Genomic DNA, 54,523 nt, shown 5'->3' with positions numbered 1-54,523 from the left:
GTAGCGGCCGCCGGGCGGGGTTCGGTCAATTTCGTGTCGGGTGCGGCTCGTCTCGCCCCCCAGATCTAAACCGTCGTTCGGCGCTACCCGGGCCTCGGCATCGGCCCACCAATGTATTACTACTAGACATCTATAAAGATTTTTGTATAACCTATACCAATAGGTGTGTATGAGCACGACCTCCTCGGCCGGCGTCGAACGCACGCTGCGCGGCTGTCGCCCCGCCGACGTCGACCCCGTTGTCGTCGACGCGTCGGACCTCGAAAGCACCGCTCCCAACCACCTGCGCGACATCAAGCAGGGGCTCGCGGCCCGCGGCTACCAGCCCGCGGCGGTCGCCGCCGAGGCGGAGTTCGACGGGGAGAGCACCCTCGAGCGACAGCGCGAGGCCGACCGCCTGCGCGCGCTCGTCCGCGCCGCGGCGTTCCTCGGGGCCGGCCGGATCGAGGTCAACGTCGACGGCGAGGCCTCCGACGAGGCCCGCACCGCGCTCGCGGCGCTCGCCGAGCGCGCCGACCGCGAGGGCGTCGAGTTCGTCCGCGTCGACGGCGCGGCCTGACCGATGGCGACGAAGCGGTCGCTCGCGACCAAGCTCGGCGTCGTCGCCGGCTTCGAGCGTCCCGACGCCGCCCTTGAGCAGTACCCGACGCCGCCGGAGCTGGCGGCTCACGTCGTCCACCTCGCGGACCTCCACGGCGACGTCGACGGCCGGACCGTGGTCGACCTCGGGACCGGCACCGGGATGCTCGCGCTGGCCGCCGCGCTGCGCGGCCCCGCCCGCGTCGTCGGCCTCGAACTCGACGCCGACGCGCTGGCGACCGCCGGGGCCAACGAGCGCCGCGTCGCCGCCAGCGCGCCGGTCCACTGGGTACGCGGTGACGCGACGCGCTCGCCGCTCGCCGTCGCGGAGCCGGCGACCGTCGTGATGAACCCGCCGTTCGGCGCGCAAGACGGCAACCGGAACGCGGACCGCGCGTTCCTCGACGCCGCGAGCGATATCTCCGATGTCTCCTACTCCATCCACAACGACGGCAGCCGGGAGTTCGTCGAGGCGTTCGCCGCCGACGAGGGCGGCGAGGTCACCCACGCGTTCGCGGCCGAGTTCCGCGTGGACGCGCAGTTCGACCACCACACCGAGGACGCGCGCGACATCGACACCGAAGTGTATCGGATCGAGTGGACCTGAGCCCCGCCGACTCCACTCTCCGCCGCGACTCCGCCCACTCCGCTTACTGTCTGCCTTCGTAGCGTTCGCGGTACGCGACTCTCACCCTCGTTTCGCCGCGCTCCGCGAACACGGCGCCCTCCTCTCGCAGGAGCGTGATCCCGCGGACCGTCACCGACTCGTTCGCCGCCGGGAGCGGCGCCGTGACGTTGTTACCGCTCCCGCCGACCACGGACAGTTCGAATCCGTCGGGCGTGGCCGCGACGACGACGCTGCGGCCGTCGATTCGCGGCTCGGCCCGCGCCGGGTCGCTGGTGAACAGCGTCCGCCGTGTCTCGTTGCGGACCGCGTCCACGCGGTACGTCGGGCCGCCGTTCACGGCGACCCAGCCGACCCGCTGGACCCAGACGGTCTCCCGCCAGCCGGTCCCGCCCACGTCGACCGCGCGGTACCCCCAGAACGCGAGGTTCCCCTTCGAGACCGCCGTCGTCCATATCTCCCGGTCGGGGTTGCTGACGATCACCCCCGAGGTGTTGACCGACGTGGAGCGCCCGAACGCCTCCACGTCGACCACGCTCACGAGCCGGTCCTCCACGTTCTCGGCGTAGGTCACCTGATACCCCTCCACCTCTATCGGGTCGCCCGGGAGGTCGCTGTCGTCGACGGCGACGAGGTTCGGCACGATACCCGGTCCGGCGACGGCCGCCAGCGCCGCGACGAGCAGGAGCGTCCCGACCGCCGCCGGCGTCGCGGACCGGATCCCGCCCCTGATCGTCTCGGGCTCCGGGACCGCTCGGCTCGGCCAGATCGGTTCGTCCCGCGAGACGGCGGCGACGGCGACGATGGCGGCCAGCAGGGCGAGCAGGCCGACCCCGACCGCGCGGTACAGCTCGTACCGCTCGTTCCCGAGGTACCAGTACACCGCCCACAGCCGGCGCGAGGCACCGAACAGCAGCAGCGCGCCGAACACGACAATCGCGGACCGCTCGGTCGGGCTCGCGACGGACCCGACTTCGTCCGCACTCGCGAGCGGGTGGTTGCTCCAGCGTCCCGCGCCCCCGGCTCCGTCGCTACCCTCCTCACTCCGCGCCCGGGCGCGACGCCGGAAGAGGAGGACGGCGACCAGCGCGCCGCCGATGAGCCCGAGCGCGTGCCCCTGGATCGCAACGTTCGCCCATCCCGGGACGCCGTAGGATGGAGAGGCCTCCGCGAACGCCACCGGCACCCGGACGGCGTCGTACAGGACGCCGACGAGCGTCGTCCCCGCCATGGCGACGAGTGCGGCGACCGGTCGCGAGACGAGCGCGAACCCCCAGTACGCGAACACCACGAGCGAGAAGCCGACCACCGGTCCCAACGCGAACAGCGCCGAGGCGAGGCCGAACGCGACCGCGGCGCCCGGGACGATCAGGAACGCCCGGACGTAGGGGTTCGCACCCGGCGACTCGACCGCGGCGATTCGGCTCGGAAGGTGGGTGACCCCCTCTGGGAGTCGCCGAAGACGAGCCGTGAGACGCCGCAGACGGACGGAGAACCCGTCCCCGTCGTCGACCTCGCGCCCTTCAGGGAAGTGGCCGTATGCGTACTCGGCGAGGCCGCCCGCGACGAGCGCGGAGAGGAGGTTCCCCGTGACGTGCCCGCGGCTCGCGTGGGCGAAGCTGGACCAGACGATCCCCTGCGGGTAGAAGTACGACCACGACCGGAACGGGATCACGACCGGGCGGTTCGGGTCGTCGATCCCCGACTGGACGAACAGGTACACCCCGATCACGCCGGCGATCACGAGGAGCGTCCCCCAGGGGACGCCCCAGAGGAGCCGCGCGCGGAGCGCCCGCATCCAGCCGCCCCCCTGGCGGTCCGCGAGGTACACCGCGGCGAGCGCGACGACGACGCCGACGCCACCGGCGGCGAGGTGGACGGCGTCCGACGTCAGCGCCTCCGCGACCATATCACACCGGACGGGACCGCGCGCACATCAATACGTGGGTTGAGAGTCCCACCGCGTCGAGGGGATGGCCGCTCGGTGTCAGATCTTGTTTTCCGCGTCGTCGGCGAGCTCCTCCATCCGCTTGCCGACGCGGCCGGCGGGCGAGAACTCGTCTTCGCTCATCGCGTTCGCCAGCGCGTTGCCGAGGACGAACACCGCGTGTTTGTGTTCGCTCTTCGACTTGTGGACGTGGGAGGGGTCGACGTCCAGCTCGTCGTACGGATCGAACAGCGTCCCGTCGACGGTCTCCTGCGCGCGGAAGTGCTCCATGATCGTCACCATCTGTTCGTGGAGTTCGAGCAGCTCGTCCTTGTGCATACCCACGGATACGGGATGTAGAACCTATAAGGGTTGTTGAGGGCGGTACGCACGGATCCGCGGCCATGTCGGGCTCGACCCGGGAACTCACCGGTCAGAAGACGTACTCGTCTTCGTGGCCCATCATCCCCTCGTCCTCAAACCCGTTGGAGTCGTCGTCGTCTCGCGGGCCGCTCGTCTTGTACGCCTTGATGCCAGTCGATAGCAGCTCCTCGACCGCCTCCTCGCGGTTGAGGAACTCCCCCTCCTCGACCATCTGGGCGATCTGCATCTCCAGATGCTCCGGCACGGTTATTTTCACTCGGGGCATTTGCTGTCCGGGTCTTGTGGCATGGCGTATATAAAATTGGCGTCGCAAATCCGTGGATGTGAAAACTCGAAGCAACGACACAAAATTTCATTTTTGATCTCTCAAACGTATGTTACAATAACACGAATGGTCCCGACACAGTCGCGCCGATGGTGGGTCGATATCGGCCGAGCGGCGCTCGGTCGCGCGTGATCGGCCCACCGAGAGCGACATTCATACGTCGGTCCGGGCCGAACAACCGTCCATGAGCGAATCCGGCGTCGACGCGGCTGAGGACCTCACCGACCTCTACCGCGAGTACGGCGACGACCGACTCCCTCCGGGCCAGCGCGAGACCGACGGCTTCCCCGTCCTCTCGAAGAGCGGGACGCCCTCGTGGGACCCGGAGACGTTCGAACTCGAGGTGTGGGGCGCGGCCGAGGAGCCGCTCTCCCTCTCTCTCGAAGAGTTCCGCGACCTCCCGTCGGTCACCCAGCGACAGGACTTCCACTGCGTCACCGGCTGGAGCAAGCTCGACTGCGAGTTCACGGGCGTCTCGTTCGCCGACCTCGCCGAGCGCGCGGGCGTCCGCGCCGACGCGGAACACGTCATGTTCCACGCGCTCGACGGCTACACGACAGACCTCCCGCTCGACGAGTGTACGAAGCCGGGCGTACAGCTCACCTACGGTTACGACGGCGACGACCTCCCGGCCGACCACGGCGGCCCGATCCGCGTCGTCACGCCGCACAAGTACGCGTACAAGGGCGCGAAGTGGGTCTCGGGCGTCGAGTTCCTCACCGAGCCCGAGCTCGGTTACTGGGAGAAGCGGGGGTACAGCGACACGGCGAACCCCTGGAACGAGGAGCGCTACAGCTGACCGCCCTCCGCCCGCGGCTCGATTTTCCCCGCTCGCTCCGCCCCGATAGTCAGGATAAAGGGTCCCCGGCCCCGACTCGATACGTATGAAACGGGCGCGCTCTCGGTCCTCGCCGCCGCTGGTCAGCCGGACCACGGCGATCGACGAGCCAGCGTTCGCGGCGGCGTTCGACGCGCTCTCAGCCCCGCGCACGGTGTGGAGCGCGCCCGGCGACGCGCTGGTGATCGGCGGCGGCGCGGCGGCGACCCTGACCGCCGCCGGCGGCGACCGGTTCGCGTCGATCCGACGGGCGACGACGGAGCTGTTCGAGTCCGGCGACGTCCACGCGGGGACCGAGGCGGCGCGCCCCCGCGTCTTCGGCGGCTTCTCATTCCACGAGGGGGCCGCCGACGGCGAGCCGTGGGGGGCCTTCCCCGAGGCGCGGTTCGTCTTTCCCCGGGTCCAGCTGACGATCGCGGACAACGGCGCGTGGCTAACGGTCAACGCGGTCGGCCCGGACGCCGGCATCGACGCCGTCGAGGAGCGCCTCGCCCGCGAGGTCGACCGGTTCGCCGACCTCGCCGCCGCCGACGGTCGGAGCGCGCGGCCGCTCCGGCCGGGGATCCGCGAGAGCCGCCGGACGACGAGCCGCGAGGCGTGGCGCGACAGCGTCGGCGCCGCGGTCGGCAGGATCGCCGACGGCGACCTCCGGAAGGTGGTGTTGGCGCAGGCGCTGGAGGCGGACCTCGCGGCCGACTTCCCGCGGGCGGCCACCCTCGAACGCCTCGCGGAGAAGTACCCGGACTGCCACCGCTACTGGTTCGAGCCGGCCGACGGGGAGGGCGCGTTCTTCGGGGCCACCCCCGAGCGGCTCGTCTCGCTACGGGGGCGAACGGTCGAGACCGACGCGCTCGCCGGGACGACCGGCCGCGGCGAGACCCCGTCCGAGGACGAGTGGCTCGCGCAGGAGCTCCTCGACGACGAGAAGAACGTCCACGAACACGAGCTCGTCGCCGAGACGGTCCGCGACCAGCTGGAGCCGTTCGCGGCGTCCATCTCGGCGGGCGAGCGCCGCGTCCGGCGGCTCGCGACGGTCCAGCACCTCCACACGCCGATCACCGCTGAGCTCGACGCGGACCGCCACGTCCTCGAACTCGTCGAGGCGCTCCACCCGACACCCGCGGTCGGCGGGCTGCCCCCGGACCGCGCGCTGACGACGATCCGGGAGACGGAGCCGTTTGACCGCGGCTGGTACGCCGCGCCGGTGGGCTGGATCGACGCCGCGGGCAACGGGGCGTTCGCGGTCGCCATCCGCTCGGCGGTCGCGACCCCCCGGCGCGCGACGCTGTTCGCGGGCGTCGGCATCGTCTCCGACTCCGACCCCGACCGCGAGTGGGACGAGGTCCAGCTGAAGTACCGGCCGATCCTCGACGAACTGGAGCGGGACGGCGCGGGCGGGTCGGCCGACAGCTAGCGCGCCCGTCCGGGGGCCGACGGACCGGGTCGCGAGCCTACTGGAACATCTTCAGCGGCTCGGCCTGCGAGCTCTCTTCGGTCGCCTGTCGCATCTGCTCGGCGAGCTGCCGCTTCGCGCTCCGGATCTCCGTCGCCTGCTCGACGAGCCCGTCGGTCGGCGTCTCGGTCCCGGCGATCGGGTCGATGCCGTCGAGGATGAGCACGCGCGCCGCCTCGGGGTCGGGGAACTTCGGATCGGACTCGACGACGAGCCCGACCGCGTCGCGGTCGGCCTCCAACGCGACCGCGAGCATCGCGCCCGTGGGCCCGGAGACGAGGCCCGACTCCGACGGCGCCGCCACCTCGGCGCGCCCGAGCGCCTCGCCGCCGTCCCCGGTCGCGATCCCGTACAGCTCAGGCGGGGAGTCGTCCTTCTCGCGGCCGAGCCCGGACAGGAATATCGGGAAGAGGTCGGCCTCGTCGAACCACGAGTCGAGACACGACGCGACCTCCGTCGCCGCCCCCGGGTTCACTGGCACGTCGCTGCGGAGCGCGACGAGGTCCTTCGCGGGGTTCGCGTAGAGCCGCACCGGGGTCGTCGCGGCCGTCTCCGACTCCCGGTAGACGGCCACCGGCGGCAGTCCGTCGCAGTGGACGTTCGCGTAGTGGGTCATCTCGTGGGCGTCGATCAGGTGGTCGGTCGCGATCTTGCCGACGAGGCCGACACCGGGGAATCCCTCGATCAGCGTCGGCTCATCCAGCGAGACGTCGTCGTCGAGGACGGAGATGCGGGCCATGCGCGCTCCTACGCCGGGGGCTGACCTAAAGGTGCGGCGCCGGGCAGACCGCTCGCGTCCCGAAACGGTCTAACGGGCCGACCCGAAAGGAGAGTCATGAATCCGCTCGACCGATACGAGTCGCTCGTCGACGACGTTGACGCGTTCCGAGCGGCGTGCGACCGTTCCCTCCCCTCGGTCGTGCGCACGAACGGCATTGCGGCGACGCCGGCCCGCGTCCGCGAGGCGTTCGACGAATCGGGCGTCGCGTACGAGCCGGTCGACTGGCACGACGGCCTCTTCCGGCTCCCTGACGGGAACCCCGGAGGCAACTGGCCGTACGTCCACGGCTGGACCCACGGGCAGGAAGAGGTGTCCGTGCTGCCGACGCTCGCGCTCGACCCGCGGCCCGGCGAGCTCGTCTGGGACGCCTGCGCGGCGCCCGGCAGCAAGACGACGCAGATCGCGGACGCGATGGACGACGAGGGGACCGTCGTCGCCAACGACAACAACCTCGGGCGCCTCTCCGCGCTCCGGCACAACGCAGAGCGCCTCGGGATCACGAACGCGATCGTCACGAACCAGGACGCCCGCAACTTCTCGACGAAGCCGCTGGCGTTCGACGAGTTCGACCGCGCGCTGGTGGACGCCCCGTGTTCCTGTGAAGGCACGTGCCGGAAGAACCCCGATGTCCTCGACGAGTGGACGCTCGACCACGTCCACGCGGTCGCCGGCATCCAGAAGGGCGTCTTGGCGCGAGCCGTTCAGGCGACCCGCCCGGGCGGCGTGGTCGTCTACTCCACCTGTACGTTCGCGCCCGAGGAGAACGAGGCGGTCCTCGACCACGTCCTCGCGAACGAGGACTGCGAACTGGTCGAGTTCGACCTGCCGCTCGACACCGATCCCGGCGTGACCGAGTGGGACGAAGAGACGTACGACGAGTCGGTGACGCGCGCGCAGCGTATCTACCCGCACCGCAACGACACGGGCGGCTTCTTCTGTGCGAAACTGCGGGTCGGCGGCGCGGCGAGCGACGAGGCCGGCGACGCCGCGACCGACGGCGAGGGGGTGGGCGCGTGAGCGACGACGCCGCGGAGGCGGGCGCCGAGGCCCCCACCAACGACGGCCAGCGGTTCGACCGGCTCCCCGAGACGCCCGCGGACCGCGAGGTGGAAGGGCGCGCGAGCCGCGCGGAGGTCCTCGACTGGTGGGAGGAGCGGTTCGGGATCGACGCCGCGGTGTTCGCGGAGTACTCCTTCTGGGAGAAGGGCGCGGGGAAGATCTGGGTGTTCAACGGCGAGGCGACCGACCCCAGCGAGGTAGAGGCGATCGGGATGACCTTCCTGCGCACGCGACAGGAGCACTGGAAACCGACCGGCCGGGCGGTCTCGCGGTTCGGTCGTCGGGCGACGAAGAACGTGATCGAACTGGACCCGGCGCAGGCGGCCCAGTTCGCGGCGGGAGAGGACCAGGACCTCCCCGAGTGGGACGGCGACTGGGGGTACCTGATCGCGACCCACGAGGTCGCCGGCGAGTCGGTCCCGATCGGAGTCGGGCTGTACCTCTACGACGAACTGCGCTCGGTGGTCCCGAAGGGGAGCCGGGCGGACCTGCCGGTCGTGGAGTGAGTCGGGGGCGTCCGGCAAAAAGCCAGTCCTGGGAGCGCCGCGTTCCGACGACGCTTCGGTGGCCCGTGCGGGTCAGATCGACGTGTCTTCCGGCGGTTTGGTCGCGAGGTTGCTGACACCGTACGCCGCGAGCAGCAGCAGCCCCAGCAGGATCGTGTACGACCGAACGCTGATGCTTATCAGCGTCTCGTGGACGACTTGCCCCTCTCCCGACACCGGGTGCGGCGCTCCCGCAACGATCTCAAGCAGCCCCATCCCGACCGTGCCGATCAGGATGAGCGCGCCGCCGCCGTACAGTCCGACTCGTTCCATGGTAGTGAGTTGGCTCATGTGTTGTCACCTCGTTAGCCGATGAAGTACCGCAGCCGCGGGTGGTCTTTGACGAACGACGTCTTCGCGAGGTAGGCGTCGACGCCGAGCACGCGCCCGGCCCCGAGCGTCGCGATCATCGCGAAGATCAGCAGTCCGAGCAGGTCCCCGGTGATCACGCCATGGGCCCAGCCGCCGGTCTCGCCGTTGATGAAGTAGAAGAACGTCATCAGGAACGCGCCGAAGAACGCGGCCAGCCGCGTCAAGGCGCCGACGATCAGCCCCAACCCGATCAGCGTCTGGCCCAACGGAACCATGATATTGGTGAATGAGAGCAAGATTCCGTCGGAGAACAGCGTGACTACCGGGCCGAGGCTCGTCTGGGCCGCCGCGCCGCCGACGAACCAGCTCGCGTCGAACGGCCACGCGAGGAACTTGTCGAGTCCCGCGTGGAGGAACCACCACCCGACGATCAGGCGCAAGACGACGAGCCAATAGGCGAAGCGCGACTCATCGACCGGGAACGATACGTCTCTGCCCAGCAGCTGCGTTTGAATGTTCGTGACCATTGGTAACCCCGGTTGCGAAAATGTTCGGTTACAATATATAAACCCATCTTCAATGTCACTGGTGAGTAATTCGCGAACCGCAGATTACTCCTTCCGTCGCACCGTCCCGCCGTCAAGCCCCTCCCACTCGACCCGGTAGCCGAGCGCCGAGAGGGTCGCGCTCGCGTCGTCGACGCCGTACTCGTCCAGCGTCGCCTCGGCCGTGGACAGCGCCGTCCCGTCGTCGACCTCGTCGCCGATCCGCGCCAACACCGACGGCCTGATCAGCGTCCGACCGACGAGTTCGTGGTCGGGGAACGGCCCGTCCTCCACCGCCGCCTCGCTCACGCCGTGTCGGTCCGCGAGCGCGCGCAGGGTGAGCACGTCGTCGTCCGGCTCGAAGGCGTCCGGGAGCGACGCGGCCGCGTCCGCGACGAACTCGGCCTCGTACTCGCGGAGCACGTCGACGACGTCCTTTACGCGGACCGCGCCCGAGTAGGTGACGACGCGGTGGTCGCGCGCGGCGACCGCCTCGCCGACGCCGAGGCTCTCGTCGACCGCGACGAGGAGGTCAACGTCCTCGACCTCTGCGAGCTGGCCGAGCTTCTTCTCCACGTACTCGGGGGTCCAGAACCCCATCACCTCGAAGAACAGCCGGAAGTCGGCGTGGTCGTAGTCGAACGCGAAGTCGGGGATCATGACGCTCGCGCCGGTCTCGAGCGGCTCCGGCTCGCGGACGAGGGTCCAGTCGAGGTCGAGCCCGCGGAACCGCCCGGCGAAGTCGGCCTCGACGCCGCTGTCGAAGTCGGGCTCCGCCACCGGCTCGACGTCCGGCACGGTCACGTCGCCGTCGGAGAGGCGCATGGTGCGCTCGCGCTCCCGGTCGTCGATCGTCGCCTCCAGCGACCACTCCGCCGACTCGGCCGCGGTCCGGAGCAGCCTCGCGAACGCGGTCCCGTACCGCCGGGTCCGGGAGAACAGCGCGTCCGGGCCGGTGACGACGAGCTCGCGTCCCTCCGGGGTCCGCTTCACCTCGTACATCAGCCGCAGGCGCTTCACCGCCGAGACGAGCCGCTTCGGGTCGTTCGACCGCACCCAAACCTCGGTGGCGTCGAAGAGGGCGGTCTGGGCCAGGGAGAGGTCGTACTGCTCCAGCAGGGAATCGGGGTCCCAGCGCACGTCGGCGTCGACGAGGACCCGATTGACGTCGCGGTCGGCGTACAGCGCCTCGGTCACGGCCGCCGCGTCGATCCCGAGCGCGTCGGCCGCGCGGCCGACCGCCGTCTCCCGCTCCGCCTCGCTCGCGACGCCGACCGCCTCGGCGGCCTCGAACGCGGCCCGCCGGACGCGACGCGGCGGGACCGCGGCGCGCGTCTCGAACTCGCACTCGCGCTCGACGAGCGCCGCGAGCCCGCGGACCAGCTTGAAGTCCCCGTTGCGGGCGGCGGCGTCGGCCTCCAGCTCCGCCAGCGCGTCGTCGAGGTCGCCGCGGCGCTCGCCGACGTGCGACTCGAACGTCCCGAGGACGCGCGCCGCGAGCGGTCGGTGGTCGCGCCCGGTGAACTGCGGGCGGTAGCCGCCGCCCGCCCGGGAGACGCGCAGGAGGTCCTTCCGTAGCACGGCCGCCGCTACGCGAGCGCCGGACAAAAACCGGCCGGGTTCGCCACCTTCGGGCCGGTCCGCACGCCCGCTCGCCGTCCGGCCGCTCGCGGCGTTCCGGGTCGCCTCAGTCGTCGTCACCGGAGGTCTCGGGGGTGAACGTCACCCCCTCGATCTCGATCCTCTCCGGGACGCGGCTCGTGTCGTGAGTGCCCACCGGCGGGAGGTTCGCGCTCGCGGCGGCCGACGCGTCGAGGTCCGTCTCTTCGGCCCCCTCGATCGTCGTCATCTCGCCGTCCGCCTCCCGGGCGTCTTGGTCGATGCGCATCGAGCAGAACTCCGCGCCGCACATCGAGCAGAAGCGGGCCTCCTTGTAGTTGTCTCCCGGGAGCGTCTGGTCGTGGTACGACCGCGCGCGGTCGGGGTCGAGCGCGAGGTCGAACTGCCGCCGCCAGTCGAACTCGTACCGCGCCTCGGAGAGAGCGTCGTCCCAGTCGCGCGCGCCGGGGCGGTCGTTCGCCACGTCGGCCGCGTGCGCCGCGATCCGGTACGCGGCGAGCCCGTCTCGCACGTCCTCGGCCTCCGGCAGGCCGAGGTGCTCCTTCGGCGTCACGTAACACAGCATCGCCGCGCCGGCCCGCGCGGCCTCAGTCGCGCCGATCGCGCTCGTGATGTGATCGTACCCGGGGGCGACGTCGGTCACCAGCGGCCCGAGGACGTAGAACGGCGCGCCGTCGCACACCGCCTGCTGTCGCTCGACGTTCTCGGCGATCTCGTCCATCGGCACGTGGCCGGGCCCCTCCACCATCACCTGGACGCCGCGCGCCTGCGCTGTCCGCGTGAGGTCGCCGAGGGTGTCGAGCTCGGCGAACTGCGCCTCGTCGCTCGCGTCCGCGAGGCAGCCGGGACGGAGGCCGTCGCCGAGCGAGACCGTCACGTCGTGTTCGGCGAACACCTCGCAGATCGCCTCGAACTCTGTGTACAGCGGGTTCTGCATCCCGTGTTCCTCCATCCACTGCGCGAGGATCGAGCCGCCCCGCGAGACGATGCCCGTCCTCCGCCCGTCGGTCAGCGGCAGGTGTTCCGCGAGGATCCCCGCATGGATCGTCATGTAGTCGACGCCCTGTTCGGCCTGCTTCTCGATCACGTCGAGGAGGAGTTCGTGAGTAATCGCCTCGGCCGACCCGGCCCGCTTGACCGCCTCGTAGATCGGAACCGTCCCGACCGGGACCGGCGAGTGCGCGACGTTGGCCTCGCGGGTCGCGTCGAGTTCGTCGCCCGTCGAGAGGTCCATCACTGTGTCGGCCCCGTAGTGAACCGCGGCGTGGAGCTTCTCCAGCTCCTCGCTCCGGTCGCTCGTCGTCTCGCTGTTCCCGATGTTCGCGTTGACCTTCGTGGCGAAGGCCCGCCCGATGATCATGGGGTCGAGCGACTCGTGGGCGTGGTTGTTCGGGATCACCGCGCGCCCCTCGGCCACCTCTCGACGGACGAACGCCGGGTCGCGGTTCTCGCGCTCCGCCACGCGCTCCATCGCGGGCGTGACCTCGCCGCTCTGCGCTCGTTCTAACTGTGTTTCCGGCATGATTACTAGGTAATACCACTAACTAATATACTCTGCGGTGAGCTCCTCGCCCCCGCGAGTCGGCGCGCGGGTGCGACACGCTTAACCCCGGAACACGCGGATCGTGGCGTAATGAGTACCGACGCGGCGGGCGACGCCGAGCCGGAGGACGCCGCCGAGTCCGACGGCGACGGCCCCTCCGAGGCGTTCGTCCGCACCTGCGAGCGCCTCGTCGAGCGCATCCTCGACGGCGAGATCGAGCGCGACGACCTCGAACGGGCCAAGCTCGACGCCTGCTCGGAGTTCGGCTCCCCGAAGGTGCCGAAGAACACCGAGATCCTCGACCACGCGCCGACGGAGTATCGCGACGACGTGATCGAGGTGGTCCAGCGCAAGCCCGTCCGGACCGCCTCGGGAGTCTCGCCGGTGGCGATCATGACCTCCCCCGAGCTGTGTCCGCACGGGAAGTGCCTCTACTGCCCGGGTGGCCCGGCCTCGGAGTTCTCCTCCGCGCAGTCGTACACGGGCCACGAGCCCGCGGCGGCCCGCGGCGAGCAGAACGATTACGACCCGTACGGGCAGGTGACGCTCCGGCTCGAACAGCTCCGGAAGATCGGCCACCCGGTCGACAAGGTGGAGCTCATCCTGATGGGCGGGACGATGACCGCGCGCTCGCACGACTACCAGGAGTGGTTCGTGAAGCGCGCGCTCCAGGCGATGAACGACTACGACCTCGAGAAGGAGCCCGAACCCGCCGAAGGCGAGTCGTTCGCCCCAGCGCCCGAGGAGACCGAGTTCGAGTACCTCGAAGACGTGATCGCCGACAACGAGACGAACCCGATCCGCAACATCGGCACCACCTTCGAGACGAAGCCCGACTGGTGCGACCCCGAGCAGATCGACCGGATGCTCGACTTGGGCGGCACGAAGGTCGAGGTCGGCGTCCAGACTACCTACGAGCGGATCAACCGCGAAATGCACCGCGGGCACGGCAACGAGGCGAGCCGAAACGCCAACCGCCGCCTGCGTGACGCTGCGTTCAAGATTGGCTTCCACATGATGCCGGGCCAGCCCGGGATGACCCGCGAGATGTGCTTGGAGGACTTCCGACAGCTGTTCGAGAACCCCGACTGGCGGCCCGACTACCTGAAGATCTACCCCACGCTCGTCGTCGAGGGGACGCGGGTGTACGACCGCTGGCGGCGCGACGACTTCGACCCGCTCACCAGCGAGGAGGCGGCCGACCTCGTCGCCGACGTGATGGACCACATTCCGAAGTACACGCGGCTCCAGCGCGTCCAGCGCGACATCCCGGCGGACTTCATCGACGCAGGCGTCCAGAAGTCGAACCTCCGCCAGCTCGCGGCCCAGCGCGCCGACGAGAAGGGGATCGTCCAGCGGGACATCCGTGCCCGCGAGGTCGGGCACAACGAGGCCGACCCCGACCCGGACGACGTCGAACTGGACGTCACCACCTACGAAGCCGGCGGCGGCACGGAGCACTTCCTCGCGTTCGAGGACCCCGTTCGCGACCTGCTCGTCGGCTTCTGTCGGCTGCGGTTCCCGTCGTTCGCGCCGGACCAGCCCGGCGCGCCCGGCACCGAGAGCGACCCGATCCGGCCGGAGCTCGAAGACGCCGCGCTGGTCCGCGAGCTCCACGTGTACGGCAACGAGGTCGGGATTGGCGGCGACGGCGACTGGCAGCACCAGGGGTACGGGACGAAGCTCCTCGAACGCGCCGAGGAACTCTCTCGCGAGGCCGGCTACGACAAGGTCGCGGTCATCTCGGGCATCGGCGCCCGCGAGTACTACCGCAACAAGCTCGGTTACCGACAGGACGGGCCGTACGTCTCGAAGCGTCTCTGACCGGGCTGTCGACCCGGCCCGCAGTCGACGGTTTCTCTCACCGCTGGTCCACCGGCGGTCAACACGGACTAATTCCGCGCGACCAGTGATAAATTTCTCTTTTCTATAACTTTTATAATCCACCGAAATATTTGGATAGTACCTCGATTCGCGAGGAATGTTCCCATGAACTTCGGACGACGGATGTTTATCAAAGGCGTTGCGGGCATCGGCGCGGCGGCGACGATAACTGGGACGGCCTCGGCGGCCGACGGAGGCGTACAGTACATCGTTGGCGCGACCGGGAGCGGGGCGCGCGATACAGTCGCGCACGCTGGCTTCTCGGTTCGGCACGAACTCGCCGAGGGGTCGGTCCTCGTCGTGACCGGGCCGGCCGACGCAGCCGCGGAGATCGAGTCCGTGGGCGGCGTCTCGACCGCCAACCCGGACGTGACGCTCGAACTGAACCGACCGGAGCCGGACGCGCAGGCGGACGACGAGGCGCTCCCAAGTGAGGGGGCCGCCCTCACGGAGCTTCAGTGGGACAAGCAGGAGACGGACGTGTTCCCCGCCCACGAGCACGCGACCGGCGAAGGGACGCGAGTCGCGATCATCGACACGGGGATCGACCTCGATCACCCGGACCTCGGGAACGTCAACGAGGAACTCGGGCGCGCCATCGTCGCCGCCGACGACGTCCCGGAGGTCGGCCCGGGCGACTCCGGATACCACGGGACGCACGTCGCGGGAATCGTCGGCGCGACCGGTGAGGTCGGCGTCGTCGGCACCGCGCCCGACACGGAATTGATCCCGATCCGCGTGTTCCCGTCCGACGGCGGCGCGACCTTCGGCGACATCCTCGCGGGGATCGACTACGCCGCCGAGATCGGTGCCGACGCGGCGAACTTCAGCCTCGGCATCCCGGGCGTCCAACGGCCCGGGTCGGCGGTGAACAAGCTCAAGGCAGAGATCCAGGGCGTCTTCCAGAGCGCGGTCCGCCGTGGGACGATGATCACCGGCAGCGCGGGGAACGACTCCGGGAACCTCCAGCAGGGCGGCGGCTTCACCCTACCGAACAGCGTCTCCGCGGCGTTCACGGTCAGCGCCACCTCGCCCGCCGACACGCTCTCGTTCTACTCGAACTTCGGCACGAGCGATGTCGACATCGCCGCGCCCGGCGGGTACTACGAGACCATCTCGCGGACGAGCGGCGAGACGGGTGAGCCGGACGACCTCCCCTTCCCGTTGAACGCGGTCCTCTCGACGTGGCCCACGGACCTGACGTCGAGCGTGGGCCTCCAAGGCTACGACCTCATCGCCGGCACGTCGATGGCCGCGCCGCAGGTAGCCGGACTCGCGGCCCTCGTGCGCGAACTCGAACCGGACGCAAACGTGAGCCAGGTCAGGCAGGCGATCCAGCAGGGCGCTGAGGGCGCGAACGGCAAGAGCAGTCCAGAATTCGGTGCCGGCATCGTCAACGCCCTGAACACGGTTGAGTCGCTGACAATAGGGGAGTAGGAAGCGAAGGCGTAGCGACGGTGGGGCCGCCGTCGTTTCACGCTCCGCGTCACAACGACACGCCTTTTTCCGGCCCGCGAGTCTCTCTTTCGTATGGACCAGAAGCGGGAGCTGTCGAGCATCGACCTCGCCGCGCTCGTCACCGAACTGAATCGGTACGAGGGCGCGAAGGTCGACAAGGCGTACCTCTACGACGACGACCTGCTCCGGCTGAAGCTGCGCGACTTCGACCGCGGCCGCGTCGAGCTCATGATCGAGGTCGGGGACATCAAGCGCGCACACGCCGCGGACCCGGACAACGTCGCGGACGCGCCGGGTCGGCCGCCGAACTTCGCGAAGATGCTCCGGAACCGGCTGTCCGGCGCGGACTTCGCGGGCGTCGAGCAGTACGAGTTCGACCGCATCCTCACCTTCGAGTTCGAGCGCGAGGACCAGAACACGACGCTCGTCGCCGAGCTGTTCGGGCAGGGGAACGTCGCCGCGCTCGACGAGACCGGCGAGGTCATCGGGGCGCTCTCGACGGTCCGGCTCAAGTCGCGCACCGTCGCGCCCGGCTCCCAGTACGAGTACCCGGCCTCGCGGCTCAACCCCCTCACCGTGAGCCGCGGCGGGTTCGACCGGCACATGCGCGAGTCGGACAGCGACGTGGTGCGGACGCTCGCCACGCAGCTGAACCTCGGTGGGCTCTACGCCGAGGAGGTGTGTACCCGCGCCGGCGTACCGAAGGAGACGCCCATCGAGGAGGCGACGGACGACCAGCTCGGCGCGCTCCACGACGCGCTCTCCCGACTCGACGAGCGGCTCCGCTCGGGCGACATCGACCCTCGTGTGTACGAGGAGTCGGTCGACGGTGACGGGGGCGACAGCGACGGCGGCGATCCCCGCGTGGTCGACGTGACGCCGTTCCCGCTCGCGGAGCACGAGGGCCTCCCGAGCGTCGGGTTCGACTCGTTCAACGACGCGGTCGACGAGTACTTCTATCGGCTCGGGAACGAGGCCACCGACGACGGCGAGGCCCCGGCGGACGCGACCGCGTCGCGCCCGGACTTCGAGAAAGAGATCGCCAAACAGGAGCGGATCATCGAACAGCAGCGCGGGGCGATCGAGGGGTTCGAGGAGCAGGCGCAGGCGGAGCGCGAGCGCGCCGAGCTGCTGTACGCGAACTACGACCTCGTCGACGAGGTTCTCTCGACGGTGCGGGAGGCCCGCGCGAACGAGGTGCCGTGGGACGAGATCGCGGCGACGCTCGATGCCGGCGCGGAGCGGGGCATCCAGGCCGCAGCCGCCGTGGTCGACGTCGACGGCGGCGAGGGGACGGTGACGGTCGAGCTCGACGACGAGGACGGCGGCACCGTTCGGATCGACCTCGACGCGAGCGAGGGCGTGGAGGTCAACGCCGACCGGCTCTACCAGGAGGCGAAGCGCGTCGAGGAGAAGAAGGCTGGCGCGAAGGCGGCGATCGAGTCCACCCGCGAGGAGCTGGAGGCGGTCAAGCAACGGAAGGAGGAGTGGGAGGAACAGCAGGCGGCCGACGATGGGAGCGACGGCGGCGACGACGACGAGGAAGACGACGAGGCGTACGAGACCGACTGGCTCTCCCGGTCGTCGATCCCGATCCGCAGCCCGGACGACTGGTTCGAGCGGTTCCGCTGGTTCCGCACCTCGACCGGCTACCTCGTCATCGGCGGGCGTAACGCCGACCAGAACGAGGAGCTGGTGAAGAAGTACATGGGCAAACACGACCGGTTCTTCCACACGCAGGCGCACGGCGGGCCGGTGACGCTCCTGAAGGCGGCGGGGCCCTCGGAGTCGGCGGACCCGGTCGACTTCTCCGAGGAGACGCTGCGGGAGGCCGCGCAGTTCGCCGTCTCCTACTCCTCCGATTGGAAGGACGGCCGCGGCGCCGGCGACGCGTACATGGTCGAGCCCGATCAGGTGTCGAAGACCCCCGAGAGCGGCGAGTACATCGAGAAGGGGAGCTTCGTGATCCGCGGCGACCGGACGTACTTCGAGGACGTCCCCTGCCGGATCGCCGTCGGCGTCCAGTGCGAGCCGGTCACCCGCGCCATCGGCGGCCCGCCGTCGGCCATCGTCGACCGCGCGGCCGCGCACCTCACCTTCGAACCGGGAATGTACGCGCAGAACGACGCCGCGATGATGGCGTACCGGAACCTGAAAGAGCGGTTCGCCGACCAATCGTTCGTACGCAAGGTTGCGAGCGCGGACCTGCTTCAGGAGTTCCTCCCGCCGGGCGGGTCGGACATCGTCGACTGAGGGTCCTTCACGGCTCGACGGACGACGTGCGCCGCGTTGACGACGCACTTTCAGTCCGAGCGCGACGTTTTCAAGCCTCCGCGACCGAGTGAGGCCATGGTCTTCGAATCGCTGCCGGAGGGATGGCGGGTGTGGAACGAGGAGCCGAGCGGCCGGGTGATCCTCGTCTACCGCCCCGACGTCTTCGGGAGCGGCGACCTCCCCGACGAGTGTCTCCCGACGATCTACCTGACGAACGGCTCCCGGAACGCGCGGCCCGGCTCGGGCCAGTACGCGACCGACGAGTGGCACGTCGTCCTCTTCTTGGAGCCCGAGATCGAGGCAGTCGCAGAGACGCACGAGAGCCGCGAGGCGGGCGCGGCCGGCGCGGTCGACGTCGCGGAGCGCTTCGTCGCCGGCGCGGTCGACTACCGGGGGGCGTACCAGGTGCCGCGAGAAGCGTACTTCGCGCGCCTCGACGAGTTCGTCGGCGAGGAGGAGACCGCGTGACCGCACGCCGATCCATGTCGAGAATTATCCACGATCGCGCATAAATTGGGGAGAGAAGAGGAGCGATACGCCACGAACACGAGGATTTTTATCGCCGCCCGCCTCACCCTCGCGTACATGAACGCCGGTGGGGACTACGGCGGCGACGAACCGCGCGAGAAGTGCGGTGTCGTCGGCGTCTCGCTCGAGGACCGGGAGGCCGCGCGACCGCTGTACTACGCGCTGTACGCGCTCCAACACCGCGGCCAGGAATCGGCCGGCATCGTCACGCACGACGGGTTCCAGCAGCACAGCCACGTCGAGCGCGGCCTCGTCGGCGACGCGTTCGAGGAGGGGGACCTCGCGTCGCTGTCGGGCGGCACGGGCATCGGTCATGTCCGCTACCCGACCGCCGGGAGCCTCGACAAGAGCTGCGCGCAGCCGTTCTCGGTGTCGTTCAAGTCCGGGTCGCTCGGGCTCTCGCACAACGGGAACCTCGTCAACGCCGACGAGGTGCGCGAGGAGCTCGCGGCGTCGGGCCACGCGTTCACCTCCGACGGCGACACCGAGGTGATCGCCCACGACCTCGCCCGGAACCTCCTCGAAGAGGACCTCGTGCGGGCCGTCAAGCACACGATGAACCGTATTCACGGCTCCTACTCGCTGGCGATCACCCACGACGACACCGTGCTGGGCGTCCGCGACCCGCTCGGGAACCGCCCGCTGTGTCTCGGGAAGATCGACGGCGGCTACGTCCTCGCCAGCGAGTCCGCCGCCATCGACACGCTCGACGGGGAGCTGATCCGCGACGTCCGCCCCGGCGAGCTCGTCGTCTTGGACCCCGACGGCACTGGCTACGACACGTATCAGCTCGTCGAGCGCGACGCGACCGCCCACTGCTTCTTCGAACACGTCTACTTCGCCCGGCCCGACTCCGTCATCGACGAGAGCCTCGTGTACGAGGTGCGTCGCTCGCTCGGGCGGAAACTCTGGGAGGAGTCCGGCGTCGAGTCGGACGTTGTGATGCCCGTCCCCGACTCCGGGCGCGCGTTCGCCTCCGGCTACGCGGACGCCGCGGGAGAGACCACGGCCACCGGCGAACCGCGGCCGGCGGATGAGGAGGGCGTGGAGTTCGCCGAGGGGCTGATGAAGAACCGGTACGTCGGCCGGACGTTCATCATGCCGACCCAAGACGAGCGCGAGCGCGCCGTCCGACTGAAGCTGAACCCGATCCGGTCGACGGTGGAGGGGAAGTCGGTAACCATCATCGACGACTCCATCGTCCGCGGCACGACCTCGACCCAGCTCGTCGACTTGGTTCGCGAGGCGGGCGCGGAGGAGGTCCACCTCCGGATCGGCGCGCCGCCCATCCTCGCCCCCTGCTACTTCGGCATCGACATGGCAACCCGCGAGGAGCTGATCGCCGCCGACGCCTCGACCGAGGAGATCCGCGAGGAGGTCGGCGCGGACTCGCTGTCGTACCTCTCGATCGACGCCGTCGCGGACGCGGTCGGCGAGAGCCGCGCGGACCTCTGTCTCGGTTGCGTCACCGGCGAGTACCCCTTCGATGTCGAGGGCGAGGCGACCGACCGCGACGTCGACGCGCCTGTCTCGGACCCGACGCCCGCGGACGACTGAGCCGGTCGGCGCGGCCGCGACCCCGCACTCGTTCGAGCCGGATTCGCCTGCTCGGAACGTTTCGGGGGCTTAAATACGGTCAGGATCAGACGTGCGAGCATGACACGGAACGCCGACGCTGCCGAGGACCGCGCCGCGTCGATGAGCCGCCGCGGATTCTTCCGCGCCGGGGCCGCCGGGGCGGCCGTCGCCGCGGGGGTCACCGCCGGGACTGGGACCGTCGCCGCCCAGTACGACGGCTGGCTGGACGACGTGAGTAACTACGACGGCACCCACGACTACCGCGGACAGGACGAGGTGACCGTCTCGGTGGGCGCGGGCGAGAGCGGCCTCCGCTTCGGGCCTGCCGCCATTCTGATCGACCCGGGAGCAACCGTGGTCTGGGAGTGGACCGGCCAGGGCGGCGGTCACAACGTCGTCGCGAACGACGGCACCTTCGACAGCGGGTCGGCGGTCGCGGAGGAGGGGACGACATTCGAGCACACGTTCGCCGACGCCGAGGACGGCGACTCCTTCAATTACTACTGCGGTCCGCACCAGTCGGTCGGCATGAAGGGCGTCGTCGCGCTCGGCTCCGTCGACGACGACCTCGTCGACCCGCAGGCCGAGGGCGGCGACGGGGGCAGCGGCGGCCCGGCCGGCTACGGCGATTGGTTCGAGAACGTCGGGAACTACGAGGGGACGCGCGACCTCCGCGGGCAGGACAAGGCGACCGTCTCGGTCGGCGCGGGCGAGAACGGCCTCCTGTTCGACCCGCCGGCGATCCTCGTCGACCCGGGGACGACCGTGGTCTGGGAGTGGACCGGCGCCGGCGGCGGGCACAACGTCGTCGAGGACAACGGCGCCTTCGACAGCGGGGAGCCGGCAGCCGAGGAGGGGACGACCTTTGAGCACACGTTCTCGGATGCCGGTGACGGCGACGTGTTCCGGTACGTCTGCGAGCCGCACCAGTCGGTCGGGATGAAAGGAGCGGTGGCGGTCGGCTCCGTCGACGACGACCTCCTCGGTGGCGACTCGGGCGGTTCGAGCGGCTCCGGCGGCGGGCTCTCCGCGAGCGACATCGGGACGCTGGCGCTCGGGTTCGGTTTCGCCGGCGCGCTGCTCGTCCCGCTGTTCTACGCGGCCCACCAGAAGGCGGAGCGGAACGACCCGAACGCGTAAGCGATCTCTCTCGCTGGGTTTCTCTCGTCGCTTCTCACTTCTCCGTTCCCGACCAGCTTTCCGGTCAGTAGATGTGGTACAACAGCAGGTAGACGCCGATCCCCATCGTGAAGGAGATCAGCCAGAGGACGGCGCCGACGAAGCCGACCTGCGAGTGCCGCGTCTGATAGAGCTCGGCGTACGGCCGGGTCGCGGCCAGGAACAGCGCGTGGAAGACGAACGGCACGCAGACGATCGCGAGCAGGATGTGGATCGCGAGGAAGGGGAGGTACACGTACGAGTAGACGAGCTCCGGGCCGGGAAACTCGGTCGTGCCGACGAGGATCAGCCGGTAGAGGTACGCGCCGAGGAACGCGGTGAACAGCGCGAACGAGGTCACCATGAAGTTCCGGTGCCGCTGGACGTTCCCGCGGGCGATCTCGCGCCAGCCGAGCAGGATCGTCGCGATGGCGGCCGCGGAAACGGCGGCGTTGAAGTGCGGGATCGCGGCGAGGACGGCGTCGCTCGCGCGGGGGATCAGCGAGCTTGGGATCACGCCGCCCACCGCACCGAAGACGAGCGCGAGCGCGACGACGGAGGCGACGGCGGTCAGGACGGAGACGTTCTCGCGGGCCCAGTCGGACATATCCGGACGGAGGGACGCGACCCCCAAACCCGTGCCGGTTGCGGTCGCTCGGTCGCGGGGCTTCCGGCGCCCCTCCGGTCTGCGAAACCCCGGCACGGCTCCCTCGAATGGAAGGGCTTTTAATTGGGGACAGGGTACGTGGAGACGCGACAGAACACCGCGAGCGTGGGTAGCCAAGCCAGGCCAACGGCGCAGCGTTGAGGGCGCTGTCCTGTAGAGGTCCGCCGGTTCAAATCCGGTCCCACGCATCGCTCGGGGTCCACACCCCACCGATGCACGGTGTTGTCTCTACGACAGCACCCACGCACAATTCCTTTCGAACGTTACTCGTTGAGCGATGGCTGTACTCGGCCCCATTCGGACACGCCGAAGCGATGTCCCGCTCGACGACCCAGTAATCATGTCTCCGTTCCGGTCGTCGCGTCGCTCGCGCGAACTGCCACCCTTTTAGTCGCGCGCCGTCGGAGTGTGGCGTAATGAGTACGGACGCGACCCCCGAGTACGACTACGAGGAACTGGGGCTCGTCGCCGGGCTGGAGATCCACCAGCAGCTCGACACCGAGACCAAGCTGTTCTGTGACTCCCCGACCGTCGAGCGCGACCCGGACGAGTCCGACCGTTCGATCACCCGGCAGCTCCACCCGACGAAGAGCGAACTCGGCGAGCTCGACGACGCCGCGATGGAGGAGAGCCGCGTCGACCGCGAGTTCACCTACCTCGCGTACGACACCACCTGCCTCGTCGAGGAGGACGACGAGCCGCCCCGCCGGGTCGACGACGAGGCGCTCGCCGTGGCGCTCCAGATCGCCGACCTGCTCGACCTCTCCGTCGTCGACCAGGCGCACGTCATGCGGAAGCTCGTCATCGACGGCTCGAACACATCCGGCTTCCAGCGCTCGATCCTGCTCGGACAGGACGGCGAGATCGAGACCGAGTCCGGCTCCGTGTCCGTCGTGGACCTCATGCTCGAAGAGGAGTCCGCGAAGCGCGTCGAGGAGACCGAGGACGGCGTCGTCTACTCGCTCGACCGCCTCGGCGTCCCCCTCGTCGAGATCGGTACGGGCCCGGACATCCGCAGCCCCGAGGGCGCGCGGCGGGCGGCAGAGCGCATCGGGATGCTGCTGCGCTCGACCGGCGCGGTCAAGCGCGGCCTCGGCACCATCCGCCAGGACGTGAACGTCTCCATCGCCGACGGCGCCCGCGTCGAGGTGAAGGGGGTTCAGGACCTCCAAGGGATCGAAGATATCGTCCGCGGCGAGGTCGGCCGACAGGCGGAGCTGCTCGACATTCGGGACGAGCTCCGCGAGCGCGACGCGAGCGTCGGCGACGTCGCCGACGTAACCGACACCTTCGCCGACACCGAGTCGGGCGTCATCCGCGGCGCGCTGGACTCGGGCGGGAAGGTCACCGCGGTCCCGCTGTTCGGGTTCGACGGCCTCGTGGGCCGCGAGCTCCAGCCCGACCGTCGGCTCGGGACGGAACTGTCGGACCACGCAAAACGCCACGGCGCCGGCGGCATCTTCCACACGGACGAGTTGCCGGCGTACGGCGTGACCGAGACGGAGGTCGCGGCGCTTCGTGACGCGGTCGGCGCGGGCGAGGGAGACGCGGTCGCCATCGTCGCGGCCGACCCCGAGACCGCGGACCTCGCAATCGAGGCGGCCGCAGAGCGCGCCGAGACCGCCATCGAGGGCGTCCCCGAGGAGACCCGCGGCGCGAACGACGACGGGACCACGCGCTACCTCCGACCGCTCCCGGGTGCCGCGCGGATGTACCCCGAGACGGACGTGCCGCCGGTCGAGCCGGACCCGTCGGACGTCGACACGCCCGAACTGCTCGACGAGAAGGCGGCGCGGTACGCCGACGAGTTCGGGCTTGACGCCGGCCTCGCCGAGCAGGTTGCGTTCGGCCAGCGGTTCCCGCTGTTCGAGGCGGCGGTCGAGCGCGGCGTCGATCCGACCTTCGCGGCGACGACGCTGGAGTCGACGACGACGGAGATCCGGCGAGGCGGCGCGCCCGTCGAGACCCTCACCGACGACCACTTCCTCGCGCTGTTCGACCTCGTCGAGGCGGGCGACCTCGCGAAGGAGGGCGTCCCCGAGGTGTTGACGACCCTCGCGGAGGACCCCGACCTCTCGGCGAGCGAGGCCGTCGAGGCGGCGGGCCTCTCGGGCGTGAGCGAGGCCGAAGTCCGCGAGGCGGTCGTCGAGGTCGTCGAGCGCAACGCCGACCAGATCGAGGCCGAGGGGATGGGCGCCTTCTCCGGGCTGATGGGCGAGGCCATGGGCGCGCTCCGCGGGAAGGCCGACGGGGAGGTCGTCTCCGACGTGCTCCGCGAGGAGATCGGCAAGCGCTCGTAACGCGGTCCGCGCGTCCGGCACCGGTTAGGCCCCCTCTTTACGTGGCGCGAGTCCGTTATCGAAACTGAGGGACATCTGATGGCAGACACGTCTGTGGTCGACCCGTCGGACGATTCGTCCGCGCCGGACCCCGGCTCCGACCCGCCTGAGAATCGGACGGTTGGCGACCGGTTCTCGCACCTGACGAGCCGATTCGTTCACGGCGTCGAACTCGCCGCCGCGGGCCTGTTCGCGCTCCTGTTCGGCATCGGCGTCGTCGACCTCGCGATCCAGATCGCCGAGTCCGTCCCGACCGGGGCGATCACGGACCCGGCCGTCGTCATCGGCTTCATCGAGACGGGCCTCCTACTGCTCATAATCGTCGAGGTGTACCAGACGGTCGTCGCGTACATCGAACAGAGCAACACCCGGCGGATCGTCCGGCTGGTGATCTACACCGGGGTCATCGCCATGGTTCGGAAGGTGATCATTTTCCGCACCAGCGAGTACGCCACGACGCAGGACGCGCTGTTCGCCGCCATCGCCTACGGGATCGTGATCCTCGGGCTGGTGGCGCTGCTGTTCGTCGAGCGGTCGGTCGGCCCGACGCTGGATTAGGGCGGCGCCGCCCGGTCGGGTCGCAGTTCGACACGCCGGAGCCCCGCACCGTCGTCGCGCCGGGGGCGGCCCGGAGCGCCGCCGGAACGACCGACGACCCGCGCGCACAGCCGGCGGAGTCGTCTCCGACACCTCCCGCGACACCCGACGTTTTTCCCGGCCGGTGCGGAAATCGGGTCCATGCGAGAGCCGTTCGACCCGGGGTTCGACTTTGACCGCGGGACGGTCGCGATGATCACCGCGACCACACTCCTCCTGTGCGTGACCGTGCTGTTCGTGCTTGACCGCCCGGCGTGGATGCTCCCCGTCGCCCTCGTCGCCGGCGGGATCGCGACCGTCCTCGGCGGCTTCTACGACGCGAGCGCGAACAACGCCCTCCTCGGCGTGGCGCTCGCGACGGTCCCGCTGTACCTGCTCGTGTACGTCTACCGGATCGGGGGCGTTCCGACGCCGGGGACCGACCCCGAATTACTGTTCGCAACCGCCGTCTACTCGATTGCCGACATCATCGGCTACGCGCCCATGATGGCGGTGTTCGGCTATCTCGGTGCCACCGCCGCCGACAGGGTCCGCCGTCGCTTCGGGCCGCCGATCGGGTACCACAATGATGGCGACACCCGACGGATACCCGGGCTCGACGACGAGACACGCTGAGCTGTCGCCCTTCCGGCTCAGTCCGTCAGCTCTTCGATCAGCGTGTCGAGGTCGTACGTCGCCGGCGCGCGCGACTCGTCTCGCAGCGCGGCGATGGTGAACGTCGAGTTCGTGCGCTCGACCTCCGGGATCGCCTCGAAGTCACTGATCAGCCGCTCGACGGTGTCCGACGAGGAGAGCCGCGCGAGGACGACGAAGTCCGTCTCCCCCATCGTGAAGAACGCCTCCGTGACCCCCTCGACCGCCAGCAACTCGTCCGCGAACTCCTCGTACGGGCCCTCGTAGCTCGCGAGCACCTCGACGATGACCGTGACGCCGAGCCCGAGCGCCTCGTGGTCGAGGTCGTACAGGTCGTTCTCGATGACCCCGTCTTCGCGGAGGTTGTTCAGGCGGTAGTGGATTGTCGACACCGGAATGCCCGTCTCCTCGTGGAGTCGCTCCGGGCTCCCGGTCCCCAGGTCGGAGATGGCCTTCAACAGCCGCACGTCGCGCTCGTCCATACCCCCGGATCGCCCCCCGATCGGTTGTATATGTCGACCGACAAGGTTGGACTCCGCTACAAGATACGCCCGTGTTTCGGGGCTCGGTTCGGATCTGATTCGTATGTCTGATTCTTCGTTTCGAATTTCGCCCGATCCGAGAGTATCGTTTAACTATCACCGCGCATTTCGAATCGATAGCAAGTGAATCTCAGAAACCTCCTCTCTACTCCGGAAGCGATCGTCGCCGCGTTCTTACTGCTCGCGACGCTCTGGGGAACCTCTTTCGTCGCCATCGAAGCAGGCCTCCACTACTTCCCGCCCCTCCTGTTCGCCGGCGTCAGGTACGTCGTCGCCGGCGCGGTCGTGCTCGGCTACGCCGCGGTCGCCGCGGACCGATGGCTCCCGCGCGACCGGGACGAGTGGCTCGGCGTCGCCGTCGCGGGCACGTTCGTGATCGCGGCATACCACGGTTTCCTTTACCTCGGCGAGATCCGGATCTCCGGGGCGGTCGCCGCGGTCGTCGTGAGTCTCGCGCCGGTGCTGACCGCCGTCTTCGCGGCCGCGTTCCTCCCGAACGAGCGCCTCGGCCCCGTCGAGATCGGCGGCTTCGCGCTCGGGATCGTCGGGGTGGTAGTGATCGCCGACCCGACCGCCGCCGGACTGGGCAGCGCGGCCGTCGTCGGCGTCGCCCTCGCCTTCGCGGGCGCGGTCGCCTTCTCGCTTGGCGCCGTCCTCCTGCGTCCGCTCCGCACCGACCTCCCGATCGCCGCGCTCCAGGGTTGGGCGATGGTGATCGGGGCCGGCCAACTGCTGGTCGCCGCCGTCGCGATCGGCGAGTCGCCCGCCGCGATCGTTTGGAACCAGACGGCGATCGCCTCGCTCGCGTACCTCACGCTGCTCTCCGGCGTGGTCGCCTTCCTCCTGTACTTCGCGCTGCTCGACGCCGTGGGGCCGTCGCAGCTCCACCTCGTCGGCTACGCGGAGCCTGTCGTCGCCGCGGTCGGCAGCTGGGCCCTGCTCGGGCACCTCGTCGACGCCGAGGCGCTGATCGGGTTCGTCGCGATCCTCGCCGGCTTCCTCGCCTTGGAACGCGAGGAGATCGCCGACTACGTCGGACTCGATCGCCTGCTTGGGTAGAGCTCGGGGACTCGACCCTGGCGGAAGAGCGCCCGCAGCCGACCGCTCACCCCTCGACGTCCCGGCTCAGCCCCGTGCGGAGGTCCCGGCCGAAGTAGTGTCCGAGGAGCGCGAGCGCGAGGCCCACCCCGCCGCCGACCGCGACGAGCGGGAGCCCCCACTGCGAGAGGTAGTCGATACCGATCGGGAGGAAGCCGACGCCGAGGACGCTCGTCACCGCGCTGGTCGCGCCCGCGGCGGCCCCGGCGACCCCCGTCTCGGCGTACCGGCGCGTCGACAGGGCGAGACCGAGGAGGAACGCGGCGAGGAACACGCCGCCCGCGGTCCCGACCGTCCCGCCGATGAGCGGGATCAGGCTCCCGACGAACACGCCGACGGCGACCACGACGAGGGCGAGACCGAACGCCTTTCCCGAGAACCACCGCCCCGAGACGCCGACCCGGCCGGCGTCCCCGGAGTCAGCCTCGCTCCCCGCCGTCGGCTCGGTGCCCGCACCGCCGCCGGCGTCGGCGTCGGACTCGCCCTCGCCGCCTGCCAGGTCGTCGTCGAGGAGGTCGTCGAGGCCGTCCATCGGGTCGTCCTCGGACGACTCGCGCTCCTTGGAGGGTTGCATACCGGACGGTTCGGGCCCGCGGACTTGGCTTTTGCGCCGGTCACCGCCGCGCGGTCGCGTGTGACGCGCTACCGTTCGCCGTTTCACCGGAAACGAGGTGTCCCCGGTCGTCGGTCGCGGGCCTACTTGCCGTCGGTCGGTCGCCGCCCGCCCCACACGCGCTTGTCGACGAGCGCGACAGTCATCGGGCGGTCGACCGCTATCTGGCAGGAGAGCCGCGGGTAGCCGAACCGCTCGGCGAGGCGGTCGTGCCAGTGGTCGGCCGCCGGTCCCTCGCGGACGCGGACGCCGCAGGTGGCACAGATCCCCCGCCCGCCGCAGTTCAGCCGGCGCGTCGCGGCCGCGTACGGCGACAGGTTGGCGTCGAGCAGGGCGCGGCGGAGGTTGCGACCGCGCTCCACGGTCAGTTCGACGCGCTCGTCACCGTCGACGACGACGAGCGGGACCGTCTCGGGCCCGCCGTCTGCTCGTCCGCGCTCGCCGTCGCGGTCGGCTTCGGTCATGTGCGACGCTTCGCGCGCCGGGCACAAAGCGTCCCGGACCCGGAACGGCTTTCGGCCCGGGCGGCGGATCGGGCGGTATGGACACGCGGCGTGCGCTACTCGACGCCCTCGCTGCCGACGACGGCCCGGTCTCCGGGCCCGCACTCGCCGAGTCGCTCGGCGTCTCGCGGGCGGCGGTCTGGAAGGCCGTCGAGGGGCTCCGCGAGGACGGGTTCGCGGTCGAGTCGACCTCCGAGGGATACGTCGCTCCCGACGACCCGGACTACTCAGGGCCGGGAATCGCGTTCGGACTCGACGCCCCGTACTCCGTGGCGTACCACGATCGGATCGCGTCGACGAACGAGCGGGCCCGCGAGCTCGCCGGGGAGGGGGCCGCCGACGTCGCCGTGGTCGCCGACGAGCAGACCGGGAGCCGGGGCCGCCTCGACCGCGAGTGGGTCGCGCCGAGCGGCGGCGTCTGGCTCTCGGTTCTGACGCGCCCCGACGTGCCGACGGTGCGCGCGCCGCTCTTCACCCTCGCGGCCGCGGTGGCGACGACCGACGCCGCCCGCCAGGCAGGCGTCGACGCGCGGATTAAGTGGCCGAACGACGTCCTCATCGGGAGTGACGGCGGCGGCTCGGCGGACCCCGACCCCGACCCGACCGGTCGAGGCGGCCGAAAGCTGGCGGGGATCCTCACGGAGATGGAGGGCGAGGCCGACCGCGTCGGCTGGCTCGTCGTCGGCGTCGGCGTGAACGCGAACATCGACCCCGAGACGCTGCCCGCGGGCGCGACGTCGCTGTCGGCGGAACGCGGCGGCCCGATCGACCGGCGGCGGTTCGCCGCGACGCTGCTCAAACGCTACGCGGAACTGACCGCCTCGCCCGGCGCGCTCGACGAGGTCCTCCCGGCGTGGCGCGAGCGGGCGAGCACGCTCGGCCGGCGCGTCCGGGTCGACACCGCCGAGGGGGTCGTGGAGGGCACCGCGGTCGACGTGACGGAGCCGGGCGCGCTCGTGGTCGACACCGGCGAGGGTCGCGAGCGCGTCCACGCGGGCGACTGCGAGCACCTCCGCGACGCGGCGTGAGCCGGTCCTCCGGCGCGGCCCGCTACCCGGTCTCCGTCGCGTCCGATACCGAGGCGTCCGCCTCCGTGCCGGGAGCGGCCGCTGACTCGTCGACCTCGGTCCCGGTGGTCGCCGACTCCGCGGCGGTCGCGACCTCGCCGTCCTCGCCGATCCGGACGGTCAACACCGGGATCGACGAGCCCCGGACCACTTTCTCCGCGACGCTGCCGAGGAGCAGGCGGTCGATCCCGCCGCGCCCGTGGGTCCCCATCACGACGAGGTCGCAGCCCGTCCGCTCGGCGTGGGTGATGATCTCGCGGCTCGGCGAGCCGTCGACGACGGACGTCTCGACGTCGACGCCGCGGTCGGCGGCGAGTTCGCACACCGTCTCGAGCGCCGCCTCGCCGTCGTCGTACAGCAGGTCGCCGACGCCCTCCCAGGTGGTCTCCATCGGCATCCCGGCGTACCGCGCGGTGTCGACCACATAAATTGCGCGGACCGAGGCCCCGTGGACCGCGGCGAGGTCGAGCGCGTGACACACCGCCAGCTCCCCCTCGTCGGAGCCGTCGGTCGGGACCAGAATCCGGTCGTATAGGGGCATGTTCACGTGTAGCATGAATCCGGTCACTAATAACCCTTTGTTCTTGCCGGTTTCTCGCCGGCGTGCCCGGCCGACGTTCCCCGTCACCGATCCCCACGCCACGGCGCGTCTCGCATCGCTTTTTACGCCGCGTCGCGCACCGATGGTAATGAGTTACCGGATCGGTCTCGTCGGCAAGCCCTCCGTGGGGAAGTCGACGTTCTTCAACGCCGCGACCATGAACGACGTGCCCGAGGGCGCGTACCCGTTCACCACCATCGACCCGACCGTCGGCGAGGCGTACGTCCGCGTCGACTGCGCCGCCCCCGAGTTCGACGAGACGTGTACGCCGAGCGTCGGCGTCTGCCGCGAGGGGACGCGGTTCGTCCCCGTGAAGCTGGTCGACGTCGCCGGGCTCGTCCCGGGCGCACACGAGGGCCGCGGACTCGGCAACCAGTTCCTCACCGACCTCAACGAGACCGACGTGCTGATCCACGTCGTCGACTTCTCGGGCAAGACCGACATCGAGGGCGAGGCGACCGAGGGCCACGACCCCCGCGAGGACATCGACTTCTTGGAGGAGGAACTCGACGCGTGGTACCTCGACGTGTTGGAGAAGGGCTTAGAGAAGTTCGAGACGCGCTACCACGGCGCGGACGCGGCGATCGAGGCCGAGCTCGCCGACCAGATGTCCGCGTTCGGCACGGACAAAGACCGGATGAAGCGAACCATCCTCGCGCAGGACCTCGAACTCGACCCGGACACCTGGGACGAGACGGACAGGGTCGAGCTGGCCCGCGAGATCCGCAAGCGCACGAAGCCGATGGTGATCGCCGCCAACAAGATGGACACGCCCGAGGCGCAGGCCAACTGGGAAGAGATCACGAGCGACCCCGACTACGACCACCTCTCGTTCGTGCCCGCGAGCGCCCACGCGGAGAAGGCGCTGAAGAACGCGGACGACGCCGGCGTCGTCGACTACACGCCCGGCGACGCCGGGTTCGACGTCGTGGGCGACGTCTCCGGCGAGCAGAAGGCCGGTCTCGACCAGATCGGCGAGTTCGTCGCCGAGTACGACGGGACCGGCGTCCAGGGCGCGCTCGAGGCCGCCGTCTTCGACGTGCTGGGCTGTATCGCCGTCTTCCCCGGCTCCGCGAACGGGAGCAGTGACGAGAAGGGCGTCTTCCGCGACTGCTTCATCCTCCCGGAGGGGTCGACCACCGAGGACTTCGCGTACCACATCCACTCGGACATCGGCGAGGGACTGCTCCACGGTACCGACTGCCGGAGCGGTCGGCAGGTCGGGACCGACCACGAACTCTCTCATCGCGACGTGATCGAGCTGGTCTCGACGAAGCAGGCGGCGCCCTGAACGCCCGATCCGCTCTTACCGACCGGCGCCGAACCGGACGCCATGGAACGGACTGTCACGGTCGCGCCCGAAGCCGGACTCCACGCCCGACCCGCCTCGAAGCTCGTACAGACGGCGAACCGATTCGACGCCGACGTGTCGATCGGCCGCGACGACGGCGGCGACCTCGTCCGCGCCGACAGCATGCTCTCCGTGAGCGGGCTCAACGTCGAGCACGGCGAGTCGGTTCGCGTGTCCGCCGAAGGGCCGGACGCCGAGGCGGCGCTGGACGCCGTCTGTGACCTGCTGACGAGCCCGATCGAGGAGTCGGCTGACGACCCTGGCGACGGCGGAACCGCGGGGGACGCGCCGTGAGGGCACTCGACGGGGTCGGCAGCACGCCGCGGTCGGGCGTCGGCGCGGCACGCTGGTACCGCCCGGACGACGACCTGACGCTCCCCGACCGCCCCGATCCGGCGTCCGTCGACGCCGACGCGGAGCTGGAGCGATACGAGGCGGCCCGGGACGCGGTCCGTGCGGCGCTGCGCGACGCCCGCGATCGGACGGCCGAGCGCGTCGGCGAGGGCGAGGCCGCGGTGTTCGAGGCCCACGAGGGGTTCCTCGACGATCCGACGATAATCGAGGACGTCGAGGCCGCGATCCGCGACGGAACGCCGGCCGAACACGCCGTCGCCGGCCGGTTCGACGAAGCGGTCGACCAGTTCGAGGCGATGGAGGGTCGGATGGCCGAGCGCGCCGACGACCTGCGCGACGTCCGCGACCGCCTGCTACGCGCGCTCCTCGCCGGGACTAGCGAGGCGGACGCGGCGTCCGACGCCGACTTCGGTGAGTCGCCGGGGGCGGTCGCGGCCCGCTCGCCCGCGGACCTCGGTGCGCTCCCCGAGGGGACGGTGCTGCTCGCGGAGCGGCTCACCCCGAGCGACACCGCCGCGCTCGACTCCGACGCGATCGCCGGGATCGCGACGGTCGAGGGCGGTCGCACCTCCCACGCCGCGATCATCGCACGGTCGCTCGCGATCCCCGCGGTCGTCGGCGTCGGCGCGGACCTTGACGCGATCGCGGCTGGCGAGACGGTCCTCGTTGACGGTGATGCCGGCACGGTCGTCGTCGATCCCGACGAGGGTCGCCGCGCCGCGGCGCTTGAGTCCGGCCCGGACGCGATCCGAGAGCGCGTCGAGACGGCCGACGGTCGCCCGGTCGAGGTCGCGGCCAACGTGGGCGGCGAGGCCGAACTGGCCCCGGCGGCCGAGCGCGGGGCGGACGGGATCGGGCTGTTCCGGACCGAGTTCCTCTTCGTCGACCGCGAGGCGGCGCCGACCGAGGAGGAGCAGTTCGAGGCCGTGACCGCCGCGTTGTCGGCGTTTCCCGATGACCGCGTCGTCGTCCGGACGCTCGACGTCGGCGGGGACAAGCCCGTCCCGTACCTCGACCTGCCGGACGAGCCGAACCCGTTCCTCGGGCGGCGCGGGATCCGCCTGTCGCTCGACGAGCACGCCGACCTCTTCGAGACGCAGCTGCGGGCGCTGCTCCGCGCCGCGGCGACCGACCACGGTGACGGCCTCGCGGTGATGTTTCCCCTCGTCACGCGCGTCGAGGAGGTCGAGCGCGCGGTCGCGACCGTCGAGTCGGTGGCGGCCGACCTCGCCGACGAGGGCGTCGCTCACGCGGTCCCCGAGCTGGGGGCGATGGTCGAGACGCCGGCGGCGGCGTTCCTCGCGGACGCGCTCGCCGAGCGGCTCGACTTCCTGAGCGTCGGGACGAACGACCTCGCGCAGTACGTGATGGCGGCCGACCGCGGCAACGACGCCGTCGCCGACCACCACGACCCCCTCCACCCGGCGGTGTTGCGCGCGCTCGACCGCGCGACCGCGGCCGTCGAGGGGACCGACGCGTGGGTCGGGATGTGCGGCGAGATGGCCGGCGACCCGGCGCTGACCGAACTGCTCGTCGGGCTCGGCTTCGACGAGCTCAGCATGAGCGCGGTGACGGTCCCGGAGGTGAAGCGGCGGGTCCGCGAGGTCGACGCCGACGCCGCTCGGTCGCTCGCGGCCGACGCGGTCGCCTGCGAGACGCGCGCCGAGGTGCTCGACGTGTTGGGGCTCGACGAGCGCGAGGCGTAGGCCCGCTCGGTTGCTCGCCGCGGCCCCGAAGTCAGAGCTTGTCGACGTCGCGGGCCGCCTCCGCCTGCTCGCGCACGGACTCGACCGTGGCCGAGGGGTCCGTGGCCGCGACCGCCGCGTTGACCGCGCCTTCGAGGACCGGCGCGTCGGCGATCACGGCCTCCGCGTCGCTCAGTTCGACGGCGACGTCAGCGTTCATCACCGCGCTGCCGAGGTCGACGAGGACGACGACCGGATCGAGGTCGCCCGCGTCGCCCACGCTCTCGTCGCCGCCGGCCGCGGCGGCGATCGCTGCCTCGATCGCGTCGGGGACCGTGCCGATCCCGCCCTGCCCGTCGCCCCCGACCGGCTCGATACGGGTGTCGCCGGCCATCTCGGCGGCGATCTCCGCGATCCCCTCGGCGGCGCGCTCGCTGTGCGAGACGACGACGATCCCGACCATCAGTCGTCCCCTGTGGCCCCTTCGTCGGGGTCCTCGTCCGGGATCGTCGGCGACATCGCGTCCGTCTCCGGCGCGTCGACGCCCAGTCGGTCCGCGGCGACGGCGAGCAGCTCTTCGAGGATGAACAACGTGCTCGTCGCGCCGGGGTCCTGGTGGCCGACGGAGCGCCAGCCGAGGTAGGAGGCGCGCCCTTTCCGGGCGCGGATCGGGACGGTGAACGCGACGCCGCGCTCCGCGGCGTCGACCGCCTTCGCGAGCGCCTCGATCGGCGGGCGGTCGTCGGTCTCGATCGACTTCTTGAATGTGTGGACCGCGGGCGTCAGCGCGTCCACCATCGTCTGGTCGCCGATGCGAGCGTCGCCGCGGTCCTCGACCTTCTCCAGGTACGTCTCGGCGAACGACACGGCCGTCTCGGCGTCGACGCCGTCGTCGAGCTCCGCCGCCGCGAACACGAGCGACCCGCCGAACAGCGGCCCGGAGGCCCCGCCGACCTCGCTCATCAGCGTCTTGCCGACCGTCTTCGCGACGGCCTCCGCGTCGGGGTCGTCGAGGTCGCGCGCCTCCTCGGCCGCCGCGGCCCAGCCCCGCGCCATGTTGCCGCCGTGGTCGGCGTCCCCGATCGCGGAGTCGAGATCGGTCAGGTGATCGCGCTCGGCCTCGATGCGCTCGGCGACGGCCTCGACGGCCGCGACAGCGGCTGCCCCGTCCTCGGTCATTTCGTCGTCAGCGCCGGGGTGTCGGCCGGCGCGTCGAACAGCTCTTTCAGCTCGTCGTCGACCGCGCAGACCGTGATCGACGCCCCCGCCATGTCCAGCGAGGTCATGTAGTCGCCGACCCACGCGTCGTACGTCTCCAGGCCGCACTCGCTGAGCAGCTCCTGGAGCCGCCGGTTGACGACGAACAGCTCCATCTGCGGCGTCGCGCCCATCCCGTTGACGATCGTGAGCACCTCTTGCCCCTCGTCGAGGTCGAGATCGTCGAGGACCGCCTCGGTCAGTTCCTCGGTGATCTTGTCTGCGGGCATCGTCTCCGTGCGCTCCGTCCCCGGCTCGCCGTGGATCCCGATGCCGAGTTCGATCTCGTCGTCGCCGAGGTCGAAGGTCGGCTCGCCCTTCTCGGGGGTGACACAGGAGGTGAGCGCGGTGCCCATCGTGCCGACGTTGTCGACCACCTTCTCGGCGACCCGCTTGACCTCACCGAGGTCGGCGCCCTGCGCGGCCTTCGCCCCCGCGGCCTTGTGGACGAGAATCGTCCCGCAGACGCCGCGGCGGCCGGATGTGTACAGCGAGTCCTCGACAGCCACGTCGTCGTCCACGACGACGCTCTCGACCTCGACGCCTTCCATTTCCGCGAGTTCGATGGCGGTCTCGAAGTTCATGACGTCGCCCTCGTAGTTCTTGATCACCGCGAGGACGCCGCCGCCCGCGTCGCAGGCGCCGATCAGCTCCTCGAACTCGTCCGCGGTCGGCGAGGAGAACACGTCGCCTGCAGCCGCGCCGTCCAGCATCCCGTTGCCGATGTACCCCGCGTGCGTCGGCTCGTGACCGCTCCCCCCGCCGGTGACGATTCCCACCTTGTCGTCGACCGGCCCGTCGTCGCGGACGAGCACCTGCGTGTCCGGCAGGCGTCGCAGACGGTCGGGATACGTCGCGGTCATCCCGTCGAGCATCTCGTCGACGACGTCGTCCGGGTCGTTGATCAGTTTCTTCATGATCGATCGACATGTCTCGCCCGGACCGGTTAAACGTAGTGGGGCGTGCGAACACGTCGCACTCAGCGAGCGCTCAGTTTGGCTCGACGTCGAGGCTGCCGCACTCGCGACACTGGTAAACGCTGTCGTCGGCCGTGTCGTGGGCAGTCGGCTCCCTGTCCGCCACTCGCCACTTCCACTTTCACCGCCCACCTATGGCTCACCCCTTTTATGAATCTCCCTGTCGTCCCTACCATGTCCACTCCTTCGAAGCGACCGCCTGCCGACCTCCCGGAGCTCTCGCTGGGGGTCACGCTCGTCGACGTCGACGACGACCTCGGCGTCGAACCGGTCCAAGCGCTGCTACTTGACCGCGTCCTCGGCGGCGACGGCCCGGGGTTCTGGGTCGACGGCGCGAACCGCGCGAACACGACGCGCCTCCGTGAACTCGCCCCGGCCGACCGCGTGCTCGACCGCGTCGAGGTGGCCCGCGGGTTCACAGCCTACCAGCACACGGCGCTCCTCGACCGCCTCGCGGGGCGGCTCGCGGCCCGCGACTCGCCGTCGGTCGTCGTCGCGACCGGCCTCGACGCGCGCTACCGCGCCGCCGACGTTGACCGCGAACTGGCCGGAGAGATGTTCGTCCGCGCGGTCGCGTCGGTCGCGCGGGTCGCCCGCGTCCACGACGCGCCGGTCCTCGTGACGCGCCGCGAGGCGGACGAGTTCTCGCGGCCGCTCCGCCGCGCCGCCGAGACGCACCTCACGTGCCGGGCGACGCGGTTCGGCCCGCGCTTCGCGGACGCCGCGGGCGAGACGGAGACGCTCGTGTACCGCGGGGCGGACGGCTGGCTCCAGACGACGCTCGCGTACTGGCGCGAGGTGCTCGCGCACCGCGCCCGACTCCACGGCGCGGCGACCCCGGACCGCGAGGCGGCCGCGCCGGGGGTCCGCTGATGGGGCGGACGAACCCGACGTACCGCGACCGGCTGGCGGCGGTCGAGGACGACTGGGGGTCGTTCCGCCGCGCGCTGCGCCGCGCGGACCAGCGCCGGTTCGACCGGCTGTTCGACTACGCTCGCGACCACGCGGACGCCGCGGGGAACCACAACCACGCCGACCCGCTGGCGCCCGTGTGGCTGTCGATCGCGCTCGAACAGGAGCGTCGAATCGCCGAACTCGAGTCGCGGCTCGACCGGCTCGCCGACGCGTAGCCGTGGTCCTCACGGTCGACCACCTCGGCGACGGGCGCGTCGCTGAATGGCGGCTCGCGCCGGCCGGCGTCGAGCGCGACGTGCGCGAGGACTACCGACCGACGCTGTTCGTCGGCGACTCGGTCGACGACCTCTACGGCCGCGCGGGCGGTCCCGACCCGACGCCGCCCGACCGCGACGGGCTCTCCGATGCGCTGCGCGAGCTCCGGTCGTTCCTCGACGGTCAGGCCGCCGTCGCCGACCTCGGCGTCGAGTCGCACCGGCAGACGTTCCGCACGGCGGCCCGCCCGCTCCTGCGTGTCGACGCGGCGTCTGTCGACGCGGTCCGGACGGTCGCGAAGCGCGTGCGGCGGTTCGACCGCCCCGACGCGTACACCTGCTACGACGTCGACCTGACGCGGGAGCTGCGCTACTGCCTCGACACCGGCGTGCCCGCCGGCCCCGATCGGTCCGTCCGCGACGTCCGGACCATGTGCCTGACGCTCCCTCGCCACGCGTCGGGTGTTGAGGCGCTGCCGCGGCTCTCCGTGGACGGCGACCCCGTCGGCTCGTCGCCGGGCGAGGTCGTCGCGGGCGTCCGAGCGGCGCTCGCCGAGCGCGACCCCGACGTACTGGTCGTCTCGACCGCCGACGTCGTTCCCCTGCTGTTCGAGGCGGCCGGCGCGGCCGACGTCGACCTCGAACTCGGTCGGCGACCGGGATATACGAAGCTCGCCGGCGAGTCGACGTACACCTCGTACGGGCGGGTGGGCCACTCGCCGGCGCGATACGCGGTGCCCGGGCGCGTCCTCGTCGACGAGTCGAACTCCTTCTTCCACCGCGAGTCGGGCCTAGCGGGGTGTCTCAACCTCGTCTCGCGCTCCGGGCTGCCGCTCCAGGAGCTCGGCTGGGCCTCCATCGGGCGCGTGCTGACCGCGATACAGATCCGCGAGGCGCGGCGCCGCGACGTGCGCGTCCCCTGGCGGGCGTGGCGGCCGGAGCTGTTCACGCCTGCCTCGACGCTCGACGACGCGGACCGCGGCGGGACGACGCTCGCCCCCGATGTGGGCGTCCACGAGGACGTCCACGAGCTCGACTTCGCGTCGCTGTACCCGAACGTCATCCGGACGCGGAACGTCTCGCCCGAGACGGTGCGGTGCGGGTGCTGCGACACCGACGACGTCCCGGGGCTCGGCTACTCGATCTGCGACCGCGACGGCTACCTGCCAGACGTGCTGGGCCCGCTCATCGACGCGCGGAGCGAGATCAAGGCGGCCCTCGCCGACGCCGACGGCGACGAGCGCGAGCGCCTCGAGGCCGCCTCGTCAGCGATCAAGTGGATCCTCGTCTCCTGTTTCGGCTATCAGGGGTTCAGCAACGCGAAGTTCGGCCGCATCGAGTGCCACGAGGCGATCAACGCGTTCGCCCGCGAGCTCCTGTTCGACGCGAAGGCCGCCCTGGAGGACGCCGGCTGGCGCGTCCTCCACGGGATCGTCGACTCCCTCTGGGTGACGCCGGCCGAGGGTCGCGCGCAGCGGCCGCTCCCGGCGGTCGCCGACGAGATCAGCCGGGAGACCGGCGTCGAGTTGGAGTACGAGTGCGCGTTCGACTGGACGGCGTTCTGTCCGACCCGGGACTCCGAATCGGGAGCGTTGACCCGATACTTCGGAAAGCGACGCGGGGAGGAGTACCCGGAGACCGGCCTCGGCGGCGCGATCAAGACCCGGGGGATCGAGGGCCGCCAGCGCTCGACCGCGGCGTGGGTCGAGGCGGTCCAGCGGGCCGCGCTCCGCGCGTTCGACGAGACGCGGTCGCCGGAGGCGGTCTGCGACGCCCTCCGCCGTCGGCTCCGCGACCTCCGCGCCGGCGAGGTCGACCCCGCCGACCTCGTCGTCGACACCCGCGTGTCGAAGTCCGTCGAGGACTACGCGGCGGCGACGCTCACCGTGGCCGCGCTGAAGCGGGCGCGGATCGAAGGGGTCGAGATCGCGCCGGGACAGTCGGTCCGGTACACCGTCGTCGACGCGGACGCGCGCGGCGCGGCCCGCGTCCGACTGGCGTTCGAGGACGGCGACCGATACGACGCCGAGTGGTACGAGGACGCCGCCGTGCGGGCCGTCGAGAGCGTGCTGTCCCCCGTCGGCTGGCGCGAGACAGATATCAGGCGGTACCTCGCCGACGTCCGCGACGAGACGCTGGCGGGATACTGAGACCGACCGGCGACTCCGCCGACTCCCTCGAAAAACGACCTCGCCGCGTTCGAGCGCTCACGACACGATCTCGCGGACGGCGTCGGGGACGTCGGCCCGGTCGACCTCTCGGACGGTCGAGCCGTCGGCCTCGCTCGGCCCGTACTTGTACCCCGACCCGGTCAGTATCGCGGCGATGTCGTCGTCGGGCCCGAACTCGCCCGCCGCGGCGAGCTCCCGGATCGCGGCGGTTGCCACCGCGCACGACGGCTCGACGGAGACCCCGGCGTCGGCCGCGAGGCGGTCCGTCTCCGCCAGCATCGCCTCCTCCGAGACGGAGACGACAGCCCCGTCGGTCGCCCGCGCGGCGGCCAGCGCCCGGGTCCCGCTCGGCGGGTCGGCGTTGTTGATCGAGACGGCCGCCGTCGGCTCGCCCTCCACGGGCTCGACGCGCGCGTCGCCCCGTCGAAACGCCCGCGCGATCGGGTCGCACCGGGCGGCCTGCGCGAGGTAGATCCGCGGGACAGCCGGAAGCAGACCTGCCGCGTCCAGCTCGCGGAGTGCCTTCCACACCCCGCTCGCCTGCCCGCCGCTGCTGACCGGGAGGACGATCGCGTCGGGCGCGTCGGGGGCGAACGCCTCGCAGATCTCGTACGCGACCGTCTTCTGGCCGGCGACCCGGAGCGGGGCGTCGGAGTTGAGGAAGGCGACCCCGAGGTCCCGTTCGAGCGTGTCGTCGTAGAGCCGCCCGTACTCCCCGCGGACCCGGAACAGGTGCGGGTCATGCTGGGCGATCATCGCGAGCCGCGAGTCCGGGGTGTCCTCGGCGACGAGGATCACGGCCTCCCGGTCCAGCGCCGCCGCGTGCGCGGCGACGCTCAGCGCCATGTTCCCGTGCGAGACGGTCCCGACCGGGCCGTCGAGGCGACCGATGCCGACGGCCGTCCCGCGGTCTTTGAAGCTCCCCGTCGGGTTGGTCCCCTCGACCTTGAGGTGGATCCGCGGGCCGTCCGGCGGCTCGATCGACGGCGCGCGGAACAGCGGCGTGCCCCCGGCGGCGGCCGCGAGACCGCCCGGCGGCGACGCGGGGAGCACGGACTCGTAGCGCCAGAGGGAGTCCCGTCCCAGTCGGACCCCGTCCCCGGCGTCGCTCGCGTCGGGCCACGAGAACTCGGTCCCGTCGGTGTCGAACCAGAGCGGCTCGCCGCACGCGCAGCGGGCCGCCTCGCCGGCGGGATACGTCTCGCCGCAGTCGTAACAGACCAACCGGTCCATACGCCACCGTCTCGGCCGCGACACAAATCGTTGGCCACGGGCGAGCGTCGCGACCGCGGCAGCTCCCGGGGGTTCCCTCGTCTTTTTTGAGCCGCGGCCACACCCATCTCGCATGGGTACGTCAGGCGAGTTCGGCGAGTTCGGCGGCCGACACGTCCCGGAACCGCTGGAGGAACCGTTGGCGGAGCTGGCGGCGGCGTACGAGGAGGCCGTCGCGGACGACGAGTTCATGGCGGAGTTCCGCGACCTGCTCGAACACTTCGCGGGGCGGCCGACGCCCGTCTTCTACGCGGAGACGCTCAGCGAGCGGTACGGGGCGGACATCTACCTCAAACACGAGGACCTGCTCCACGGCGGGGCGCACAAGCTCAACAACACGCTCGGGCAGGCGCTGCTGGCGAAGCGGGCCGGCAAGGACCGCCTGATCGCCGAGACCGGAGCGGGCCAGCACGGCACCGCAACGGCGATGGTCGGCGCCCTCTTGGACCTCGACACGACCGTGTACATGGGCCGGCACGACATGCAGCGCCAGGAGATGAACGTGTTCCGGATGCGGCTCATGGGCGCTGACGTGGAGCCGGTCGACCGCGGCAACGAGGGGCTCGCGGAGGCGGTCGACGCCGCGTTGGAGGACTTCGCCGAGCACGTTGACTCGACGCACTACCTCGTCGGCAGCGTCGTCGGTCCCGACCCGTTCCCGCGGATGGTCCGCGAGTTCCAGTCCGTCATCGGGACCGAGGCCCGCGAGCAGATCCGGGAGCTCCACGGCGAGCTCCCCGACGCGTGCGTCGCCTGCGTGGGCGGCGGGTCGAACTCGATCGGTCTCTGGCACGCGTTCAAGGACGACGACGTGATGTTCTACGGCGCCGAGCCGGGCGGCACCGACGACGCGAATCACTCGGCCCCGCTGTCGAAGACGAAACAGGAGGAGCCGCAGATCTTCCAGGGGATGAAGACGAAGACGATCGGCGACGACACCGAGAACCACTCCATCTCCGCCGGGCTCGACTACCCGGCCATCGGCCCGGAGCACGCCGCGCTCCAGGAGATGGGCCGCGCGGAGTACCACGCGGTCTCCGACGACGAGGCGCTGGCCGCGTTCCGCGAGCTGAGCGAGGCCGAGGGGATCATCCCGGCGCTGGAGCCGGCCCACGCCCTCGCGCTGGCCGCCAAGCTGGCCGAGGAGGACCGGCACGACACGCTGCTCGTCAACCTCTGCGGACGCGGCGACAAGGACATGCAGACGGCGGCGGAGCACTTCGACCTCTCCGGGTGATTCGCCGTCTCCGGGGACTCTCCTGGTGTGGGCCTTAGAGCTCCTTCTCGAAGTGAACGAGTTCGTACGCGCCGGCGGCCGAGGTGGCCACCCGCTCGTACCCCCGATTCGCGTAGAAGCCGAGCGCCGCGGACTGCCGGGTCGACGTCGTCGCGAGGAGCGTCTCGAACCCGTCGGCGGCGGCCCGGCGCTCCAGGTCGTCGAGCAGCGCCCGGCCGTAGCCGCGGCGCTGGGACGGCGGCGCGACGCGCATTCGGTGGAGCTCCGCGGCACCGGGTCGGTCGCGCTCGTCGCCGTGTCCGGCTTCGTTCGGCACGTACCCGCCCATCGCGGCGAGCGTCCCGTCGTGCGTCGCCAGCTCGTCCACCTCGCGTGACGACGCCGAGTCCGGCGACCGGTCGTCCGGCGACGGCTCGTCGTCGACGACGCCGACGACGAACGCGCCTCCCGAATCGAGGTACGACGCCGTCACGGACCGCAGGTCGTCGGTCCCAGGGATGTCGGACGGGTCGACGCCGGTTTCCCGCATCGCCCACTCGTGAAGCGCCCACACGGCCGCGTCGTCTCGCGGGTCGTACGACCGGAGCGAGAGTTCGTTCGCGTCCACAACGAATGGTGGCAGCCGGTCGGGCTTGAAAACACGGATCGCGCCGCACTCCGCCCGCCGGCCCGCGACGCGACGACTACCGCTCGGCCGCGATCTCCGCGATGCGCTCCGTCCCGGCCTCGACGTGCCCGCCGTGGAAGCAGAACGTCTCCGCCACGTCGCGGTCGGCGAGCGTCGCGACGCTCTCGCGCGCGGTCCCGAGGTCCTGTGTTACCTCCGGGCGCGGCCCGACGAACTCGCCGTCGACCACGTTGAGCGCGTCGGCGCTGACGAGCAGTTCCGCGTCGGGGAAGTGCGCCGACACGTGCCCCGGGCTGTGCCCGGGGGTCGGGACGACTTCCATCGGCCCGGCCGCCGTCGCGAACGTCTCGCCGCCCGTCAGTCGGAAGTCGACGGTCGTCGGCTCGATCGCCATCGGTCGCTCCTCGCTGGACTTGACGAGCTCCTTCTCGCCCTCCAGGTACGGGGCCTCGATCTCGTGGGCGAACACGACGGCGTCGGTCCGGTCGACAACGGTCGCCAGACAGCCGGCGTGGTCGAGGTCCTGATGCGTGACGAGGATCCCCCACGCGTCGTCGAGGGCCAGCTCCTCGTCTGCGAGCGCGTCCTCGAGAACATCGACCTCGTCGGGCAGGCTGACGTCGATCAGGAGGAGTCCACGCGGCGTCTCGACCGCGGTGGGATTGAACGTCGCCTCGCGGTCGTCCATCGACACGTGTAGCGGGAGCCCGTGTACGCCCGGCGCGAGTTCCATGAGAGAAACCGATCGCGAATCGACTTCAAACGGACGGGCGGGCGCCTCCCGAGCTCACCCGGATGCCGGGAGTTCCTCGGCGACATCGACGTCGTGTCCGGCGGCGTACCCGTTCAGCTTGGCGGCGAGCGGCGACTCGCGCAGGTCCTCGTCGTCGTACCCGGCCGCGTCGAACGCGTCCACGAGCGACGAGGCGGAACGGAGCTTGTACTTCTGGTGGTAGTCCTCCGCGGGGTAGAACCGCGACAGCTGCTCGACGCGGGTGTCGATCCCGTCGGCTGTGAGTCCGCGGCCCGCGAGGAACTCGTCGATGGCCTCCCGCTGGGCCGCACTCTTGGCCAGAACGACGTTCTGGTACTGCGTCTTCCGGGTCTGCCGTCGCGGCTCGTGCGACGCGAACACCCGCTCTAAGACGTCTCGATACGTCGTCCGCTCGGGGTCGAACTCGACTTGGACGACCTCCGTGTGGTCGCCCAGCGAGTGGTACGTCGGGTCGCGCTTCGTCCCTCCCGCGTACCCCGCGCGGGTGCGGACGACGCCCTCCATCGCGCCGAACTGCGCGTCGGGTCCCCAGAAGCAGCCGACGCCGAACGTCGCCGTCTCGGTCTCGCCGCCGTCGGGCGCGCGGCGGTCGTACTCGCGTACTTGTGTCTGTGTGAGTTCCATGGGAGTCACCTGTCTGTAGAGCCGCCGGAGCGCGGTTCGCGGGTCGGACCGCATCTACCGCGCTTCGGGCTCGAAGACGGATATATCTCGCGTCGACGCCGGCACTCGCCGGCGAGCAAACACCGCGCCCGGGGACCCAAACCACTTGAGGTGGGACCGCGTCGCCGCGGACATGAGCGCTCACTCGACCGACTCGGCCAGTCTCGAATTCGGCGTCCTCGGCACCGCGGGGATCGCCGGCACGGCCGTCGTCCCGGCGATCGCCGCCAGCGACCACGCGGTCGGTGCGGTCGCGTCCCGAGACGCAGACCGCGCGGCGGCGTTCGCCGCCCGCCACTCCATCCCCCGCAGCCACGGCTCCTACGAGGCGCTGCTCGACGACGACGGCCTCGACGCCGTGTACGTTCCTCTGCCAAACGGACTCCACGCGGAGTGGACGAAGCGCGCCGCGGACGCCGGGCTGGACGTCCTCTGCGAGAAGCCACTGGCCGCCGACGCCGCCGAGGCGCGAGACGTCGTCGATCACTGCGAGCGCCGCGGGGTCACCCTGATGGAGGCGTTCATGTACCGGTACCACCCCCGGACGGAACGCGCCCTGGAGTTCGCCGCGACGGCGCTGGACGACGTCCGCACGGTGACCGCGACGTTCCGGTTCCCGCTGTACGACCGCCCGAATGACGTCCGACTCGATCCCGAACTCGCCGGCGGGTCGCTGATGGACGTCGGGTGCTATCCGGTCTCGCTGGCCCGCGCCGTCCTCGGCGTCCCCGACCGGGCGTACGCCCACGCGGGCGACACCCGCGACGCCGGGGTCGACACCGAGCTCGCGGGCGTGCTGGCATACGACGACGGCCGGTCGGCGCGGGTCGCGTCCGGGTTCGACACGCGACACGTCGAGCGGTACCGCGTGGACGCGACGAACGGCTGGGTCGAGGTCGAGAACGCGTTCGATGCCCCGGCGGACGAGCGGCTGGAACTGACGTACGAGGTCGACGGCCGCCGCGGGGCCGAGACGTTCCCGGCGGTCGACCAGTACCGACTCCAAGTGGAGCACTTCGCCGACCGCGTCGCGAGCGAGACCACTCCCCTGACCGACGGCGTGGCGGCCGTCGAGAACATGCGTGTCCTCGACGCGCTGGCCGAGAGCGCCGCGACCGGCGCGCCGGTGGACCTCTGAAACGGACTGCGGCGGCGTCCGTCCTCTAGTCGCGTCGCAGGGAATCGTCCGTCGCGTTACGCGCCGGCCGTCGCGTCCGCGCTGCGTTTCAACCGGATTATCAGGCTGATCAGGAACGATCCGATCATCACTAAGAGGACGTTTATCGCACCGGCGACGGCCGGCTGCGGAACTGGAGCGACGACGGCGCCCTCCGTGACGCTGACCGCGCCGACGCAGAGCAGGACGGCGATGGTGTACGTCACGGTGGCGTCGAGCACCGTCCCCTGCGTCACCCGCCGGGCCCGGATCGCGTGGCCGAACGAGGCGCCATACACCGTGAACGCGGCGGCCGCGACCGCGATTATCACCCGCGCGACCGCCGTCGGCCCCACCCAGACGATGATCGGGAACTGGACCAGCGCGAGCAGTACGAACGCGGTCTCTACCCGCCGCGCCGTCGACAGCGACAGCCGGTCGCCCTCGGTGGACGTCGTCGGCTGCGCGTAGTACAGCTCCCGCAGCGACAGCGCGAGAAAGACGGCGAAGAACAGCTGCGCGAGGAGCTTGAACGCCAGCACGACCGTCCCGACGGCGGGCGAGACCGTCTCGACGACGGTCAGGGCGGCGAACGCGCCGCCGACGGCCGTCGACAGCGCGACGTACCGCCAGACGAGCGTGTCGTGGGGCTCCCGGCTTGCGTTTACCAGCGCGTACCGCGTCGTCCCGAGACACGCGACGAACACGAGCACCCCCGCCACGAACCGGGTGACTCCGCCGCCGACCGGGACGGTCGCCGCGCCGACGACGCTCGGGACGGTGTCGACGATGTCCGGAACGAGGCCGACGTTCGCGAGGCGACCGACGAGGGCGTCCACCCCCGTCTCAGGCATCGTCACCCCCCGCCACGAGCTCGCGCTTGAACGCGGCGGCCGACGCGTACCGCTCCATCTTCGCGGGCTTGAGACATTTCGCGAGAACCGTCGACAGTCCGGGCGGGAGCCCGGCGGCGATCCCCTCCGGAAGGCCGGCGGTCCGCTCCTCGCGAACGGGCGCACCGCCGGTCAGCAGGTCGCACCCGAGCGCGCCGAGCCCGTAGATGTCGGTCACGGCGTCGACGCGGCCGAACCGATCGGGGGCGACGTGCTCGGGCGCGGCGTACCGACGCGGAAGTTCGAAGCGCTCCTCGCTCGGGCCGAACGTCTCTCGCAGCCCCCAGTCGCCGACCCGCGGGTACGCCCACGCGTCGGGGTCCTCGACGGCGTTCACGAAGGCGACCGACGCGGGCTGGAGCCCGCCGTGAACCACGCCGGCGGCGTGCGCGTACCGGACCGCGTCCGCGATCTGCGCCAGGACCCAGCGGGCCTCTGACGGCGGAAACGGGGTGTGCCGCTCGGCGAGCGAGTCCGGGCCGCCACGCTCCGAGACGAGCCACGGCGTCGGTCGTGTGCCGCCGTCGACGACGCGCGCGACGGCGTCGTGGTCGTCGATCCGACGCCAGCGGTCGAGCGCATCCCGGTATTCGTCCTCGTCGGCGGCGCCGATGCTCGCCGAGCGCCAGTGCGTCCCGGTGAACTCCCTGCCGCCCTCGGTGAACCGGACCTGTTCGCCCGAGGATCCGCTCCGCCGCCCCTTCGCCGTGTCCGGCTCGTACTCGGTCAGCGGCCGATCGAGCCGCGGCGGCTTGGTGGGCGGTTCGCTTGGCGGGTAGCCGGTCGTCTCCGTGTTTTCGGCGTTGGGTGCGTCGTCGGGCGAGGACGTTTCGGCATCCTCTCGTTCCTCGACGGCGGCCGTCGAGGTCGGCGCGTCCGTCTCGTCTCCCTCGTCCGTGACCACCAAGCTGTCGGCTGCCGGATCGACGGGCCGGTACCCCGCGACGACCCGGCGCGCGACGGCCCCGTCGATTGTCCGTTCCTCGACCGCGCCGTCGACGATGTCGGCGACCGCCTCCCGGTCGTGTTCGGCCGCGACCGCGAGCGTTCGGAGGGCGGCCGGCCGGGCGTCGGGATCGCGGAGCGCGCGACGGAACCGCCCCGCGCAGTCACCGACGAGCGACGGCGTCTCCGCGGCGACGAACCGGATAGCCCACGACGCGGCTCGCCGGACCTCGTCGTCGTCGTGCTCTAACGCCGCGACCAACCGAGCGGTCCGCGCGGCGTCGTACGACTCCGGATCCGTGAGCGCCGGTTCGAGCAGGTCGTCGGGATCCGGGCTCTCGTCGATTCGGTCCATGATAACTCGGGCGGCGAAGCGCCCCTCTCGCGTCTGCGTCGTGGGACGAGTGCCCCATACATAAATCGCTCCGACTTCCGCCGACCGAGACTTTCGTTCCCCGCTTGTTTTGAGTCCACATCTCGCGGCCGTGTGACTGCTGCTCCAAACGTGGTCAGGGTCGTTGAGTAAGTCGAGACGACTGACCCGAAGGTTGCCATATTACTGCTGAATTCGGTGTCTTGATCCCGTGACGGTCGTCTCTCTCAAGCTCGGAGTCGTCACCGGGCAGTACTCGGCTCTCATCGGTGAGCGCGCGCCGTAAAATACAAGCAAATATTTTTGTATTTGAATCCTTCGCCGAGTCGGTGTGTTCGGCACACCGAGCCAGAGGCACACTACTGCGTGTTCCCACCTCCTCTCCCACTGGAACCGCTTTCAGCCCCCGATCGGTGTAGTATCATCGCGACGACGTTACCTTGGCGAACGTAGACCCGGGACAGCAGTGACTACCGAAACGATCTGATCTCGAACGAGACTCACTAGCAGTGTTTCTAGCGGATTGAAACGACGAAATTGGGTGGCTGGGGAGTCCCAGTCCACCAATCCCGCACGGCCAGAGACCGTGTGTGTTGTAGGTGGGCCAACACGGATTTGAACCGTGGACCTCCCGGTTATCAGCCGAGCGCTCAACCTGACTGAGCTATTGGCCCAGGTGAGCGCGTTCAATTGTTGCGCGGGTAGGATTTTAAGGGTTTCCTTTCGCGAGCCGTCCGCCGTGTGGCGGTTTCACGGGGGTCCGCGCCGTCAGTCGGTTCCCTTCTGCTCCTCCTCTTCGACGGTGAAGTCCACGTCGACGACATCGTCGCCGGTCGTCGACCCGCCGCCGGCGTTCGCGTCTCCGCCGACGCCCCCGTCGGGGTCCGCACCGTCGCCGCTGGGGAAGCCGTCGCCCATCGAGAACCCGCCCTCCCCGTCTCCGGGGAAGCCGCCGACGTAGACGTTCCCGGAGAAGAAGCCGTCCGTCTCGCGTTCGAGGTACGGAACGACGACGTGCTTCTTCAGGGCCATCCGTATCGGGACCCGCGAGAGCGGGAGCGCGAGCAGGAACCCGACCGCGTCGGTGACGAGCCCGGGCGTGAGCAGGAACGCGCCCGACGCGATGAGCAGCCCGCCGTCGAGCAGTTCGTCGGTCGGGGGCGACCCCCGCGCCAGCTTGCGCTGGATGCGCGCGAGGGTCGCGCGCCCCTCGGCGCGCAGGAGGAGCATCCCGAGGACGGCCGTCAACACGACGAGCGCGACCGTGACGGCCCAACCGAGCCGCGTCGCGACCACGATCAGGAACAGCGCATCCACGAGGGGGACGACGAGCAGCAGCGCGAGCAGCGTTCGCGGGCGCATACCCTCATATTTCCGCCGGGCACGCATAGCCCTTTTCGTCGCAGTCGGGGGACGGGGGCGCTTCGACCGGCTTCGATCGCCCGCGTCGCCGGTCGCGCCCGCCGCGACCGCCACGGCTTTGCCCGCCCGGTCCGAGCCTGCGGTATGGACATCGTCGGCGCGCTCGGACGCGATCCGCCGGACTGCGAGTCGCTGCCGCGGTGGGTCGCGCCGCTCCCGAAGCGGTTGGAAGACGTCGCGTTCCGGTTCGCGTGGGTCATCGTCGTCATCAACCTCGTCGGCACCGCGTTCGGCTTCTGGTACTACCGGTTCCAATTCCAAGCCCTCCCGACCGAGATGTGGCTCTTCATTCCTGACAGCCCCGGCGCGACGCTGCTCATCGCGCTCGCGCTCGGCGCCTGGGCGCTCGGGCGGTCGAGCGACACCCTCGCCGCGCTCGCCTTCTTCGGGAACGTCAAGCTTGGGCTGTGGACCCCCTACGTCCTCGTTGTCTTCTGGCCGGAGTTCCTCGCGGTCAACGGTCCGGCGCTGTACGCGTTCCTGCTAGTGAGCCACCTCGCGATGGTCGTCCAGGCGTTCGTGCTCCACCGCATCACCGACTTCCCGCTTCGCGCGGTGGCGATCGCGACCGCGTGGTACACCGTCGACCTGCTGATGGACTACTTCGTGCCCGCGATCGGCGAGGTGACCCACACCGCGCTCCCGTACGCCGACGGCGAGCCGTGGTTCACGACGACCGTCCTCCAGGTCGCCGCCGCGGGCGCGGTCGTGCTCACCGTGATCCCGCTGTTCTGGACGCTCGGCACGCGGATCGCGACGCTTCGACGCCGCGCGGGCGATCTCAGTCCGTAGTCGGACCGACGCCGTTCCCCGCTCACCGATTTAAGTTGTCGGCTCGCCTCGACTGTGCTATGAGCCACTACAAGCGGATCGCGGACCTGTCGGTGACGATCGAGTCGGTCGCCCGCCGGCGGCACGTCGCCGACACGACGAGCGGCTTCGAGCGGACGACGACGGAGTACCGGCTCTCGGGCGACGGCGTCGTGGGGCGCGGCGAGGACGTGACCTACGAGACGGCCGACCACGACGCGCTCGCCGGCACCGATCCGATCGACCTCGAGGGGGAGTGGACGATCGACGAGCTGTCGGACCGTCTTGACGAGACCGACCTCTTCCACGGAAATCCGCCTGAGAACGAGCCCGCGCGCAACTACCGTCGCTGGGCGGTCGAGAGCGCGGCGCTCGACTTGGCGCTCCGGCAGCGCGAGGAGACGCTGGGTGACCGGCTCGGCGTCGACCCCGACCCGGTCCGGTTCGTCGTCTCCACGCGCCTCGGCGACCCGCCGTCGACCGATCGCGTCGAGGAGTTGCTCGCGCGCAACGCCGACTTGGAGTTCAAGCTCGACCCGACGCCGGAGTGGCCGCAGTCGGCGTTCGAGGCGCTCCGCGAGACCGACGCCGTGCGCGTCCTCGACCTCAAAGGGTGGTACGAGGGGACAGAGGTCGACGTCGAGCCCGACCCGGAGCTGTACCGCGACGTGTTCGCGGCGTTCCCGGCGGCGGTCGTGGAGGACTCGGCGTTCACGCCTGCGACGAGCGCGCTCGTCGAGCCGCAGGCCGACCGGCTCTCGTTCGACTACCCGATTGACGGCGTCGAGAGCCTCGAATCTCTCCCGGTGGAGCCGGGATGGTGTAACGTCAAGCCCTCGCGGTTCGGGACCCTCGAATCGCTGTTCGAGACGATCGCCTACTGCGAGCGCGAGGGGATCCGGATGTACGGGGGCGGGCAGTTCGAGCTCGCTAGCGGCCGGACGGCGATCCAGACGCTCGCCGCGCTCTGTTACCCGGACGGGCCGAACGACGTCGCGCCGCGCGCGTTCAACGACCCCGACGCCGAGCCGCCGTACCCGAAGAGCCCGCTCCGCCCGAGCGACGACGCGGTCGGCTTCGAGTTCTGAGCCGGCAGGCTACGCGACGAACTTCAGCAGGTCGTCGCGGTTGTGATCGTGGAAGCGCGTCCGGAGGCACTCCTCTAACGCCTCGACGTCGCCGCGCTTCGCGCAGATCGGGGCCACGCGATCGGACCACTGCTGCCACGGCGGGTACAGGCCGAGTCGGTCACAGATCGCGTCCAGCCGCTCGTCGATGTCGTCGATCTTGTCGGTCTTGTTGACGGCGACGATGGGTTCGACGCCCACGTCCTCCAGGAAGCCGAACATCTCGACGTCGTGGGGGACGTTCCCGCGCTCTGCGTGGCGGTCGATGATGTCGACGGCGGCCTTCCCGTCCATCACGACGACCCCCGCGAGGATCGAGTCCGCGTTGTCCTCCAGATAGCGGACGATGTCGGTCTTGATCTGCTCGCGGTGCTCCTCCTCGACACCGGACATGAACCCGAACCCGGGCAAGTCGGTGAACATGAACCCCTCGCTGGCCCAGTCGAAGTGGTTTGGCTGTCGGGTGACGCCCGGTTTGCCGCCGGTCGAGAAGTCGTGGCCAGTCAGCTCGCGCATCAGCGTGGACTTGCCGACGTTCGATCGCCCCACGAGGACGACCTCGGCGTCGCGGTCCGGCCGGTCTTCGAACATACCCGACCGTGCGCGCCTGAACGGGTTAAAAGGCGCGTCGCGGCGGCGGCTACTTACCGCCGGCCCCGCACTCTCCAGCATGGACAAGCAGGCCGTCCGCGAGGCGGTGTGGGACGCGTTCGACGAGGGCGACCAGGCGCGGTTCCCGTTCCCGCCCCACGACCGGATCCCCAACTTCGCCGGTGCGGACGCCGCGGCGGAGCGGCTCTCGACGACCGAGACGTGGGACGCGGCCGCGACGCTGAAGGCCAACCCCGACGCGCCACAATTGCCGGTCCGCCGGGCCGCGCTCCGCGCCGGGAAGACCGTCTACGTCGCGCAGCCGCGACTCCGCGACCCGGACCCGTTCCTCCGGCTCGATCCGACCGAGATCCCGCCCGAGGAGATCGACGACGCGACGACCGTCTCCGGCATCTCCGAGCACGGGACGCCGACCGCGCCCGAGGACGTCGCGCACGTCGACCTGATCGTCGCCGGCTCCGTCGGCGTCACGACCGACGGCGCGCGGATCGGCAAGGGCGAGGGGTACAGCGACTTAGAGTGGGCGGTCCTCCGCGAACTCGACGCGGTCGACGATCACACGACCGTCGCGACGACCGTCCACGAGCTCTCCGTCCTCGACGGACCGGAGTCCGCGGTCGGGGCCGACGTCGACCTCCCGGCTCCCGACGCCCACGACGTGCCGCTCGACCTCGTGGTCACGCCGCAGCGAACGCTCCGGACGGAGACGACGTACGCGCGACCGGACGGGGTCGACTGGAACGCGCTTGACGCGGAGAAGCTGTCCGAGATACCGGTCCTCTCGGAGCGGGCACCGGAGAAGGGATGACGACGGTCACGGGCCGAATCGGGAGGACTAGTCTGCGTGCTGTGGCGTCGGCGCCGACCGCGCCGTCCGGTGGTCGGCGACGTGGCCGCACTCCGGACAGACGATCGTTCGTTGGTCGCCGTCGCTGACGACGAGCCACCCGTCAGACAGGGGGCTTTCGAAGCGACACTCCGGACAGAAGAGGACCGACTTCCCGCGGGAGGGCGGGGAACCGCTGGCGTCTGCGTTCATGTCCTCTTATACGAGACCGAGGTATAAGGGTCTTGTTCGACCTGATCGTTCAGTATGATCGCCTTTGATACGCCGAATCGTGACTCTCATCCGGATATTATGAGTCATTCGTTTATACAAAGCGAAAAATACTGATCGGCATCATTCACAATCGTTTCGCGGAGACCGGCGTGAGGTCGGCGGGCCGTCTCCGATGGCTTCATGACAGTCGCACCCTCGCGAAGGCGAATTCCACCACCGTTGCGGGTCGAGGCGACGGTCGCGGGTTACCGCGCCAGCGGCATGTTGTAGCTCGTCTCCTCGTCCATCACGTACTCCCAAGTGGCCTCGCACTCGCAGGAGACCTGCTCGAACACGCTCGGGTCCTGCCGTTTGTCGAAGTCCTTGATCGCGGTCTGGACGCGGTCGTCGCACTCGCCGCAGTTGTGCGCGCCGCGGTCGGAGCCGTGGCCGACGGGGTCGGAGACGACGATGGCGTCGACGTCGGCGGTCTCTTCGAGGACGTGTGCGACCGACCAGAGCCACGGGGGCCGATAGCCCCCCTCGAAGAACAGCTCGTCGACCATCGTGTAGCGCTGGACGTTCGTCGGATTCATCGAGACGGTATGACAGCCGTCGACGGCGGCGCACCGCCGGATCGAGTCGACCATGTCGGCGGCGGCCTCGGGCTCCGCGAGGAAAGGCGGCTTCATCAGGAGGTACGCCTTGATCCCCACGTCGGCCGCGAACTCCTCGTCGGCCGCGGCCGCCTCCGCGCAGGCGGCCTCGAAGTCGGCGAAGTCGAAGTACTTGTTCACGCAGTCGTGGCGGACGCGGTCGGTCGCCGTCTCCAGGCCGACCGCCACGTCGGTCGCGATCCCGTGGTCCGCGAAGTCGGCGATCTTCTCGCGGTCGACGAAGTCCGGCAGCGACTCGACGACGATCCGGTCGCGGTCCGCGAACGTCTCGGCGATCGCTCGGCGTGTCTCCGCGGGGACCTCTCGCTCGTCGAGGAAGGAGCCGGAGGTGTAGATCTTGATCAGCTCGGCCGGCGCGTCGGCCTCCTCAGCCTCGTGGTCGAGACACGCGTCGATCTGGGTCATCAGGTCCTCGTGGGCGACGCTGCCGTCCTCGACGGACTCGGCGACGTAGCCGCACATCGTACAGCCGCCGGCGCGCGCCCACCGGCAGCCGCCGGTGTTCAGGATGATCGTGAGGGAGTTCACGACGCCGTCCGGCGTGTTGTCCTCGTCGATCCAGACGCGGGTCGGCTCCGTGGGGTCGTACGTCTCCGAGCGCTCGGCGCGGATGTCGCGCATCACGTCGTTGTGCGCGTCCATCCCGCGCCCCTGCTCGTACGCCTCGGGGCTCGGCTGGCTCATTATCGGACGGAGCGGCCGAGCGCGTAAAGCCGTGTCGTCATCGCCGACCGGAACCCCGCACGTGCCGAGGAGCGACGGTTCGAGCACAGTTCTCAAACGTGTCTTATTTATAAATATATATTGATTATAGAAAGATTTATAAATATTAGTACTAAAATAAACTGATGTCACGTGACGGTGACTACGGACGGCGTGACGTACTGCGAGCGGGGGGAATCGTACTCGGCGGGTCGCTCGTCTCGGGGTCGGCGACTGCCGCAGAGGGCGACGGATCGACGACGCTCACGCTCCTTTCTTACAACGACATCCAGACGGCGGCCGCGGAGGACAAGGACTTCTCGCGGCTGGTGACGCTCATCGAAGAGCAGCGCGCGGCGGCCGATGGTCCGGTTGTCGTGGTCGGCGGCGGCGACCAAGTGGGCCCACACGCCCTCAGTCCCATCTCGCAGTGGCGCGCTCCTGTCGAGGTGCTCAACGAGGTGGAGCCGGATGCCGACGTGATCGGGAACCACGAGTTCGACTACGGGCTCGACGCAATTTCCGACGTGACAGCCCACTCGGAGTTTCCGTGGCTCGCGACGAACCTCGTCGACGACGAGACCGGCGGGGCGTTCGACGGGACCGAGTCGACGCGGATCGTCGAGCGCGGCGGGGTCCGCGTGGGGCTCATCGGACTCCTCGACGAGGGTGCGACCTTCGGCAAGACGAACATCGCGTTCGACGAGGAGGGGCTCACCGTCGAGGACTACACCGAGACGGGGCCCGCCGAGGCGAGTCGGCTCAAGACCGAGGAGGACGTGGACATCGTCATCGCGCTCGCACACACGGGCGTCCCCGACGCGGAGGTGCTGGCCGAGGCCGACACCGACGACGCGATCGACGTCATCGTGGTCGGCGACGACGAGATCGTCTACCCGCCAGCCGAGACCAGCGGGACGATCGTCACCGAGGCGGAGGCGCGAGCAAACTACCTCGGCAAGCTCGAACTCACCGTCGGCGACGACGGCCTAACCTCGTGGCAGGGCGACCTGATCGAGGTGACGGAGGACGTCGAGAAGGACCCCACCGCGTCGCAGATCATCAACGATTACCGGGCTGAGGTGAGCCTTGACTCCCCGGTCGTGGAGACAGAGACGGAGCTCGATGCCCGTTTCTCGTCGAACTACCACC

General features: G+C 70.4%; 55 protein-coding genes and 2 tRNA genes (1 of these 57 cut by a window edge). 30 read left to right on the top strand and 27 right to left on the bottom strand.

The window, feature by feature from the left end; all coding sequences use genetic code 11:
- The first annotated feature begins 169 nt into the window (after positions 1–169).
- Both ABNG04_RS17010 and ABNG04_RS17005 read left to right on the top strand, forming a co-directional pair.
- The gene (locus ABNG04_RS17010; protein WP_371163556.1) at positions 170–559 is read left to right on the top strand and encodes a DUF7961 family protein; all 390 of its coding nucleotides are present in this window, start codon (positions 170–172) and stop codon (positions 557–559) included.
- A 3-nt stretch (positions 560–562) separates the two neighbouring features.
- Positions 563–1,186 carry an METTL5 family protein gene (locus ABNG04_RS17005; RefSeq protein ID WP_371163555.1) on the top strand — a complete coding sequence of 208 codons (624 nt, stop codon included), beginning with the start codon at positions 563–565 and terminating at the stop codon, positions 1,184–1,186.
- A 43-nt stretch (positions 1,187–1,229) separates the two neighbouring features.
- Here the strand turns inward: ABNG04_RS17005 and ABNG04_RS17000 are convergent, their stop codons facing one another.
- From ABNG04_RS17000 to ABNG04_RS16990, 3 genes are all read right to left on the bottom strand, one after another.
- Positions 1,230–3,113 carry a rhomboid family intramembrane serine protease gene (locus tag ABNG04_RS17000; protein WP_371163554.1) on the bottom strand — a complete coding sequence of 628 codons (1,884 nt, stop codon included), beginning with the start codon at positions 3,111–3,113 and terminating at the stop codon, positions 1,230–1,232.
- A gap of 78 nt (positions 3,114–3,191) precedes the next feature.
- Positions 3,192–3,470 carry a UPF0058 family protein gene (locus ABNG04_RS16995; protein WP_297889322.1) on the bottom strand — a complete coding sequence of 93 codons (279 nt, stop codon included), beginning with the start codon at positions 3,468–3,470 and terminating at the stop codon, positions 3,192–3,194.
- A gap of 94 nt (positions 3,471–3,564) precedes the next feature.
- Positions 3,565–3,780 (bottom strand): ribbon-helix-helix domain-containing protein, encoded by a 216-nt coding sequence (locus ABNG04_RS16990; RefSeq protein WP_004598554.1) that lies wholly within the window; start codon positions 3,778–3,780, stop codon positions 3,565–3,567.
- A 244-nt stretch (positions 3,781–4,024) separates the two neighbouring features.
- Between ABNG04_RS16990 and ABNG04_RS16985 the strand changes: the two genes are divergently transcribed.
- Positions 4,025–4,639, top strand: coding sequence for a sulfite oxidase-like oxidoreductase (locus ABNG04_RS16985; protein ID WP_371163553.1), 615 nt, complete (start codon positions 4,025–4,027; stop codon positions 4,637–4,639).
- A gap of 85 nt (positions 4,640–4,724) precedes the next feature.
- Complete coding sequence (locus ABNG04_RS16980) at positions 4,725–6,092, top strand: isochorismate synthase (protein ID WP_371163552.1); 1,368 nt, start codon at positions 4,725–4,727, stop codon at positions 6,090–6,092.
- A 37-nt stretch (positions 6,093–6,129) separates the two neighbouring features.
- Here the strand turns inward: ABNG04_RS16980 and ABNG04_RS16975 are convergent, their stop codons facing one another.
- Positions 6,130–6,870, bottom strand: a complete 741-nt coding sequence (locus ABNG04_RS16975; protein ID WP_371163551.1) for a proteasome assembly chaperone family protein — start codon at positions 6,868–6,870, stop codon at positions 6,130–6,132.
- Between the two features lie 96 nt (positions 6,871–6,966).
- Between ABNG04_RS16975 and ABNG04_RS16970 the strand changes: the two genes are divergently transcribed.
- Both ABNG04_RS16970 and ABNG04_RS16965 read left to right on the top strand, forming a co-directional pair.
- Positions 6,967–7,929, top strand: coding sequence for an RsmB/NOP family class I SAM-dependent RNA methyltransferase (locus ABNG04_RS16970; protein ID WP_371163550.1), 963 nt, complete (start codon positions 6,967–6,969; stop codon positions 7,927–7,929).
- Entirely contained in the window at positions 7,926–8,477 is a 552-nt protein-coding gene (locus ABNG04_RS16965; protein WP_371163549.1) for a DUF7122 family protein, read from the top strand. Before ABNG04_RS16970 ends, ABNG04_RS16965 begins: the two co-directional genes overlap by 4 nt.
- Before the next feature lie 72 nt (positions 8,478–8,549).
- On the opposite strand, the gene ABNG04_RS16960 is transcribed toward ABNG04_RS16965, so the two are convergent.
- The 4 genes from ABNG04_RS16960 to thiC all read right to left on the bottom strand — a co-directional run bounded on the left by ABNG04_RS16960 (position 8,550) and on the right by thiC (position 12,515).
- Complete coding sequence (locus tag ABNG04_RS16960) at positions 8,550–8,807, bottom strand: hypothetical protein (protein ID WP_371163548.1); 258 nt, start codon at positions 8,805–8,807, stop codon at positions 8,550–8,552.
- A 14-nt stretch (positions 8,808–8,821) separates the two neighbouring features.
- Positions 8,822–9,355 (bottom strand): DoxX family protein, encoded by a 534-nt coding sequence (locus ABNG04_RS16955; protein WP_371163547.1) that lies wholly within the window; start codon positions 9,353–9,355, stop codon positions 8,822–8,824.
- 84 nt (positions 9,356–9,439) lie between these two features.
- On the bottom strand, positions 9,440–10,954 hold the full coding sequence (locus ABNG04_RS16950; protein ID WP_371163546.1) for a DUF790 family protein: 1,515 nt from the start codon (positions 10,952–10,954) through the stop codon (positions 9,440–9,442).
- Between the two features lie 106 nt (positions 10,955–11,060).
- Positions 11,061–12,515, bottom strand: coding sequence for a phosphomethylpyrimidine synthase ThiC (gene thiC / locus ABNG04_RS16945; protein WP_371163545.1), 1,455 nt, complete (start codon positions 12,513–12,515; stop codon positions 11,061–11,063).
- 111 nt (positions 12,516–12,626) lie between these two features.
- Here thiC and ABNG04_RS16940 point away from each other — a divergent pair, with 111 nt between their 5' ends.
- From ABNG04_RS16940 to ABNG04_RS16915, 6 genes are all read left to right on the top strand, one after another.
- A complete protein-coding gene (locus ABNG04_RS16940) occupies positions 12,627–14,360 on the top strand; it encodes a tRNA uridine(34) 5-carboxymethylaminomethyl modification radical SAM/GNAT enzyme Elp3 (RefSeq protein WP_371163544.1) in 1,734 nt (577 codons plus the stop codon).
- 165 nt (positions 14,361–14,525) lie between these two features.
- Positions 14,526–15,857, top strand: coding sequence for a S8 family peptidase (locus tag ABNG04_RS16935; RefSeq protein ID WP_371163543.1), 1,332 nt, complete (start codon positions 14,526–14,528; stop codon positions 15,855–15,857).
- Between the two features lie 93 nt (positions 15,858–15,950).
- Entirely contained in the window at positions 15,951–18,131 is a 2,181-nt protein-coding gene (gene rqcH / locus ABNG04_RS16930; RefSeq protein ID WP_371163542.1) for a ribosome rescue protein RqcH, read from the top strand.
- 96 nt (positions 18,132–18,227) lie between these two features.
- Positions 18,228–18,620, top strand: coding sequence for a DUF5820 family protein (locus tag ABNG04_RS16925; RefSeq protein WP_371163541.1), 393 nt, complete (start codon positions 18,228–18,230; stop codon positions 18,618–18,620).
- Positions 18,621–18,737: 117 nt separating this feature from the next.
- Positions 18,738–20,237, top strand: coding sequence for an amidophosphoribosyltransferase (gene purF, locus ABNG04_RS16920; protein ID WP_371163540.1), 1,500 nt, complete (start codon positions 18,738–18,740; stop codon positions 20,235–20,237).
- A gap of 99 nt (positions 20,238–20,336) precedes the next feature.
- The gene (locus ABNG04_RS16915; RefSeq protein WP_371163539.1) at positions 20,337–21,398 is read left to right on the top strand and encodes a halocyanin domain-containing protein; all 1,062 of its coding nucleotides are present in this window, start codon (positions 20,337–20,339) and stop codon (positions 21,396–21,398) included.
- A 64-nt stretch (positions 21,399–21,462) separates the two neighbouring features.
- Here the strand turns inward: ABNG04_RS16915 and ABNG04_RS16910 are convergent, their stop codons facing one another.
- Positions 21,463–22,023, bottom strand: coding sequence for a DUF420 domain-containing protein (locus tag ABNG04_RS16910; RefSeq protein WP_371163538.1), 561 nt, complete (start codon positions 22,021–22,023; stop codon positions 21,463–21,465).
- A 163-nt stretch (positions 22,024–22,186) separates the two neighbouring features.
- Between ABNG04_RS16910 and ABNG04_RS16905 the strand changes: the two genes are divergently transcribed.
- The 4 genes from ABNG04_RS16905 to ABNG04_RS16890 all read left to right on the top strand — a co-directional run bounded on the left by ABNG04_RS16905 (position 22,187) and on the right by ABNG04_RS16890 (position 25,634).
- Positions 22,187–22,271: transfer RNA gene (locus tag ABNG04_RS16905), tRNA-Leu, on the top strand.
- A 228-nt stretch (positions 22,272–22,499) separates the two neighbouring features.
- Positions 22,500–24,383: a Glu-tRNA(Gln) amidotransferase subunit GatE gene (gatE, locus tag ABNG04_RS16900; RefSeq protein ID WP_371163537.1), complete on the top strand. Its 1,884-nt coding sequence runs from the start codon at positions 22,500–22,502 to the stop codon at positions 24,381–24,383.
- 78 nt (positions 24,384–24,461) lie between these two features.
- The gene (locus ABNG04_RS16895) at positions 24,462–24,980 is read left to right on the top strand and encodes a phosphate-starvation-inducible PsiE family protein (protein ID WP_371163536.1); all 519 of its coding nucleotides are present in this window, start codon (positions 24,462–24,464) and stop codon (positions 24,978–24,980) included.
- A gap of 180 nt (positions 24,981–25,160) precedes the next feature.
- Entirely contained in the window at positions 25,161–25,634 is a 474-nt protein-coding gene (locus ABNG04_RS16890) for a hypothetical protein (RefSeq protein ID WP_371163535.1), read from the top strand.
- Positions 25,635–25,651: 17 nt separating this feature from the next.
- Here the strand turns inward: ABNG04_RS16890 and ABNG04_RS16885 are convergent, their stop codons facing one another.
- Complete coding sequence (locus ABNG04_RS16885) at positions 25,652–26,134, bottom strand: Lrp/AsnC family transcriptional regulator (RefSeq protein WP_297888587.1); 483 nt, start codon at positions 26,132–26,134, stop codon at positions 25,652–25,654.
- Between the two features lie 183 nt (positions 26,135–26,317).
- Between ABNG04_RS16885 and ABNG04_RS16880 the strand changes: the two genes are divergently transcribed.
- Positions 26,318–27,253 carry a DMT family transporter gene (locus ABNG04_RS16880; protein ID WP_371163534.1) on the top strand — a complete coding sequence of 312 codons (936 nt, stop codon included), beginning with the start codon at positions 26,318–26,320 and terminating at the stop codon, positions 27,251–27,253.
- A 46-nt stretch (positions 27,254–27,299) separates the two neighbouring features.
- Here the strand turns inward: ABNG04_RS16880 and ABNG04_RS16875 are convergent, their stop codons facing one another.
- Together ABNG04_RS16875 and ABNG04_RS16870 are read right to left on the bottom strand one after the other, a co-directional pair.
- The gene (locus ABNG04_RS16875; protein WP_371163533.1) at positions 27,300–27,866 is read right to left on the bottom strand and encodes a DUF8526 domain-containing protein; all 567 of its coding nucleotides are present in this window, start codon (positions 27,864–27,866) and stop codon (positions 27,300–27,302) included.
- Positions 27,867–27,988: 122 nt separating this feature from the next.
- The gene (locus ABNG04_RS16870) at positions 27,989–28,369 is read right to left on the bottom strand and encodes a 2Fe-2S iron-sulfur cluster-binding protein (RefSeq protein WP_371163532.1); all 381 of its coding nucleotides are present in this window, start codon (positions 28,367–28,369) and stop codon (positions 27,989–27,991) included.
- A 77-nt stretch (positions 28,370–28,446) separates the two neighbouring features.
- On the opposite strand from ABNG04_RS16870, the gene ABNG04_RS16865 reads away from it, so the two are divergent.
- Complete coding sequence (locus tag ABNG04_RS16865) at positions 28,447–29,436, top strand: biotin--[acetyl-CoA-carboxylase] ligase (protein ID WP_371163531.1); 990 nt, start codon at positions 28,447–28,449, stop codon at positions 29,434–29,436.
- Positions 29,437–29,458: 22 nt separating this feature from the next.
- Here the strand turns inward: ABNG04_RS16865 and ABNG04_RS16860 are convergent, their stop codons facing one another.
- A complete protein-coding gene (locus ABNG04_RS16860) occupies positions 29,459–30,016 on the bottom strand; it encodes a universal stress protein (RefSeq protein WP_371163530.1) in 558 nt (185 codons plus the stop codon).
- A gap of 148 nt (positions 30,017–30,164) precedes the next feature.
- On the opposite strand from ABNG04_RS16860, the gene ABNG04_RS16855 reads away from it, so the two are divergent.
- From ABNG04_RS16855 to ptsP, 3 genes are read left to right on the top strand one after another with little or no spacing between them, the layout of a single operon-like run.
- On the top strand, positions 30,165–31,367 hold the full coding sequence (locus ABNG04_RS16855) for a redox-regulated ATPase YchF (RefSeq protein WP_371163529.1): 1,203 nt from the start codon (positions 30,165–30,167) through the stop codon (positions 31,365–31,367).
- A gap of 42 nt (positions 31,368–31,409) precedes the next feature.
- On the top strand, positions 31,410–31,721 hold the full coding sequence (locus ABNG04_RS16850; protein WP_371163528.1) for an HPr family phosphocarrier protein: 312 nt from the start codon (positions 31,410–31,412) through the stop codon (positions 31,719–31,721).
- Positions 31,718–33,487 carry a phosphoenolpyruvate--protein phosphotransferase gene (gene ptsP, locus ABNG04_RS16845; RefSeq protein ID WP_371163527.1) on the top strand — a complete coding sequence of 590 codons (1,770 nt, stop codon included), beginning with the start codon at positions 31,718–31,720 and terminating at the stop codon, positions 33,485–33,487. Before ABNG04_RS16850 ends, ptsP begins: the two co-directional genes overlap by 4 nt.
- Before the next feature lie 31 nt (positions 33,488–33,518).
- Here the strand turns inward: ptsP and ABNG04_RS16840 are convergent, their stop codons facing one another.
- Genes ABNG04_RS16840 through dhaK form a run of 3 tightly spaced genes read right to left on the bottom strand, consistent with a single transcriptional unit; the run spans position 33,519 to position 35,640 of the window.
- On the bottom strand, positions 33,519–33,929 hold the full coding sequence (locus tag ABNG04_RS16840) for a PTS-dependent dihydroxyacetone kinase phosphotransferase subunit DhaM (RefSeq protein ID WP_371163526.1): 411 nt from the start codon (positions 33,927–33,929) through the stop codon (positions 33,519–33,521).
- Positions 33,929–34,645: a dihydroxyacetone kinase subunit DhaL gene (dhaL, locus tag ABNG04_RS16835; protein WP_371163525.1), complete on the bottom strand. Its 717-nt coding sequence runs from the start codon at positions 34,643–34,645 to the stop codon at positions 33,929–33,931. Before dhaL ends, ABNG04_RS16840 begins: the two co-directional genes overlap by 1 nt.
- Complete coding sequence (dhaK, locus tag ABNG04_RS16830) at positions 34,642–35,640, bottom strand: dihydroxyacetone kinase subunit DhaK (protein WP_371163524.1); 999 nt, start codon at positions 35,638–35,640, stop codon at positions 34,642–34,644. Before dhaK ends, dhaL begins: the two co-directional genes overlap by 4 nt.
- Before the next feature lie 234 nt (positions 35,641–35,874).
- Between dhaK and ABNG04_RS16825 the strand changes: the two genes are divergently transcribed.
- Genes ABNG04_RS16825 through ABNG04_RS16815 form a run of 3 tightly spaced genes read left to right on the top strand, consistent with a single transcriptional unit; the run spans position 35,875 to position 39,019 of the window.
- Positions 35,875–36,573, top strand: a complete 699-nt coding sequence (locus tag ABNG04_RS16825) for a P-loop NTPase family protein (protein ID WP_371163523.1) — start codon at positions 35,875–35,877, stop codon at positions 36,571–36,573.
- Complete coding sequence (locus ABNG04_RS16820) at positions 36,573–36,830, top strand: DUF8156 family protein (protein ID WP_371163522.1); 258 nt, start codon at positions 36,573–36,575, stop codon at positions 36,828–36,830. The genes ABNG04_RS16825 and ABNG04_RS16820 overlap by 1 nt, the downstream gene beginning before the upstream one ends.
- Positions 36,831–36,832: 2 nt before the next feature.
- Positions 36,833–39,019, top strand: a complete 2,187-nt coding sequence (locus tag ABNG04_RS16815; RefSeq protein ID WP_371163521.1) for a type B DNA-directed DNA polymerase — start codon at positions 36,833–36,835, stop codon at positions 39,017–39,019.
- A gap of 57 nt (positions 39,020–39,076) precedes the next feature.
- On the opposite strand, the gene ABNG04_RS16810 is transcribed toward ABNG04_RS16815, so the two are convergent.
- Positions 39,077–40,273 carry a threonine synthase gene (locus tag ABNG04_RS16810; RefSeq protein WP_371163520.1) on the bottom strand — a complete coding sequence of 399 codons (1,197 nt, stop codon included), beginning with the start codon at positions 40,271–40,273 and terminating at the stop codon, positions 39,077–39,079.
- Between the two features lie 112 nt (positions 40,274–40,385).
- Between ABNG04_RS16810 and trpB the strand changes: the two genes are divergently transcribed.
- The gene (gene trpB / locus ABNG04_RS16805) at positions 40,386–41,549 is read left to right on the top strand and encodes a tryptophan synthase subunit beta (protein ID WP_371163519.1); all 1,164 of its coding nucleotides are present in this window, start codon (positions 40,386–40,388) and stop codon (positions 41,547–41,549) included.
- Positions 41,550–41,583: 34 nt separating this feature from the next.
- On the opposite strand, the gene ABNG04_RS16800 is transcribed toward trpB, so the two are convergent.
- The 3 genes from ABNG04_RS16800 to ABNG04_RS16790 all read right to left on the bottom strand — a co-directional run bounded on the left by ABNG04_RS16800 (position 41,584) and on the right by ABNG04_RS16790 (position 43,576).
- Entirely contained in the window at positions 41,584–42,156 is a 573-nt protein-coding gene (locus ABNG04_RS16800; protein ID WP_371163518.1) for a GNAT family N-acetyltransferase, read from the bottom strand.
- A gap of 76 nt (positions 42,157–42,232) precedes the next feature.
- A complete protein-coding gene (locus tag ABNG04_RS16795) occupies positions 42,233–42,910 on the bottom strand; it encodes an MBL fold metallo-hydrolase (RefSeq protein ID WP_371163517.1) in 678 nt (225 codons plus the stop codon).
- 54 nt (positions 42,911–42,964) lie between these two features.
- Positions 42,965–43,576: a peptide-methionine (S)-S-oxide reductase MsrA gene (locus tag ABNG04_RS16790; RefSeq protein WP_371163516.1), complete on the bottom strand. Its 612-nt coding sequence runs from the start codon at positions 43,574–43,576 to the stop codon at positions 42,965–42,967.
- A 172-nt stretch (positions 43,577–43,748) separates the two neighbouring features.
- On the opposite strand from ABNG04_RS16790, the gene ABNG04_RS16785 reads away from it, so the two are divergent.
- The gene (locus ABNG04_RS16785; protein WP_371163515.1) at positions 43,749–44,753 is read left to right on the top strand and encodes a Gfo/Idh/MocA family protein; all 1,005 of its coding nucleotides are present in this window, start codon (positions 43,749–43,751) and stop codon (positions 44,751–44,753) included.
- Between the two features lie 56 nt (positions 44,754–44,809).
- Here the strand turns inward: ABNG04_RS16785 and ABNG04_RS16780 are convergent, their stop codons facing one another.
- From ABNG04_RS16780 to ABNG04_RS16765, 4 genes are all read right to left on the bottom strand, one after another.
- Positions 44,810–45,625 carry a hypothetical protein gene (locus ABNG04_RS16780; protein WP_371163514.1) on the bottom strand — a complete coding sequence of 272 codons (816 nt, stop codon included), beginning with the start codon at positions 45,623–45,625 and terminating at the stop codon, positions 44,810–44,812.
- Positions 45,618–46,964: a protein kinase domain-containing protein gene (locus ABNG04_RS16775; protein WP_371163513.1), complete on the bottom strand. Its 1,347-nt coding sequence runs from the start codon at positions 46,962–46,964 to the stop codon at positions 45,618–45,620. The genes ABNG04_RS16780 and ABNG04_RS16775 overlap by 8 nt, the downstream gene beginning before the upstream one ends.
- 618 nt (positions 46,965–47,582) lie before the next feature.
- Positions 47,583–47,656 (bottom strand) — tRNA-Ile (locus ABNG04_RS16770).
- A 94-nt stretch (positions 47,657–47,750) separates the two neighbouring features.
- On the bottom strand, positions 47,751–48,344 hold the full coding sequence (locus ABNG04_RS16765) for an FxsA family protein (protein WP_371163512.1): 594 nt from the start codon (positions 48,342–48,344) through the stop codon (positions 47,751–47,753).
- A gap of 144 nt (positions 48,345–48,488) precedes the next feature.
- On the opposite strand from ABNG04_RS16765, the gene ABNG04_RS16760 reads away from it, so the two are divergent.
- Positions 48,489–49,196 carry a DUF1405 domain-containing protein gene (locus tag ABNG04_RS16760; RefSeq protein ID WP_371163511.1) on the top strand — a complete coding sequence of 236 codons (708 nt, stop codon included), beginning with the start codon at positions 48,489–48,491 and terminating at the stop codon, positions 49,194–49,196.
- Between the two features lie 59 nt (positions 49,197–49,255).
- On the top strand, positions 49,256–50,302 hold the full coding sequence (locus ABNG04_RS16755; RefSeq protein ID WP_371163510.1) for a hypothetical protein: 1,047 nt from the start codon (positions 49,256–49,258) through the stop codon (positions 50,300–50,302).
- 9 nt (positions 50,303–50,311) lie between these two features.
- Here the strand turns inward: ABNG04_RS16755 and engB are convergent, their stop codons facing one another.
- Positions 50,312–50,932, bottom strand: coding sequence for a GTP-binding protein EngB (gene engB, locus ABNG04_RS16750; protein ID WP_371163509.1), 621 nt, complete (start codon positions 50,930–50,932; stop codon positions 50,312–50,314).
- Positions 50,933–51,011: 79 nt separating this feature from the next.
- On the opposite strand from engB, the gene ABNG04_RS16745 reads away from it, so the two are divergent.
- Positions 51,012–51,761 carry a 5-formyltetrahydrofolate cyclo-ligase gene (locus ABNG04_RS16745; RefSeq protein WP_371163508.1) on the top strand — a complete coding sequence of 250 codons (750 nt, stop codon included), beginning with the start codon at positions 51,012–51,014 and terminating at the stop codon, positions 51,759–51,761.
- Positions 51,762–51,788: 27 nt separating this feature from the next.
- Here ABNG04_RS16745 and ABNG04_RS16740 read toward each other — a convergent pair whose 3' ends face one another.
- Together ABNG04_RS16740 and ABNG04_RS16735 are read right to left on the bottom strand one after the other, a co-directional pair.
- The gene (locus ABNG04_RS16740; protein WP_308214397.1) at positions 51,789–51,992 is read right to left on the bottom strand and encodes a DUF8106 domain-containing protein; all 204 of its coding nucleotides are present in this window, start codon (positions 51,990–51,992) and stop codon (positions 51,789–51,791) included.
- A 266-nt stretch (positions 51,993–52,258) separates the two neighbouring features.
- Positions 52,259–53,353 carry an archaeosine biosynthesis radical SAM protein RaSEA gene (locus ABNG04_RS16735; protein ID WP_371163507.1) on the bottom strand — a complete coding sequence of 365 codons (1,095 nt, stop codon included), beginning with the start codon at positions 53,351–53,353 and terminating at the stop codon, positions 52,259–52,261.
- Positions 53,354–53,517: 164 nt separating this feature from the next.
- Between ABNG04_RS16735 and ABNG04_RS16730 the strand changes: the two genes are divergently transcribed.
- On the top strand, positions 53,518–54,523 hold the 5' portion of the coding sequence (locus ABNG04_RS16730; RefSeq protein WP_371163506.1) for a bifunctional metallophosphatase/5'-nucleotidase. Its footprint extends 914 nt past the window's final position; the window shows 1,006 of its 1,920 coding nt (coding positions 1–1,006); its start codon is at positions 53,518–53,520; the stop codon falls past the right edge of the window.

This window comes from Halorubrum miltondacostae (assembly GCF_041379815.1).
Lineage (GTDB): Archaea > Halobacteriota > Halobacteria > Halobacteriales > Haloferacaceae > Halorubrum > Halorubrum miltondacostae.
Note: the sequence above shows the minus strand (reverse complement) of the source record. Positions and strands in the feature narration are given on the sequence as shown.

Excerpts from the sequence above, each read along its gene's own strand:
- ABNG04_RS16735 (WP_371163507.1), bottom strand. The coding sequence starts at position 53,353 with ATGAGCCAGCCGAGCCCCGAGGCGTACGAGCAGGGGCGCGGGATGGAC.
- ABNG04_RS16985 (WP_371163553.1), top strand. The coding sequence starts at position 4,025 with ATGAGCGAATCCGGCGTCGACGCGGCTGAGGACCTCACCGACCTCTAC.
- ABNG04_RS16785 (WP_371163515.1), top strand. The coding sequence starts at position 43,749 with ATGAGCGCTCACTCGACCGACTCGGCCAGTCTCGAATTCGGCGTCCTC.
- ABNG04_RS16875 (WP_371163533.1), bottom strand. The coding sequence starts at position 27,866 with ATGCAACCCTCCAAGGAGCGCGAGTCGTCCGAGGACGACCCGATGGAC.
- ABNG04_RS16790 (WP_371163516.1), bottom strand. The coding sequence starts at position 43,576 with ATGGAACTCACACAGACACAAGTACGCGAGTACGACCGCCGCGCGCCC.
- ABNG04_RS16870 (WP_371163532.1), bottom strand. The coding sequence starts at position 28,369 with ATGACCGAAGCCGACCGCGACGGCGAGCGCGGACGAGCAGACGGCGGG.
- ABNG04_RS16935 (WP_371163543.1), top strand. The coding sequence starts at position 14,526 with ATGAACTTCGGACGACGGATGTTTATCAAAGGCGTTGCGGGCATCGGC.
- ABNG04_RS16890 (WP_371163535.1), top strand. The coding sequence starts at position 25,161 with ATGCGAGAGCCGTTCGACCCGGGGTTCGACTTTGACCGCGGGACGGTC.
- ABNG04_RS16975 (WP_371163551.1), bottom strand. The coding sequence starts at position 6,870 with ATGGCCCGCATCTCCGTCCTCGACGACGACGTCTCGCTGGATGAGCCG.
- gatE (WP_371163537.1), top strand. The coding sequence starts at position 22,500 with ATGAGTACGGACGCGACCCCCGAGTACGACTACGAGGAACTGGGGCTC.
- ABNG04_RS16990 (WP_004598554.1), bottom strand. The coding sequence starts at position 3,780 with ATGCCCCGAGTGAAAATAACCGTGCCGGAGCATCTGGAGATGCAGATC.
- trpB (WP_371163519.1), top strand. The coding sequence starts at position 40,386 with ATGGGTACGTCAGGCGAGTTCGGCGAGTTCGGCGGCCGACACGTCCCG.
- ABNG04_RS16740 (WP_308214397.1), bottom strand. The coding sequence starts at position 51,992 with ATGAACGCAGACGCCAGCGGTTCCCCGCCCTCCCGCGGGAAGTCGGTC.
- ABNG04_RS16865 (WP_371163531.1), top strand. The coding sequence starts at position 28,447 with ATGGACACGCGGCGTGCGCTACTCGACGCCCTCGCTGCCGACGACGGC.
- ABNG04_RS17010 (WP_371163556.1), top strand. The coding sequence starts at position 170 with ATGAGCACGACCTCCTCGGCCGGCGTCGAACGCACGCTGCGCGGCTGT.
- ABNG04_RS16840 (WP_371163526.1), bottom strand. The coding sequence starts at position 33,929 with ATGGTCGGGATCGTCGTCGTCTCGCACAGCGAGCGCGCCGCCGAGGGG.
- ABNG04_RS16850 (WP_371163528.1), top strand. The coding sequence starts at position 31,410 with ATGGAACGGACTGTCACGGTCGCGCCCGAAGCCGGACTCCACGCCCGA.
- ABNG04_RS16940 (WP_371163544.1), top strand. The coding sequence starts at position 12,627 with ATGAGTACCGACGCGGCGGGCGACGCCGAGCCGGAGGACGCCGCCGAG.
- ABNG04_RS16895 (WP_371163536.1), top strand. The coding sequence starts at position 24,462 with ATGGCAGACACGTCTGTGGTCGACCCGTCGGACGATTCGTCCGCGCCG.
- ABNG04_RS17000 (WP_371163554.1), bottom strand. The coding sequence starts at position 3,113 with ATGGTCGCGGAGGCGCTGACGTCGGACGCCGTCCACCTCGCCGCCGGT.
- ABNG04_RS16780 (WP_371163514.1), bottom strand. The coding sequence starts at position 45,625 with ATGCCTGAGACGGGGGTGGACGCCCTCGTCGGTCGCCTCGCGAACGTC.
- dhaL (WP_371163525.1), bottom strand. The coding sequence starts at position 34,645 with ATGACCGAGGACGGGGCAGCCGCTGTCGCGGCCGTCGAGGCCGTCGCC.
- engB (WP_371163509.1), bottom strand. The coding sequence starts at position 50,932 with ATGTTCGAAGACCGGCCGGACCGCGACGCCGAGGTCGTCCTCGTGGGG.
- ABNG04_RS16855 (WP_371163529.1), top strand. The coding sequence starts at position 30,165 with ATGAGTTACCGGATCGGTCTCGTCGGCAAGCCCTCCGTGGGGAAGTCG.
- ABNG04_RS16860 (WP_371163530.1), bottom strand. The coding sequence starts at position 30,016 with ATGCCCCTATACGACCGGATTCTGGTCCCGACCGACGGCTCCGACGAG.
- ABNG04_RS16970 (WP_371163550.1), top strand. The coding sequence starts at position 6,967 with ATGAATCCGCTCGACCGATACGAGTCGCTCGTCGACGACGTTGACGCG.
- ABNG04_RS16925 (WP_371163541.1), top strand. The coding sequence starts at position 18,228 with ATGGTCTTCGAATCGCTGCCGGAGGGATGGCGGGTGTGGAACGAGGAG.
- ABNG04_RS16820 (WP_371163522.1), top strand. The coding sequence starts at position 36,573 with ATGGGGCGGACGAACCCGACGTACCGCGACCGGCTGGCGGCGGTCGAG.
- ABNG04_RS16960 (WP_371163548.1), bottom strand. The coding sequence starts at position 8,807 with ATGAGCCAACTCACTACCATGGAACGAGTCGGACTGTACGGCGGCGGC.
- ABNG04_RS16810 (WP_371163520.1), bottom strand. The coding sequence starts at position 40,273 with ATGGACCGGTTGGTCTGTTACGACTGCGGCGAGACGTATCCCGCCGGC.
- ABNG04_RS16955 (WP_371163547.1), bottom strand. The coding sequence starts at position 9,355 with ATGGTCACGAACATTCAAACGCAGCTGCTGGGCAGAGACGTATCGTTC.
- dhaK (WP_371163524.1), bottom strand. The coding sequence starts at position 35,640 with ATGAAGAAACTGATCAACGACCCGGACGACGTCGTCGACGAGATGCTC.
- ABNG04_RS16765 (WP_371163512.1), bottom strand. The coding sequence starts at position 48,344 with ATGCGCCCGCGAACGCTGCTCGCGCTGCTGCTCGTCGTCCCCCTCGTG.
- ABNG04_RS16980 (WP_371163552.1), top strand. The coding sequence starts at position 4,725 with ATGAAACGGGCGCGCTCTCGGTCCTCGCCGCCGCTGGTCAGCCGGACC.
- rqcH (WP_371163542.1), top strand. The coding sequence starts at position 15,951 with ATGGACCAGAAGCGGGAGCTGTCGAGCATCGACCTCGCCGCGCTCGTC.
- ABNG04_RS16910 (WP_371163538.1), bottom strand. The coding sequence starts at position 22,023 with ATGTCCGACTGGGCCCGCGAGAACGTCTCCGTCCTGACCGCCGTCGCC.
- ABNG04_RS16995 (WP_297889322.1), bottom strand. The coding sequence starts at position 3,470 with ATGCACAAGGACGAGCTGCTCGAACTCCACGAACAGATGGTGACGATC.
- thiC (WP_371163545.1), bottom strand. The coding sequence starts at position 12,515 with ATGCCGGAAACACAGTTAGAACGAGCGCAGAGCGGCGAGGTCACGCCC.
- ABNG04_RS16745 (WP_371163508.1), top strand. The coding sequence starts at position 51,012 with ATGGACAAGCAGGCCGTCCGCGAGGCGGTGTGGGACGCGTTCGACGAG.
- ABNG04_RS16915 (WP_371163539.1), top strand. The coding sequence starts at position 20,337 with ATGACACGGAACGCCGACGCTGCCGAGGACCGCGCCGCGTCGATGAGC.
- ABNG04_RS16775 (WP_371163513.1), bottom strand. The coding sequence starts at position 46,964 with ATGGACCGAATCGACGAGAGCCCGGATCCCGACGACCTGCTCGAACCG.
- ABNG04_RS16885 (WP_297888587.1), bottom strand. The coding sequence starts at position 26,134 with ATGGACGAGCGCGACGTGCGGCTGTTGAAGGCCATCTCCGACCTGGGG.
- ABNG04_RS16825 (WP_371163523.1), top strand. The coding sequence starts at position 35,875 with ATGTCCACTCCTTCGAAGCGACCGCCTGCCGACCTCCCGGAGCTCTCG.
- ABNG04_RS16795 (WP_371163517.1), bottom strand. The coding sequence starts at position 42,910 with ATGGAACTCGCGCCGGGCGTACACGGGCTCCCGCTACACGTGTCGATG.
- ABNG04_RS16760 (WP_371163511.1), top strand. The coding sequence starts at position 48,489 with ATGGACATCGTCGGCGCGCTCGGACGCGATCCGCCGGACTGCGAGTCG.
- purF (WP_371163540.1), top strand. The coding sequence starts at position 18,738 with ATGAACGCCGGTGGGGACTACGGCGGCGACGAACCGCGCGAGAAGTGC.
- ABNG04_RS17005 (WP_371163555.1), top strand. The coding sequence starts at position 563 with ATGGCGACGAAGCGGTCGCTCGCGACCAAGCTCGGCGTCGTCGCCGGC.
- ABNG04_RS16755 (WP_371163510.1), top strand. The coding sequence starts at position 49,256 with ATGAGCCACTACAAGCGGATCGCGGACCTGTCGGTGACGATCGAGTCG.